This window comes from Enterococcus nangangensis (assembly GCF_005405245.1).
GTDB lineage: Bacteria > Bacillota > Bacilli > Lactobacillales > Enterococcaceae > Enterococcus_J > Enterococcus_J nangangensis.
In genome coordinates, this window is the sequence record NZ_BJDR01000002.1 from 1 (window position 1) to 57,671 (window position 57,671).

Here is a 57,671-nt window from a genome sequence, read left to right on the forward strand (position 1 = left end):
GGAAAATGAAAATCTCAATGATTTTTCAATTTCTGTGGATTTTATTTTGTTTTGGAGGCAGTTATGTCACAGCCTCTCTTTCATTTTTAGTCTTTTAATTGTTCCACTAGACTTTCTAGTTCGTTTAAGCGGGCTTCAAAGACTTTAAAAGCTTCCCGCAAGTAATCAGGTTTTGTCATATCGACGCCTGCTTTTTTCATGACTTCAATTGGGAAATCAGAATTACCGGCTTTCAAATAATTTAAGTAGTGGTCTAAAGCGCCCTCTTCTTGATTCCAAATTTTCTTCGATAAAGCAGCAGCAGCGGAAAAACCAGTTGAGTATTGATAAACGTAGTAATTGTAGTAAAAATGGGGAATCCGCGACCATTCTAAAGCAATTTCTGGATCCCGTACTAAGTCAGGACCGTAAAATTCTGCGTTTAAATCGCCGTAGAATTTACTTAAAACATCGCTAGTTAATGGCGTGCCTTTAGCGTCTTCCGTGTGCAAGAAGTGTTCGAATTCGGCAAATTGTGTTTGTCTGAAGACGGTCCCTTTAAAGCCATCTAAGTAGTGGTTCAAGATGAAGGCCCGCACTTTAGGATCTTTTTCCGTGGCTAATAAATATTCTGTTAAAATATTTTCGTTCGTCGTGGAAGCAATTTCTGCTAGGAAAATCGTGTAGTCGCCATAAACGTAAGGTTGATTGTGACGAGTGTAGTAGCTATGAATGCTGTGGCCCATTTCATGGACTAACGTATACAGTTGATCCAAGCTATCGTGCCAGTTCATTAAGATGTACGGATTCGTATCGTAGCAGCCAGAAGAGTACGCACCAGAGCGTTTGCCTTCATTTTCTACCACATCAATCCACCGGGAATTGAAAGCTTCTTTGACATGGGCAAGATAATCATCCCCCATCACTTGTAAAGCAGCCAATGCTTTTTCGCTAGCTTCTTCATAGCTAAATTTAATTGGCGCTTCCCCTAAAAGTGGCGTGTATAAATCATAGGTGTGTAGTTCGTCGACGCCTAATAATTTTTTCCGTAAGGCTACATAACGATGGAGCAATGGCAAATGTTGATGGACTTCTGCCACTAAAGTATCGTAAACACTTTCTGGAATATGATTGCTGTTTAAGGCCGCTTGCCGTGCAGAGTCAAAATGACGGATTTTGGCTTTGTAGTTATGCATCTTAGCATGACTTACTAAAGTTTGCGCTAACGTATTTTGGAATTGATCATAGACCGTGTAAAGTTCTTTAAAAGCGTCTTTACGCACTTTGCGATTTGTACTTTCTAACAATTGACCGTAAACGCCGTGGCTCAATTGTACTTTTTCGCCTTTTTCGTCTGCGACGACTGGGAATTTAAAGTCAGCATTGTTTAAAATGCTAAAAGTTTTGGCACTGGCATCAAAAATTTCTGAAGCGCCGGCTAGTAAAGCTTCTTGTTCGGCTGGTAAAGTGTGGGCTCGGTCAGCCGTCACGTTGTTGATGAAATGACGATACAAAGCTAATGCTGGGGTTTCGGCAAAATATTTTTCGATGGTTTCATCGCTTAAGGTTAAAATTTCTGGTTCTAACCACGCAGTCGCCGCACTCGTTTGGGATAATAAGTTCGTCGCTTTAGCGTTTAATCCTTGGTACTTAGTGTTTTTAGTATCTTGATCATTTTTTAAATGGGAATAGACATATAAAACTTCTAGCTGGCGATAGGCTGCTAAAATGGTTTCCACAGCGTTTAGTAAAGCAGTCCCCCCATTTTTTAAGGTTCCTTGTAATTTAGCCAATTCTGGAATTTTTGTTTGAAAAGCCGTAAAAGCCGCTTCAAAAGCCGCATCGTCTTTAAAGATTGGGGTTAAATCCCAGGTTACTTTAGGGTCTAACTCATCACGTTTTGGTAATTGTTTCGTTTCAGTCACATGAATCGCTCCTTTTTTCAATGTTGAGACTATCTTAACATATTTTATTGGTGAAACAACCTTTCCTGCTAAATTTTGCGATTTTTCTAAAAACTTTCCGCAAAATATTTCTCCACGTCTTACTAAATTTTTTTATCCGCTAGCTTCTCGCCAATAATTGATCAACAATTCACGACTGCTCGTGTAGGTTTCTTGCGGCAATAAAAATTATTTTCCGTAAAAATAGGCTTGTCAATTTCCTTTTCTAGGCATACAATGGATTTAAGTTAGGTTAACCTAAAATTATATGTGAAAAAAATATTTTTCTAAAGGAGGAGCAACATGCACTTGGCTGAATTAAAGGTTGGGGAAACCGGGATTATTGCCGCTTTGCATTTAGATGCAGAGATGACGCGCCGCTTGTGGGATCTCGGCTTTACTAAAGGAACGAAGGTGGAAGCTGTTCAAGCTAGCCCTAGTGGTGATCCGATGGCTTACCGCATTCGTGGGACCATTTTTGCGATTCGTAAAAAAGAAGCATTAGGTATTGAACTTCAGGAGGCGCATCATGGAACAAGTAATTGACGCTAGTAAGTTAGCTAGTCTAACAGTAGTGAAAAAAAATCCCGGCGACGTCGTAGTGGCCTTTGCCGGCAATCCTAACGTGGGGAAGAGCACGCTGTTTAATTCTTTAACAGGCTTGCGACAACATACTGGCAACTGGCCCGGTAAAACGGTAGGCATCGCTCAAGGGAATCGTGAGTTTCAAAATAAAAATTATGTCTTAGTAGATTTACCGGGAACCTATTCTTTAATGGCCCACTCAGCAGAAGAAGAAGTCGCGCGAGATTTTATTTTATCCCAGGATGCAGAAGGAGTCGTCGTGGTGTGTGATGCCACATCCTTAGAGCGCAATTTAAATCTTGTTTTACAAATTATGTTGTTAACGAAAAAAGTCGTGGTGTGTGTCAACTTATTAGATGAAGCAAAGCGCAAACAGATCACCATCGACTTAAAAAAATTAGCTTTTCTCTTAGGAGTACCCGTTGTCGGGACTTCAGCCACTTATGAAGAAGGCATTGATGAGCTGATGGCGGCCGTCAAAGGCATCACGGAAGGCACTTTAGCCACGAATCCCACCATGTTCCAACAATTAAAAGCAATGGTTCACGACAATGAAGAAGAAAAAGTTGCTGCTTTAATTGATCGTGCTGCGGTAATTGCCGCTGATGTCACCACTTATAGCAAAACAGAATACGATAAAACAGATCGCAAACTGGACAAACTTTTCACCAGCAAATTAACTGGGATTCCCATTATGATTTTAATGCTGCTATTAGTTTTCTGGTTCACCATTGAAGGGGCTAATGCTCCTTCTGACATGTTAGCGAATCTTTTATTTGGCTTTCAAGACAAGTTAATGGCTTGGACGACGGCCGGACATTGGCCGGCCTGGTTGCAAGGTTTGTTAATCGAAGGCGTCTATAAAGTTGTTGCTTGGGTAATCGCCGTTATGCTACCTCCGATGGCCATCTTTTTCCCCATCTTTACTTTATTGGAAGACTTCGGTTACTTGCCACGGGTGGCCTTTAATATGGACCACGCGTTTCAAAAAGCCGGTGCTTGTGGTAAGCAAGCCTTGAGTATGTGTATGGGCTTTGGCTGTAATGCTGCTGGCGTAACCGGCACGCGGATTATTGATTCGCCGCGGGAACGCTTGATTGCTATTATTACAAATAACTTTGTTCCTTGTAACGGACGCTTTCCGATTTTAATTACCGTGATTACCTTATTTTTTGTGGGGAGCGGCGTGGGCTTTGGCAATTCTATTTTCTCGGCCATCTTTTTAACGGCAGCAATTTTATTGGGCGTTTTCATGACGATGATCATTTCCCGCGTCCTTTCAAAAACTGTTTTATCCGGGATTCCCTCTTCCTTTACCTTGGAGTTACCTCCCTATCGTAAACCGCGCGTCGGACAAGTTTTAGTGCGTTCGATTTTAGATCGGACGATTTTCGTCTTAGGCCGCGCTATTACGGTTTCCGCACCAGTTGGGGTCGTGATTTGGCTTTTTGCCAACATTAATATTGGCGATGTCTCTTTACTCCACCACATCACTACTTTTTTAGACCCTTTTGCTCATTTAATGGGGCTAGATGGCGTGATTCTCATGGCCTTTATTCTCGGCTTTCCAGCTAATGAAATTGTAATTCCTTGTATGCTGATGGGCTATCTAGCCACCAATACCATTGTTGATTACGATTCTCTGGCCCAATTAAAAACGCTTTTGGTGGATAACGGTTGGACCTGGTTGACGGCACTGAATGTTATCTTGTTTACCCTCTTCCATTGGCCTTGTGGTACGACGATGCTCACCATCAAAAAAGAATCGGGGAGTGCCAAATGGACCTTCGCTTCTTTCATCATCCCAACGGCCATCGGAGTAGTCATGACCATGTGTACGACACTAATTGCTCACCTCTTTCATCTCGTTTAAAAATAAAAATGCGCCGGTCTTTGAGGGACTGGTGCATTTTTTAAATTTTAAAAAAGGTTATTGTCTCTTCGTCATACTGACAAAGTTTTAACTGTTTCAGCAGCGGTAAGGTGTGACGGCAATAACTTTGCCATAATGCTCCCGGAGTGATTAATGGCATGCCTTGGCACCATTGATTTTTAATAAAGTACGGCTGCCATAACTGAAAAAGTTTTTCCCAGGTGAACGTCTTTCCCCCGACTAATTGTAAAAGCTGCCAATGAAAAATAGTCCCGCTCCCCACTAAATAAGGCGGATTCACCACCGTTAAGTATTTTAAATGTTGAGGTAACGTTGCAAAACTTAAGCCTTGCGTGTAGAGCAGTCCTTGTTCTTGTAAGTAGCGTCGGTCTTTCAAAGCTAATCTTTGTTGACGGTAAAGCTCTTGTTGCTGTATTAAATTGGGGGAAATTTTCCGGAATGGGGATGGTGGCACTACCAACTTTTCTGGCGTAAAAAGCTGCAAAAAGGGACATGTCGGGGCAATTTTTTTTCGCTGATAGCGCAGTTTGCCCCGGACTTCGTGGATTTGATAATAAAGAAAAAGTTCTCCCCACACCCAGCGCAAGAGATAAAAGCCTAATTGTCTTTGATACTGTAAAAAAACGCGACTGTTTCCTAAGCGTTGACGCCTTAAGTAGCGCTGCCCTAAAATCCATTGGACCTGAATGTTATGCTGCTGATAACTAGCCATTCTTTGCTTTAACTCCCCTTGACTCATGGGGGAACATTGAATTTCCAATACTTTTTCTTCATGGGGCAAATAGAGATCCCCCCGCCGCGCATCGGCAGCTAAAGAAATTTCCGGTAAGACGGGAATTTCTTGTTGCTGGCCCCAGCCTAAGAAAAAATTTTTTCCCGCTTGATGTTCAGGAGTCTCCCCGTGGGCAAATTTTTGACTACGATGGGCGAAAAATTTTTTCCCAGTGGTGGACGTTTTTAATTGCACTGGGGCCCCACAGGTGACACAGAAAAATTTTTCATCGCCAGCTACTTGTTTTGGCCATTTCAAACTAAAGATTAATTCGCCCTTTTTCGTTTTTGCGTAATACATTTTCTTCACCTCAGAAAAAGATACGCAGAAAAATCATTTATCACCGACCATTGATGCGCAAAAAAGCTCACTCATTTTTTAATGAGTGAGCTTTTACTACTTACTCTCCTAGGGATAAAATTTCTCGGATATCCGCTTCTGTTAGCTTGCTAGCTTGTTGTTGATTACCCGCTAGCACTTCTTCAAAGAGAGCTTTCTTTTCATTTTGCAAAGCATCCATTTTTTCTTCCACGGTCCCTTTAGCAATCATCCGCCAAACTTCCACGACTTTTTTCTGACCAATGCGGTGGGCCCGTCCGGCTGCTTGCTCTTCGACTGCGGGATTCCACCATAAATCGTATAAGACCACCGTATCGGCACCCGTTAAATTCAAACCCGTCCCGCCGGCTTTTAAGGAAATCAAGAAGACATCCCCTTGGCCCTCGTTAAAGGCGTTCACCATGATAATCCGGTCTTTCGGCGGCGTTGACCCTCGCAAATAGAAGTTCGTTAGACCTAGACCCGTCAATTCTTCTTCAATCAAGGTTAACATTTTCGTGAATTGTGAAAAGACTAAAACGCGGCGCTTATTTTCTTTAGCGTTCACTAAAAATTCTTTCAGCTGCTCCAGTTTACCGGAGCCCCCTTGATAATCTTCCATAAACATTCGCGGATCACAGCAAATTTGCCGCAAGCGCGTTAACCCCGCTAAAATACTCAAGCGATTTTTGGCAAAGGCCGCTTGATCCATTTGCGAAACTTGATCTTGCATTTGCGATAAGTAAGCCAGATACAAGGTTTTTTGTTCTTCCAGCAAGGTACTGTAAAGATTGGTTTCGATTTTTTCTGGTAACTCTTTTAGGACTTCGCGTTTTTCTCGTCGTAAGACGAAGGGCTGAATCATTTTACTGATGGTGGCCACTTCCAATTGCTTGAAGTCTTGTTTTTTCGGGAAAAAGCCAGGCATAATAATGGCAAAAAGCGACCACAATTCATTTAAATTATTTTCAATCGGCGTCCCACTTAAAGCAAAGCGTTGGGGAATTTCTAGTTTTCGTAAAGCTTGGGCAGTTTTGGTAGCCGAATTTTTGACCATTTGCGCTTCGTCTAAGAAAAGACAACTGAATTTTTCTTGGTGGTAACTGACTTCATCTTGGCGCAAGCTAGCATAGGACGTAATTAAGACATCGTAATCACTAGCATGCAGCAAAACTTTATCCCGCTCTTCTTTAAAGCCCACCACCATACCAACTTTTAAGCTGGGGGCAAATTTTTGCAACTCGCTTTGCCAATTATAAGTTAACGAAGCTGGTGCCACGATTAAAGTTGGCGCGGTGAAGTGTCCTTCAGCAATTTCTGACAAGATGTAGGTGATGGCTTGAATTGTTTTCCCTAGCCCCATTTCATCGGCTAAAATCCCCGCCAGTTGATAATGCCCTAACATTTTCAACCACTGGAACCCTTTCAGCTGATAATCCCGTAAAGTTGCGTGTAATCCTTGTGGCAAAGTTACGGCAAACTCTTGCGGATGCGTTAAGTGCTGGACTAATTCTTGGAAATTTTCTTCTTGTTCAATGGGAGCTACGCCAGCTAAGTCGTTGGCTAATTTTAACCCTTGGTAGTTGGCAATTTTTAAAGCGCCGGACTTTTGCCATTTCCCTCGTAATTTTTGTAACGTCTTAGCGGTTTCCTGAAAAACTTCATCTTCCAAATCTAAGATGCGCCCATCTTGTGCCGCGTAGTAATTTTCATTTTTTAAAATGGCTTGAACAACTTGGGCAACTTCTCCTTGGGGAATCCCCGTAATATCAAAATGGACCGCTAGCCAAGAATCGGCTTCCCGCGTTACCGTCAATTGTGGCGCGCCTTGGTTGACAAATAAAGAGCGGAGCTGTGAGCCCATCAAAACTTTGCCAAATTTTTGCAAGCGGGGCAGTTCCTCTTTAAAGAAGCGGAACAAACCAGCCCCTTGCGGCAACGTTTTTTCATAGCCTTGAAGATTTTTCTTAAAGCCCAGTTGTTGGACTTGCCGCAAAACTTTTTCTTCTTGATTAATTTGGCGAATCACCGGTAAAGAACTGGCGACACTTTTTTTCGCGTCCGTCGAAAATATCACATCGCCATACTTAAAGTCGACCCGCAGTAAAATTTTTTCGTTACCCCGCCGAAAATGAAAGCGCGTCTGTAAAGGGGCAATTAACAGTTGATCTTTTAAACTAGCCGCAATCGTCACGGTACCAATTTGATTTAAGACAGGCAACACTTGCGCAAATAATTGGGAAGCTTCCCCTAAAGGATAAAAAATCTCCTCGTCGTCAAGGCGCTTCATCAGCTGTTGATACGTTAAGTACAGAGCTTCTTGCAGGTGGTTAGCTAGGTAAAACGTCCCGTCAGCAAAACCAAAATGGTAATAGGCAAAGTAACTGGTTAAAGGATCGGTTAAGCGTAAGGAAAAACCTTCTTCGGCTGGTTGAATTTGGCCACTTAAGGGTAGTCCTTCTTTAAAGGTAATCGCTTCAAAACGCCCATCTAAAAGCAATAAACCGTGCTTGCTTTGGAAAATTTCGCCTAACAAGTCTTGCACGCCGTGGTTAGGCAAGATTAAATATTTTTTATCCACTTTGCCTTTAGGGGCAAAACCTCCTTGAAAAAGCATTTGCTGGGATTCATCAATTTCTTTTAAGTGCTGCAATAACGCGTAGTCGGTGGCTAAAAAATTTTCCGGTGCTAAATAAAAAGTATACTGTTGATTCACCACATAATGGCTCCCTAATTCCACGTTGTGCAAGAACTCCCCGATATTTTTCACCACATAAAGCCTTTGGTCCGGATAACCTATCTTTAAACTTAAGCCGAGAAAGTCCCGTTCTGGATGATACGGATTGGTGGCAAGCTTTTCAATTTGAAATTGCAAAGTCAAAGGTTCTGGCGTCACTAAACCTTCTTTGGGCATGCTCTCCACTAAACCTTGCGTGAACAAGGTGCTAAAAGACGTCTTTTTTTGCGTAGGAATTTTATTTTGCACTTGTCCGTCCATAATCCGTTTCAAACCTAGTTGGCGCAAATAGAGTTCTACCGCCACCGTGTGCTTGCAATAGCCTTTTTCTTGCCAAAACAAACACTGACAGGTGTCGGCTTCTTTGGCGGTGCCATCTAAATCCACTAAGTAGAGCTCGTGGCCCATCACTTGCGCATGCCACAATTGGTGGTCATAGTCCGCCTCGACGGAAAGAACCCGCTCTTCAGCGACGTATTTGCGACCTTTATCAATAATTCTTTCAGGAATACTCCACTTCATGTTGGTACCCTCCTTGTTGAGCGTAGCGCAAGCGACTCTGGCCATTGCCGTTTTCAAGCACTTGTAGTTGCGCTGGAATATTTTCTTGTAACTCTTTAACGTGGGAAATAATCCCGATTAACCGGCCTTGGCCTTCAATAGTTTCTAAAGAAGTAATCGCCATCTGGAGGGCATCTTCGTCTAAAGAACCGAAGCCCTCATCAATTAAAAGGAGCTGAATCTGAATGCCCCCCGTTTGATTTTGAATCATTTCGCCTAAGCCTAAAGCCAAAGCTAAGGCACAAAGGAAGCTCTCACCGCCAGACAGGGTTTGCACGCGGCGGTTTGCTCCAATGTAATCGTCATAAATATCTAATTCTAAGCCAGAAGTTTTCTTATAACTCCCCTGCTCTTCCCGTAAAGATAACTGGTAACGCCCACCAGATAAAAATTGCAACCGCTGATTGGCTAAGGCTAACACTTGGATAAAGCTTTGCCGTAAAACGTAACGCTCTAGGCTGACCTTATACGGTCCATCGCCATTGGCTACTTCTACTAATTGCGCCAACTCTTTTAGCTGTGTCAATTGAGCTTCGTGGGTAGCGGCAAGTTGCGTTAGTTTTTTAGTCAGCTGTGTCACTTGATCTAAATCAGCCTTTTGGTGATAGTATTCTTCTTCGCATAGTTGAGCGTTTTGCGCAGCGTTTGCCACCTGTTCCTGAAGTCGCGGCACATCCAATACAGTGGTGGTAATTTGTTGAGCGAGTTTGGTACATTGACTCGTTAAATTTTGACGTTCCTGCTGATAATCAAAGACTTCTTTTTCTAAAATTGGCAGTTGCTGAAGGTCTTTTTGCCAATTTACAAAGTCCGTAGCGGTCAGTTCCTGTTGCGTTAATTGTGCTTGAAATTGTTGATGGGTGGCGGCCACTTTCGTTTGTTGTTGCGTGTAACTATTGGCTAAAGCTTGCCGTTGGCCGGTTAACGTTAAGCTTTGTGCTTGCAGTTGGACTTGTTGAGTTTGTAGTTTTTCAGCTTGGTTGGTTAAATCTTGCAATTTTGTTTGCTGCGTTGTTAAAACGGTGGCCAAGTCAGCTTCCCCTAAATAATCTGGCAGTAAGATTTTACTCAGTTGGTCGCATTTAGCAGCCAAGGCGACTTGACTTTGTTGTAACGCTTGGTATTCCAGCGTCAGTTGTTCTTTAGCGGCCACGGCCTGCGTTAACAACTGCTGTTGCTGGTTCATTTTTTGACGTAACTTTTCAGCAGTACTTTGGCTAGCAGCAAATTTTTCTTGGGCTTGTTTCAATTCAACTTGTGCATCAGCTAAGACTTGTGGCGTTGAAAAATCAGCGGCGGTTTGTGCCGTGACTAATTTTGCTTGCAGTTGTTCTTTTAAAGTCGCTTGTAAGTTTTGGTTAGCGATGATTTTTTCCTGCAAGGTTGCCTTATTTTCTTGCGCTTGTTGGGCGGAAGCTTCAGCCACTTCTTTGGCTGTTTGCGCCGCTTGGTAATCAGCTTCCACAACTTCATGAGGCTGAGGATGTTCTAAACTACCGCATAAGGGGCACGGTTGCCCCGGCGCTAAATAACTAGCCAAATGGGCGATTTCTTGTTGCAACCAACTTTGGGTAGTCGTCTCCACTTGAGCCTGTGCTTGGGCTAACCTGGATTCGGCTGCCGCTAACTGTTGGGTGAAGTCTTGCAGCGTTGTTGCCACTTCCGTCAGTTGTTCCTGCAACGCTTGGGCTTGACGGTAATTTTCTTGGCGAATTTGCAACGCTTGGCCTTTTTGGTGCAACAGTTCTTGCTCTTGTAAAAAGTATGCTTCTCCCTGTTGTTGACGGGCGAGCTCTTTTAGTTCAGTCGTCAATTGGTTAATCGTCGTAGCCTGCTGTTCCTGTTGCGTTGTTGACTTATTTATTGCTGTCTCACACTGTGTTAGCTGTTGTTGTAAATCTTGATATTCTTGGTAGTCTGGTAAAAATTGTTGTAAGTGTGCAACTTCTGTGCTTAATTTTTCTTTTAAGGGCGCTTGTTGAGCCAGTGTGGCACTTTTCTGTGCTAAGGCTGCTTGTTGCACGGTTAACTGCTCTTGTTCTTCAACTAATTCCTTTTGACGCTTGAGAATTGCCTCTTCATCAGCCAGTGCTTGCTGCCAAATTTCGTAGGCGGGTAACAATTGCTGAACTTTTTTTAGTTGACTTATTTGATTTTCTTTTGCCGCCATGACTGACGCTTTAGCTAATAAAGTTGCTTGTTGCTGTTTTAAGGCAGTGAATTCATCCCGTTTAGCTTGCTGGGCTTCAGCAGCAGCGAGAGCTTGCTGCGCTTGGGTTACTGTTTCTTTAGCCACTGTCCACTGGTCCTGAGCTAGCTTAACGTCTGCCGCCATCGTCGTTTTTTTTGCGGTTAAAACGGCGAGGTTTTCTTCTTCAGGTGTTAAAGGAAACGGAACTTGTTGCCATAAGACTTTTTCTTGTAACACCAAGTCCTGTTGTTTTTTATTGGCTTGTGCTAATTGTTCTTTTAAATTTTGGGCCAAATGCAAATAAAAATTCGTTTGGAATAAACTGCGTAAGACTTCTTCTTTTTCATTGCTATCTGCCAATAAAAAGCGGCGAAATTCCCCTTGGGGTAGTAAAACAATTTGCACAAATTGCGCCAGTGTTAAGCCTAGGAGCTCTTCAATTTTATTTTGCACCTCATTGACCTTCGTCCATTGTTGACAAGGTTTTGCTCCTTGAAAAGCTGTCAGACTGACTTTGCCCCCTACTGTCCGGAATCCTTCACCCCGTTTTTTAGGCAACATTTGTTCCGGCGTGCGGATAATTTCGTACCGTTGCTCCCCCAGTTCAAAAGAAAAGGTCACTTCGGTAATTTCCGCGGTGGCAAAAGTGGAGCGCATCTCTTTGCCTTTGCGCACATCACCACTGGTAAAGCCGTATAAAGCAAAGCACAAAGCATCAAAAAGTGTTGTTTTACCACTACCAGTCTTACCAGTAATTAAAAACAGTGGACTGTCTTCAAAATGGGTAAAGTCTAGGTGGGCCGTGGGGTACGGCCCAAAATTTTTAAGATGAAGTTGTAAAGGACGCATTTACTTTTCCTCCAACTGACTAGTGGCTTTTTGTAAAATCATTTCTTGCTGCGGGGTCATTTTTTCGGTGGTTACTTGTTGAAAATACTCTGCAAAAACTCCCAGGGGATTGCCTTGAATAAAATGCGTCTGGACTTGCGGCAAATGTTGTCCACTGGCCTGTCGGCGCTCAATTTTTAACAGCCGCGGATAAATTTTCCGCAATTCCGTCATGACATTAGGAATCACTTTCGTATCCGTTAAACAAATTCCCACAAAATCCTCTTGATGCTGCAAATATTCCTGATTAAAGCGTAAATCATCAAAGCTTGCCGTCAGCTCCACCACCGGATGCAAAGGTTCTATCGGCACAAATTCGCAAGTCACGCCGGCAGCTGTCACGTCCACAAGCACCACGCCTTTTTGCTGGTTTGTTTCGGATAAGGAAAAAGGCAACAATGAGCCACTGTAGCGAATGCGGGGGTGTTGTAACGCTTGAGGATTATGTAAATGACCCAGGGCCACGTAATCAAAAATTTCCAGCTGATCCACGGGAATAGCCTGTAAGCCTCCCACTTGGACTTTTGTTTCTGAATCGCTAGTACTAGCACCGGCGGCAAAAAAATGACTTACGAGGACATGTTTTTTTTGCGGATTAAAACTTGCTTGCATTTTTTCCGCAAGGAGGGCAAAAGCAGCTGCTAAATCAGGTAGCTTAGCTTCAGGAAAAAGCTGTTGCACTTGAAAAATTTCAAAATAGGGCAATAAATAAAACTGCACTTCTGGATATTCAAGAGGTGTTAGACTTTCAGCAATCGTCGTGGATAAGAAAAAGTTGTGGTTTTGATACCACGGAGCACCGCTACCTAAGCGGGCAGCCGAATCATGATTACCAGAAATCCCTAAGATAGGCAGTTCATCTGTTAAATTTAACATTTGCAACTGCTGGTTCAACATGACGACACTCTCACTAGCCGGCAAACTACGGTCGTATAAATCCCCAGCCAAGACTATTGCGTCGACTTTTTCAGCTTGAGCAATCGCCCGTAAAGAAGCAAAAGCCGCCGCTTGTTCTTCAGCTAAAGAAAAACCGTGCAGTCGTTTGCCAATATGCCAATCTGCTGTATGTAAAAAACGCATCGCCGCTACCTCCTTCGTATGACCTTCCCTCCATTATAACAAATTTTCAGGAAAAATGAGCAAACCTTTTCCCTCCGAAAAACAAAAAAATCCTTGAAACCAGCATGGATTTCAAGGAGTAACGCCAACTATTTTTCCTTTTTAGGCGTGGGAATATATTTGTAGTTAGGATTGGTTAAATAGTCCAATTGTTTAAAGGCCACATTCATCCGCTCTTCCACGACTTTAATCCCCTCTTTATCCAACTTTTTAATATCGCTGATATCAATGGGATCGCCGAAACGCACGGTTACCTTTTGCCGCTTAAATAAGTCCTTCAACGTGGTAGGTCCTTGATAAACAGCGGGTACAATCCGCACCTTAGCCATCTTAGCAATCACCGCCACCCCGCCTTTTAAATCTTCCGAGTGCCGCGTACCAGACGGGAACATGATTAAAGACATCTCAGTGGTTTTTAAATATTTCACCGGCGTTTTAATCGCGGAAGGTCCCGGATTATCCCGTTTAACAGGAAATGCATGAGCATGAACTAAAATAAAACGTAAAATTGGATTTTTAAACAATTCTTCTTTAGCCATAAAAGTAAATTCTTTCGGCCGAGCCCCAATCGCTAAGTGAATCGGATCCCAAAAAGTCCGATGGGGGGCAACTAAAATATAATTTTCAGCAGTAGGCAATTTGTCTTTATCTAAATATGTCGCCGGGCCATTAATGATGAATAAGACAATCCGCGCAACATAGCGAATAAAACGATAGAACATAACATTCTCCTTTCACTAGAAACGATACACTAGAAGTATTATAATACAGAAACAAGCGAAAAAATAGCAAAAGATTTCAGGAGGTTCCCCATGAATTTACGCGATGACGAACGTTTAGACGCTCTTTATGCCAATGATATTCAAATTATTCAAAGTCCCAGCGTCTTTTCCTTTTCCCTTGATGCTGTCCTTTTAGCCAACTTTCCCCGCATTCCTAAACGTGGCACCGTAGTCGACCTTTGTGCTGGTAACGGAGCGGTGGGCTTATTCATCGCAAAAAAAACAACGGCTAAGATTCACCAAATTGAAATTCAAGAACGCCTAGCCGATATGGGGCAACGCTCCATTACCTTAAATCAGTTAGCAGACCAAGTCACTATGCACCACTTAGACTTAAAAGAAACTTTTTCTCTTTTGCCTAAAGAAAGCTGCGATTTGGTTCTTTGTAATCCCCCTTATTTTAAAAGTGCCCCCCTTCATAAAACGAATCCCAATGAACACCTGGCATTAGCGCGCCATGAAATCACCACGAATTTACAAGAGGTCGTAACGTGTGCCAGTCAACTTTTAAAAATGAAAGGCCACTTCGCCCTCGTTCACCGGCCGGAACGCTTACTAGATATCTTAGCTGCGTTAAAAACCGCCCGACTCGCTCCCAAACGAATTCAATTTGTCTATCCTAAAGCGGAAAAAGACGCCAACATTTTACTAGTGGAAGCCATTAAAGACGGCAAAGAAGACGGCTTAAAAATTTTGCCCCCCCTCGTGGTTTATGATGAGCATGATCAGTATCAACCGGCGATTAAGGAGCTATTATATGGCCAGCCCTAAAGAATACTATTTTTACGTCTTGCGCTGTTGCGATGATACTCTTTATGGCGGTTTCACCACTGATTTAGCCAAACGCTTGGCCACCCATAATGCCGGTAAAGGTGCCAAGTACACCAAAATGCGCCGGCCCGTCACCATGATTCACGCCGAAAGCTTTCCCGATAAAAGTAGCGCCCTAAAAGCCGAGTACGCTTTTAAACACCAAACACGTGCTAAAAAAATTGCGTATTTAAAAAGCCATCAAAAAGAGAATTGCTGTCCATAATAAAAAACAGCCTCACCAACAAAGCAAAAACGTTGCTCTTGTTAGTGAGGCTGTTATTTTTATTTTTTTAATCGGCTTAATGAGTTGGTCGTGTCTTATTGTCCAAGTGGGTTTTCACAACTAAGACGTCTACCGTGGTGTGGCGAATGACATAAGCCGTAGTGGAGCCAACAAAAAGACGTGTTAAGGAGTTGGTTCCGCTAGCCCCCATAAAAATTGCGTCCACTTTTTCTTCTTTGACCTCTTCAATAATTGCGTTTTTAGGATTGCCAATCACGGAACGTGTCTTAAAGCGAATGTTATCTTTGCGGGCATCTTTGGCGTAATCCGCTAAGAATTGATCGGATTGTTCCACAAAGTTGTCGACGTCAGTTTGAAAGTCCACATCATGAAAAGAAAAACCCGTCGTATCCACCGCAGACAAAATAACTAGTTCCGCCCCATTTTCAATGGCGTAATTTTTGGCTTTTTGGTAAGCTAAATCCGCTAAAATGGAACCATCTACGGGCACTAAAATCTTTTGGTACTTATTGTCATACATCGTAACCCCTCCTCTTTCCCTTAACTTTACACCTAAATAATTTTCTTGAAAAGCAATTGCCGTTTGCCACTAAGAAAAATAACAATTTATGTCTGTTTAAAATAAGCGCTAATTTTCTCAGCTGCTTCTTCAGGCACTAAATTAATTTTTCTAAGCTCAGAAACCATTACCCATTGCGGCGTGTAGCGATTATTCGGCGACTGTTTTTCCTGTTCTTCACCATGAATGGTGGGGGTCACAGAACTTGTCACCTGTGCTAAAAAGTAATATTGCACTTCTTTTGCGTTCACTTTAAAAAGCAAGTGCAGTTGTTCTTCTTTCAAAGACAGCGCTAGCTCTTCCTCAATTTCTCGCACCGCGGTGGCTAAAGGTGTTTCCCCATTTTCAGCACCGCCACCTGGAACCACCCAATAATTTCGGTTCTCTTTTACGCGCTGGATAAGTAAAATTTTTTCTGTTGCTGCGTGATAAAGGACTGCTCTGCTGCGCATCATCTCGCCACCTTTTTTCTTTTTATGATACAACAACCCATACAAAAAAGCCGCCAATACCCCTTTAAAGAGTACTGGCGACTTTTTAACTTTAAGCTTTTTTCGGATCAAAAGCGTATTTAGCAAGAACTTCGGCTTTGTCTTTGGCGCGACCTTGCAACAAGTCCAAGTGTTTAGCAATGTGTAAGTGTAACAAGTGGTCATACAAATCTTGATTGGCATATAAAATGGCAAAGAATTTATCGCGGAAGACATATTGATAGTTTTCTTTGACATTTAAAATCGAACCAAACATGGTGTGTAAAATTTGCCGTGAGTCATCGGCTAACAATAAATCAAAGACGTCAGCTACGTTGACATCGGCTGGCTTAACCGCTGTTTCTTGGGTCGCTTTGAATTCGTAGAAGCTCTTAACGTCTGCGATATTTTCATAGCTGTAACGATAAATTTCCCACAATAATCCCGGATCTTTCACGGCGATTACTTTTAAGGCTTCTAACCAGTTGGTGCCCGCCGTTTTTACATGCCATCCGTGGGCCTTAGAAACTTCCCCAATCACGGGATAAACGGACAACTTATCACTACCAGAATGAATACTTAAGCGGTAGTTGAAATGTTCGGCAATCGCTTCATGGACAGCATATTCTTTTTCAAAGCGTGGCAACTCACCAATGTAGTCAATCGCTTTTTGGAACTCACCATAAAATTTCGGTGCTAACGTTTCTGGGGTAACACCTAAGCGGTGTAATTCGTTAGCGACAAAGTAATGGTTCGCAGGCGTTGTGGGTACAATCGTTTCATCCATGGAAAGTTCAAAGTCCAAGTTGTACGGCACGACAAATTCGTCGTAAATTTTCTTGGCAAATTGCACAGCATCAAAGAAGATTAAAACGGATTGTTGTAAATCCTTTTCGGTCACGCTGACACTCACCCCGTGACCTAAGTCAAAAGTTTGCCCCACATAGGTGTTGACGAAGTATTCTTTTAATTCAGGCGTTAATTGATTGAAACGCGCTGCTAGTTCTTCATCAGAAAGTTCCGCAATTTCATTGTGAATGACTTCTGAAGCATCTAACGTAATCATGGTGTATCCCGTTTGCACGGCGTAATCTACTTCATAAGGATGCTTCACGTGGTCGCCATCTGCGCCCCAGCCATCTTGATAGCCTTCTTCAAAGACAGACCAGCTAGCATCTAATAAGACTTCAGTAAAAGTACGCCCAGTTAAAGTTAATTCGCGAATCGATTGTTGCGCCAAAACCGGTAAAACACCGCGGCCTTTAAATAATTGCAAATGAGCGTTCCCGGCATTGCCTAAACGGTCACCTAAACCAAAGCTATATTTATAACCTTGACGACTAACGGGTAAGATCCAAGGGAAACGTGTAGCTAAAACTTTTTGATTGGCCGCGGAAAGTTTGGCCAAACCAAGCGCCTGATTGCCCTCCCCTAAGACTTCTTCCAATTGGAAGTCTTGAATTTTCAAACGATCTTCGTACACGACTAAAAATTTTTCAGCCGGTGTGCGGTATATAAAATAAACATTGTGACGCTCAACTTGAAGGGAAGGCAAATAAATCTCTTGCGGTAAGTTCGTCGGAGTCGTGGAACTTTCTAAAATCAAGTGAACAGCTGACAATAATTGGCTTAACATCATATTCGCTCCTTTAATTTGCGATAAATGTTCACGTGAACATTTTCTTGTAAAAAAAATAATTTCTCTTTCCTACACAATTAGTGTAACGCTTTCTTTATGGAAGTGCAAGAAAAAGAGTCCCACTTTTTTCGTGAGACTCATTACTTTTAGAATAAATCAACTAAGGTCGTAAAGATGAGCTGGATATTTAAAACTGTTAACGCAATGGTACATAGCCAACCTAAGGAAGATACCCACCAAGCATTTTTAAAACGTCCCATAATCTTTTTAGAACTAGTGAAGTAGACTAACGGAATCATGGAAATAGGTAGAGCCACACTTAAGAAAACTTGGGAATAAATCAACAAATTATCTAAGGCCGTTTCGTTGCCGCCAAAGTACAAGGTACACAAGAAAACAGGAATGACGGATAAAAGACGGGTAATCAAGCGCCGTGCCCAAGTAGGAATGCGCATGTGAATGAAGCCTTCCATTACCACTTGTCCGGTTAAGGTCCCGGTAATGGTGGAGTTTTGACCAGAAGCTAGTAAAGCAACCGCAAATAATGTACTTAAAATGGGACTAGCTACCGCACCAGCAATATTGGAATCTTGTAAAGCATCATAAAGAGAAGAAAATGTTCCAAGATCTTCAGGCCGCCCGAAGAACAAGGCACTTCCTAAAATCAGTAGCAAACAGTTAATCACAAAAGCAGCAGACAATTGAATATTGGAATCCCATTTGGCAAAGCGAACGGCTTTGGCCACTTCTACTTCATCACTACGATCAATTTTACGGCTTTGCGAAATTGAAGAATGTAAATATAAATTATGAGGCATTACGGTAGCTCCCACAATCCCTAAGGCCATCGTCAATTCACCGTGGTTCAAAATTTGTTTTTGTGGGATAAAGCCTTTAAACATTGCTGGTAAATTAGGTTGGGCAATCACCACTTCGTAAACAAACACCAGCATAATCACACAAATCAATGTCACAACAATCGCTTCAATTTTTCGAAAACCTAGACGCATCAAGAATAGCAGTAAGAACACATCTAAGATGGTTAAGCTCACACCAATCACCAGTGGAATGCCAAATAGCAGGTTCAAGGCAATGGCTCCCCCGATAACTTCGGCGATATCCGTAGCCATAATGGCTAATTCTGTAACTATCCACAAGACAAAGCCTAACCGTTTCCCGGTATATTTCCTAGTGGCTTGTGCCAAGTCTAAATGAGTGACGATACCCAATTTCGCCGACATATATTGCAACAACATGGCAATCAAGCTCGAAACGAAAATAACGGATAACAGTAAATAACCGTATTTGGCCCCCCCACTGATGGAAGTTACCCAGTTCCCTGGATCCATATAACCAACAGCCACTAACGCGCCCGGTCCGGAAAAAGCAATTAAATTTTTCCAAAAATTTTTATCTTTGGGTACGGTAATTGTGCCATTAATTTCTTCTAAACTCGTTCCGTGAACGGGTTGAATAAATCCTTTTTCTTTGACATTGGTTTCGTTCGTCATTTTTAAACCTCCGTTCGATTTTAGGTTACCCTAAATCCAAGAAAAGAATACACCTAAACTATTTCATCGTCAATGGTTAATACCTCATTTTCACAAAAAAAAATTCGGTTCCCCATAAAAAGCGCTATCATTTCACAACTTAGTGAAATAACCCTTGAATACAATAAAAGGTAGCGCCCAGCAACAGACACTACCTTCTTCATTTATTTTATTTTAGGATCACGATATTGCGTTAAATCTAACCCTTCTAAAGCTAACAGTTGGCGTTTCAAAGGAATCCCACCGCCAAAACCCGTGAGATTATGATTCACCCCTACTACGCGATGACAAGGGACAATAATCCCTAGTGGATTGCGACCAACTGCATTCCCTACAGCGCGACTAGACATCTTGGTGATTCCTTTTTCCACAGCCAAGCTGGCAGCAATCGTGCCATAAGTCGTCACCGTCCCATAAGGAATCTGCCGTAGTTTTTCCCATACAGCCAATTGAAAAGGCGTACCTTGAGGCTTCAAGGATAACTCCGACGCGTCAGGTTTTGCACCTGCAAAATAATGTTGAAGCCAAGAAATTGTCGCAGTAAAGACGGGTAAATCATCTTGGCGTTGATAATTCATAAAATTTTTTTCTTCTTCATTAGGAAATAAAAGCTGGGTTAAGGCGGTACCATCGCTGACTAAAGTTAAGGTCCCCACCGGAAAAGTTGCTTGTGTGTAATACAAAGAAACCACCTCCTGCGCATAAGTTACCTCATTATAACAAAAGTCTCCTTGTCCGAGTAGTTTCTTATTCCCCTCTTTTGCTAAAAAAAAACAAGTCCCTTTGCCTAAAGAGTACTCTTTAAGTAAAGGAACTTGTCTTTATTTTATTTTCGTAAAAATTCGCTGTAAGCGTAAACTAATGGTCCGATGCCTTTCGCGTCGTTATTGACCCGCGGCTCGGAAATGTAATAGGCAAAAGAGCCATCACGTTTTTCGTAGTTACCTTTACCACTGCCGCCGCCTAGACCGGCGACTAAACAAATATCTTTCAAAACAAACTCAGCGTCTTTCACTACTAATTTCTCTTTCATGACACCGCGCAAGACATCAGCACCCCGTTCAAAGTCGGCGCTAGGTAAAACGCCTAAACGGGCACCTTTCATTAAGGTGTATGCAATGGCGCAGCTCCCGCTTGTTTCTAAGTAATTGCCTTCTTGATTCCCGGCAACGGTTACTTGGTAGAACAATTTACTTTGTGGTTCTTGGAAATTTAAAACGTGAATCGTCAAGTCTTGCAACTGTTGAATTAACGGTTGAATTACTTTTGCATAATCTTTTTGTAACAGTTCAATCGTATCTACTAAAGCCATCATGTACCAGCCGATGGAGCGGGTCCAAAAATTCGGGCTTAAACCGGTCGCCGGGTCGGCCCAAAACATCGTCTTTGCTTCGTCGTAGCCGTGATACAATAAGCCTGTTTTTTCGTCTTTCATTAAAGCAGCTACATTAGCGAATTGCTGCAAAATATCTGGAATATTTTTGCCGTCATTAAAATGCAATTCATAAGCGGCGTAGAAAGGTTGAATCATGTAAAGACCATCCAACCACACTTGATGAGGATAAATCAATTTGTGCCAGAAATTGCCCGCTTTAATCCGTGGTTGTCCCAACAATTGGGAGTACAGTAATTCGATTGCTTTCCGATATTTTTCTTTTTTTGTTTGGGCATATAACGCAAATAACACTTTACCTTCGTTAATTGAGTCCGCGTTATAAGTTTCTTTTTCGTATCCGAGAATTGTTCCATCTTCGGCAATGTAGTAATCAATGAAATCATCTAGGAACTGGAAGTATTTATCTTCCTGTGTCACTTCGTACATATCCAAAGCAGCCATCGCCATGCAGCCGTCGATATAGGACCAGTGCGGAGGACGATTATCCAAAATGGCTTCTTGATTCCAAACAGGTCGTTCCGGGGTCGAGCGATGAATCAATTGATCAAAATACACTTTAATTTCTTCCATCTTGTCACTCCCTAAAATTAGAAAACGCCACGCCTGCCTGAACTGAATGCCCAAACAAGACACGGCGTTTCCCTAAGTCATAGTTATCCAGTCACCAGCTTCGTATGTGTTGCTTCTTCATGTCCACCTAGTTTACCAACGAATAAGGGCAGACAAATGAGGTAACAGCTAGCTAGCTTACACAAAATTTCTCTTTGGACTACCACGGCCACCGGTACATTCAAACGCTCTTTATCGGTGGAGACAATTTTTAGTGAAAAGAAGCCTTTGCCGATGGTTTGTCCGTTCATCATAAAAGGATATTGAACTGCTAAAGGTAAAAGAATCATCACTGTTAAGGCGACAATCCCTTGAACCACATTATTCGTAGTGATTTTAGCAATCAAGGGTAAGATAAACTGAAAGGTGACAAAAATACTCAAGAAACCTAGCAACAAATCAATCATTTGGGCAAAAATTCTTTTCATCATAAAAACCATGGTGTTTTCCTCTTTTCTGTTGTTACTCTTTACTACCGGTGTTGGCTACGCCGTCAACGAAGTAACGGGAGCCCATGAAGAATAAGGCAATCATTGGCAATAAGCCAAGACAAGATGCCGCAAAGACCCGACCGTAGTTAACCATCGCTTCACCATCTAGCTGTTGTTTTAAGATTAAGGAAAGGGTCGCTTTATCCGGTGAAGTCAAGTAAATTAATGGACCTTGGAAGTCATTCATCCCCCACATGAAGCAGAGTAAGCCCACGGTGATTAAAATTGGTTTAATGACGGGCACGATAATTTTAAATAAGATTTGGAAGTCGTTACAACCATCCATTACAGCGGCTTCATCTAATGTTTTCGGTACAGTCCGCATGAATTGGATAATCATGAAGATGAAAAATGAAGAAGAAGCGAAGATGTCTTGCACGTACAAACTGGCAAAACTATCTAGTAACCCCACTTCCCGATACAACAAGTAAAGGGGAATCCGGAATGCTAATTCCGGCATTAATAAGGTGACGATAATCGCTGTAAAGACGAATTTCTTTCCTTTGAAGGATTTACGTGCTACCACGTAAGCCGTTAAGGTACAAGAAATTACTGTAAAAGCCGTCTTTGGTACTAAGAATTTCAAAGTATTAGCAAAGTAAAACCAAATCGTATGGTTGGAGTTAATTTGCCAAGCAGAAGCAAAGTTGTCTGTTACGATGCGATCAGCCGGTGGGAAAATTGAAAGTCCTCCGAAGATGTCGCGGTTTTCTTTAAAGGCGGAACCAATCATCCAAAGAAGTGGGTAAATCAAAATAATCCCTACACCGATGAGGACCGCATAACGGATAATGGCGTTAATTCGACGCCCGTTTTTACTTAATTCCATTTTTTATTCTCCTCCTAATCGTTGTAGTATACCCATTTATTGGAAGACTTGAAGATAATTACCGTGAAGACCCCAATGATGGCTAATAAAATCCACGTTAAAGCACTGGCATAGCCGTAGTTCCCACGTTGGAAAGCTTGGTCGTAAATGTATAGATTTAAGAAATAGGTGGCGTTGTTCGGTCCACCTTTAGTAATCAGATACGCGGAGTTAAATTCTTGGAAGGCTTTAACTAACACGTTAATCATGTTAAACAAGATGACCGGCGTAATGATTGGCACGGTGATACTAATTAATTGGCGGAATTTAGAAGCGCCATCGATTTCCGCTGCTTCATACACTGAAGCTGATACCCCTTGTAAAGCGGATAAGAAAATCAACATCGTGGAACCAAATTGCCAGGTCTTTAAAATAATCAAGGTGATGACCGCAAAAGTCGGATCTTTCGCCCAGTTAATTGTCACTTCATTCCCAAAAGTGAAGATACTTAAAACCGTGTTTACCGGTCCATGGACATCAAACAACATTACCCAAAGGATAGAAACAGCGACATTTCCCCCTAAGATAGATGGAATGTAATAAGCTGTTCGGAAGAAGTTTACTCCTTTAAGTTTGAAGTTTAAAATTGCCGCTACGATAAAAGCTACGATAACAACAGATGGTGCACCGAATAATACATATTTCATAGTAGCTACAAAGGCGGCACGGAAAGTATCATCTTTGGTAAAGATCCGCACATAGTTATCCAAGCCTACAAAGGTTCGGGCACCTAAAATCGGATAGTTTTGTAAGCTGTAAATAAACGAAATAACAATTGGATAAACTTTAAAGATTAGAAAGCCGATAATCCACGGCAACAACATTAAAGCTACTACAATGTTCAGCTTTTTCTTTCCTTTTGCTTTATTTTTCATAGATTGCTTGTTCCCTCTTTCCCTTACGTAAAACAATCAGAGGCAGGGGTCTCCCCCTACTTCTCGGACGACTCCCCCTACCTCTGATTCAAACGCTAATTAGTCTCTGTAATATTGATCTAAGGCTTCTTGTTGTTTTTCTACGTATTGTTTAGCAGCTTCTTTAGCAGTTGCCGTACCAGAACGGAATGCTTCGATTGCTGTGTAGCGTTCGCCACGTACGTTTTCATCTTCGAAGTAAGGATCCATAACAGTTTGTTCATAACCGTCTAACAAGTCGTACCCTTCAGCAACTACACCAGATACGATGTCGTTTTTAACTTGTAAGTCATACGTTACTTTGTTACTAGAAATGCCTAAGCTGTCAGCTGCAGCCGCTACAGCTTCTTCGTCAGTCATGATGAAGTTAATGAAGTCAGCAGCAACTTCTGGATTCTTAGAGTTTTGAGAAATAGCATACCCAAAGTTAGGTTTTACATAAACAGATGGTTTTGTACTGTCATCTACTTGTAAGTAAGGTCCTACAGTTAAATCATCAGGATTAGCGCCACCTTTGTAAGATTCAGCCCATTGAGCTAAAGAGTTCGCCCATTCGTAAGTTCCACCAGCGTTACCTTCAACCCATTGTGGGTTTGCGTTGGTTTCAATTGCGCTATCTTGAGCAAATGTTGGCATTGCACCAGCATCTTCTAAAGCTTTAAATTGTTCTAAAACTTTTTCTACATCTTCAACGCTGTAGTTTACTTTACCGTCTGTTTGCATTACTTTACCGGTGTTATCGTAAAGCATTTGCGCGATAAACAAGTCTTTAGAAACTTTACCGTTATTGACCATTGCATATTGGTTAGCTTCACCAGTTGCAGTGTTGTCTTTAGCAATCACTTTACCAGCTGCTAATAAATCATCATATGTTTGTGGTAATTCTAAACCTTTTTCTTTATATAAGGCTTCATTCATTAACATTACCCGGGCTGTCATTCCGTAAGGTACTGCGGATTGAGCGCCTTGAACTTGCATCGCTTCTAAGTATCCTTCATCCCAGTTTTCCAAGTGAATGTAGTCTTTGACTTTGTTCATGTCATAGAAAACATTTTGGCCTTGACCAAAGGAGAATAACCAGTTGTAGTTAACTTGCATGACGTCGGCTTCTGTTTTACCAGAAAGCTGTGTTAAGACTTTAGCTTGCCAACCATCCCAAGCACCATATTCTACTTCAACTGTTACATTTGGGTTAGCTTTTTCGTAAAGGTCTACTACTTTTTGCATGGCTTCGTGACGGTTATCGGCACCCCACCAAGAAAATTTAATGGTTACGTCGTCTTTAGTGATGCCTGCATCGCCAGAACTTGCTGTACCGCTTTTATCCGTGCTGTCCTTGGAATCGTTATTATTGGATCCGCAACCTGCTAAAAAGGCTGTCAATAATAAACCGCTTACCATTAAACGTCGTAAAGATTTCTTTTTCATTCTTGTTCCCTCCGTTGTTATAAATAGTTTAAACGATTGCGTCTGTATACGCTTACCATTAATATACAACACTACAAAACTTTAGCAAGTACTTCTCAAGACCTTCACAAATAAGTCAACTTTTTTTGTATTTTTCGCACTATTTTAACTTACTTTTTGGAAGTTAAACGTTCGTCTTCTTTACAAAAACGCTGGTAATTAAACAATTAAAATCTTCAGACAACTTAGTTCCTCTATTTTCTACTGAAAAAAGAACAAGTTTTCCTTCTTACTTGCTCAATTATTATCAAGCTTCAAATAGTTATCTTTTCTTTTAACCGCAAAAAAAGTCTCCGTTATCTTAACGGAGACTTTTTTAAAAGTTATTTTTCTCCCGCAAGCTCTTCTTATAGGCAATTTGTTTCTTGCGGTATTGCAAAGGAGATGTTTCAATGTATTTTTTAAAGACGCGATTGAAATACGTGACACTCTCATAGCCCACTTGAAAGGCAATATCGGCGATGGAATCTTCCGTATCTTCTAGTAATTTTTGTGAGCGTCGAATTTTTTGAATGTTGGTAAACTCGGTAATGGTATAGCCGGTTTTTTGTTTAAACAAACGACTGAGATAAAATTTATTCAGATAAAAATGATCGGCAATTTCTTCAAGTGAACCCACCGTCTCACAATTGTCGCGAATGTAACGTTTCACTTCGTCCACCAAGTTAGCGTCACTACTTTGGGCCGGATTATTTTCTTTGCGGGTACCATTTGCTTTTAAGCGTAAGACATAAATCAGCAGTTCGGCTAAACGTAAGGCTACAAAACTCTGATAGTCTAAATCTTTTTGCTGCACTTCTTTACCGATATCTTGCAGTAATTTTTGTACGTAATCCCAATCTGCCGGGGGTACCTGTATCACCCCTTGATACTTGGCAAAAAAAGCAGCCAAATCAATATTTAACGCCGCCATGGGTTCTTTAAACCGCTCGCCTTCAAAGAGCAACAAAACGCGATCATGAAAAATTAAATTATTGGAATACGTATTATGAATTTTGCCAGAGTCCACTAAAACTAAACTCCCGGCTTTTACTACGTAATGCTGATCTTCAATAAAAAAATGGCGCTTACCATCACAATAAAACTGGATTTCATACTCTGGATGCCAATGCTTCACCATATTGTAGGAATTGTCGCGGGTGGAACGATCAATGTTTAACCCTTCCATCATCCCTTGATATAAGACTTGCTTCAAGCTCCCCATCTCCTCTTCCATGCATCTTTTTTCTATAGTATACCAATTTTCAAGAAACCGCCATCACCTTTTGTCATTTTTTCTAAAAAACATTGAAATTTCAGCCGAAATAATCTCAAAGTACGATAATCTTTAAGGCAAGACCATTAGGATCGGTAATCACAACTTGTGTTTCTGTCACTTCTTGATAGGTCACACCTAATTGTTGCCAATGTTGACAAAGTTCGTGGAGATCGACTAATTGCGGCAGCTGCAGGGTAAAAGAAATTAAACCTAAATCCGTTGCGTGCTGCTGTGGTAAATTATCTCCTTGCCAAGTGTTGGCTCCTAGATGATGATGGTAAGAACCGGCCGCAAAAAATTTAGCACGTTGACCGTAATTACTTTTTAGGCTTAAGCCTAAGACGCCCACATAAAAATCTTCAGTGGCAGCTAAATTCTGAACACGCAAATGCAGATGACCAATTTTTGTATGCGTTGGTAGCCCTGACCATGCCGGCATAGTTGGGAATTTTTCTAGGAGCGCTCCTTCATTTAACGGTAAAGTAACTCCGACAATTTCACCATCCCCACGGATATCCCATTTTTCCACCGGCTGATCCCAATAAATTTCAAGACCATTGCCTTCAGGATCTTGTAGGTACAATGCTTCGCTGTAACCATGATTACTACTGCCTTGATAAAAAATGTCAAAGGAACGATAGTGAGCTAAAGCTGCTGCTAAATCTTCTTCCCGAGGCACTAAGAAAGCCAAATGAAATAATCCTGCTTTTGTGGGCTGGGCAAGAGGGGCATTAATTTTTAATAGCTGTAAAAGTGGCGTCTCTTGGGTGCCGAGGGTCACGGCTGTTGGCGTTTGTTGTAAGATTTTTAAGCCGATTACTTTTTGATAAAAGTCAGCGACAATATCTAACTGCGCAACATTTAAGGTTACTAGCCCTAAACTCAGGTGGGGCGAGATTTGAAATTCTGGCATCTTTGTCGTCATGGTATTTCCTCCTTAAGCTTCTCATTACTTCCAGTCTAACACGACCTAGTAAGAAGAGGCTTAGGAAAACATCGGCATGCTAAAAGCAGAAAAGTTTACGCTCTAGCTGTTGCCTTCTATAATGAAAGTAAGGAGATGATAATGATGAAAGTTACCATGACGACTAGCGCGGCACAAGTGCTCCGCGATAAACTGCCCCACCAAAAAGTATTTTTACTAACCACTAACGATGGTGCCAATGAATTTTCTTCGGCTGGTGGTGCGTGCATGATTGGCGATCGTTTTCAATTAGTCCCTGTGGAACAAGCTGTTGAACCTTTCACGGAACGCGTGCAAACGGACCCGTACGAAATTTATATTTCCAACTATGAGAAAATGTTTTTAGGGGACGCCCCCCGCGTGACTTTTAATGAGCATTTGCATCTATTGCAGCTCACCAATGAAACAGGCATCCTAGATGCCAATTTACATTTAGCAGAACCCGTAGCCAGCTATAGCGGTGCGGCGCACGATTGCTAAGCTAGAAGATTGTGTCAGTAGTTATTGCTGGCGCAATCTTTTTTTGTAGTGAAGATAATTTTTTACAGACTTCCCAATTTTCCTTTACGGAAGTTGGGCTTTTGGTGTTGAAAAAATTTTTTTTACGTACTCAATAAAAAATAGTTGACAATTTGTTAGGTACCGAACTATATAAATTTAAAACGAAGTGAGGACGAAAATAATGAGTCAACTAACCGATGAATTAATGAAACAACTGTGGATAATCAACGAAGCAAGTAACAGTTTTATGCGCCAACGTAAACAACGTCTTTCTGGTCAAGAACGCGTCTTAGCCATGTTAGCGGTGGAAGATGGTGTCGTCCAAAGTTATTTGGTAGAAATTTTAGATTTGCGCCCCAGCTCTTTAGCGGAGTTATTGAAAAAATTAGAACTTAGCGGTGATATCACCCGCCAAGAAGATGCTAACGACAAACGCGTAAAACACATTTATTTAACAGAACAAGGGCGACAACGAGCGACTGTTTTGCAACAAAAGCAAGCTTCCAATGCTTCAGATGCTTTCTTTGCTGGTTTATCCACAGCAGAGCAAGCTGATTTCAGTGCCAGTCTCGCTAAAATCGCCAACGGTTGGTCACCAGAAATTAAAAAGCAAGCCCAACGTTTTGTTGATCCTTTTGACCGCCTAGCTGCGATGCAACAATTGCGTAATCAATTCATGGCTGACTTTGATGGCGATTGGGAAAACTTATCAACTGAAGAGAAGCGGGAATTACAGAAAAAAATGCGCAATGCCATGAAAGACGCACAACGTCAGGCTGCTGCTGATCCTGAAAAATTTGGATTCTTTGACCCTCGTAGTTTTGGTTTTGGTGGTCAACGAGGCAAACAGCCCCGCAATCCTTGGAGCATGCACCCAGGTCATGGCGGTCCTCGTCCACCGTTTCCCCCACACTTTGGGGCTGACTTTTCAACAGACGAGACCGACCGCCACGACTTTTTCCGTGATCAGCCTTTTACTCCTCATCCCACTCATGAAGACGATGAGCGTGATACCAAGGACACAGACGATTGGACAGACTTTTAGAAAAGTTGTTAGTACAGACTAACAAAGAGGTAGCAAGATGGAACGAGATATTAGAATAGTAGACCGACCAAAAAGCGACGGGACGTTTACTTTTAAAAAATTTATGAGCTTAATCAATAGCGTTAGCCCCAAGAAAGCTTTATTTATCTGTGGTATTTTTCTCAGTTTAATTACCAGTGGTGCATCCCTGATCGTCCCGCAGTTAACGAAGGGCTTGGTGGATACTAGCGGCTTAGCTCATATCGATAGTCGCATGGTTATTATTTTAATTTTGGCCTTTGGAGCGCAGTTAGCCTTTGGCACAATCGGCGGTTATCTCCTCCGCTTCGTGGGGGAAGACGCCGTCAAAACGTTACGGGAGCGCTTATGGGGGCATCTCCTCCATTTGCCGGTAAGTTACTTTGATGAACATAAAGCCGGCGAAAGCACTTCCCGCCTAGTGAATGACACCACGGTAGTAAAAGATTTAGTAACCAAGCAATTCCCCAGTTTTATTACCGGTGGCATTCAGTTGGTGGGCTCCATGGTTATTCTTTTTGTGATGGATTGGAAGATGGCCGCCATGATGTTTGGCGCAGTACCCGTCATTGCCTTAATTATGGTACCGATTGGTAAAGTGATGAGTAAATTAGGGCGGCAGTTGCAAGGAGCAATGGCAGAATTTAACGGTGAGGTCAATGAAAAGCTAGCGGAAGTCCGTTTAATTAAAGCCAGTAACGGCGAAGCCTATGAAAAAAACAACGGTGGGCAAGCCATTCACAAAATTTTTTCTTTAGGGATTAAAGATGCTAAAATTGAAGCCTTTTTACAACCGATTATGATGACGGCGATGCTAGGACTTTTTGTCGGTATCTTAGGCTACGGTGCCGTACGGATTCAACAAGGTACCATGACGAGTGGTTCCCTAGTGGCTTTTCTCCTTTATCTTTTTAATATCCTTTCTCCTGTCATGAGCTTTGCCACTTTCTTTTCTCAATTGCAAAAAGCGATGGGGGCTACGGAACGGATTCAAGAAATCCTCGCTACGCCTTTAGAAGTTGCAACAGCAGGAACGACTTTAGACGTCACTGGTGAAACTTTACGTGCTGAGCACTTAAGTTTTGGCTATACAAAAGAGCAAAGTATCTTACACGATATTTCTTTTGTCGCAAAACCTAATACGGTGATTGCTTTTGCTGGGCCTAGTGGCGGTGGCAAGTCGACAATTTTTTCCTTATTGGAACGGTTTTACGTGGCAGATGGTGGACAAGTCTTGATTGTGGACACCGATATTCAAACTTTAGATTTAGCAAGTTGGCGAAGTCAAATCGGCTATGTCTCACAAGACAGCGCCGTCTTTGCCGGAAGCATTCGCGACAACTTACAATACGGCTTAGAGCGACACTTAAGCGACGAAGAACTCTGGCAAGGGTTACGGTTAGCGTATGCTGACCAGTTCGTCAAAGATTTCCCCCAACAATTAGCTACTGAAATCGGCGAACGGGGCGTCAAATTATCCGGCGGGCAAAAACAACGTATCGCCATCGCCCGAGCCTTCTTACGGGATCCTAAAATTTTAATGTTGGATGAAGCTACGGCTAGTCTAGATTCCCAATCGGAAGAAAAAGTCCAGCGCGCCCTCGAACATTTGATGGAAGGCCGGACGACTTTAGTCATCGCCCACCGTCTTTCCACCATTGTAGAAGCAGATCAAATCTACTTCATTGAAAAAGGGCAAATTACGGGACATGGTACGCATCAAGAACTAATGGCCACGCATGAATTGTACAGCCAATATGTTGCCGAACAAGTGGTTAACTAGAAAAATTGCTGCTAAATAAAAAGCATTAAAGATCAACTTGACAAACCTTTCGCCAAAGTTTAAGAATCACTTTGCGCAAAGCATTGAAGGAGAGCTTTAGTGCTTTTTTTAATTTTTCCTGTTTGCCATGTTAGAACATATAAACGTTCCACTACAAAAAGCGCGCAGCTTACATAAAATGTTTTATGCGCTTAACGATTCCAAGGTAGCGTGTCGCCTTTTTCAGGATCATCTACGCCGTCAGCGTAGGCGGTGGTGGCTACTGAAGCCCCGATAATTAAGAAAGCTAGTGCTGCTAAGCTTACTTTTAAAAATTTTTTCATTCTCTTTCCTCCTAAAAAGTAGTATAATCACCAATGCACACGGCTTTTGGTGCAACTTATTATGTACCTTTCCGTAAAAGATAGCAATATATTTTGATAACAAAAGGAGAATACTTATGCTTTTAGGTAAGGTGATTGCCGAGCGGCGCAAAAGTCTTGGCTTGTCCCAAAGTGATTTAGCAACAGATATTTGTACGCAAGCGACGATTTCTAAAATTGAAGCGAAAAATATCGAGCCCATGTTGAATATCCTCGTTAAAATTTGTTTGAAACTTAATTTAACTTTGAATGAAGTTTTTTCGGAGTTTAGCGACTTAACAGAACAAACCCTCAATGAGGTGGATCGCCTCGTAGATATTTATAAATTAGCCGAGGCGCAACATGAGCTAGACAAGTTACAAGCTGATGCAGTTCCCGCCGAGCTTAAAAATCGTTACTTTTTCACGAAAGGAAATTTAGCGTTAATCTATCAAGGTGATTATGAGAATGCTTTATTTTATCTGAACGTCGTCTTGCAGGCTACGGAATTAACTCCTGCCACCCGCACTTTAGCTTTTAATGGCTTAGGGATTATTTATTTTGAGAAAAAAGAAGATGACAAAGCGCGCTATTATTTTGAACAAGCCCTTGCCACCGTTTGGCAAGTGGAAACCGACAATATCAGCGGAACGCGGGCGATTTTAAAAGTCTTGAATAACGTTAGCAAGTTTTATTCTAAAATTGGCGAGTATCAAAAAAGTAACGAGATTACCCAAAAAGCTATTCACTTTTATGGTCAAAGCACGAATCTCGCCAGTATCGAGCAATTTTATTTTCGGATTGCGGCTAACCTCTTAGCTTCCCTGCAGCCCTACCATAAAAAAGCGCCAGAAGCGTTAGCAGCGCGAGACTATTTACGTAAAGCGCAATTTTTAGCTCAGTTGACGGATAATCAAGTCGTCTTACAACACATTGACGAGTTGGCTGCTAAGTATGGTTTAAAACTAGAATGTTAAAAAAATGCCCTGCTCCTATTTTTGGTGGTAGGACATTTTTTTCTTAAGCAAATAAAGTTTTCGCTTGTTGGGCAGCTAACTGTTCTGTATAATAGGCCGCTTGGGCATTGAAAAGTTCTGCGTACAAGCCATTTTGCGCTAAAAGACTCGCGTGATTGCCGCTTTCTTTAATCTCACCATCTGCTAAGACGATAATCTTATCGGCAAAACGGGTGGAGCTCATGCGGTGGGAAATATAAATCGAAGTTTTGTCTTGCACCAACTCGTCAAAGCGACGATAGACTTCAAACTCAGAAAAAGGATCCAATGCACTAGTCGGTTCATCCAACACGACAAAAGGTGCATCTCGGTACCACGCTCTGGCAATGGCAATTTTCTGCGCTTCACCACCGGATATTTCGACACCGGTTGGTTCTAAATCTTTGTATAAGGTGGTGGCACTGCCTTGAGGCATTTGCGCGACCCGCTGATCCACCCCGGCAATATAAAGGGCTTCTGCCACGCGTTTTTTATCTGGTTGGTGACTAGCCGCAACATTTTCTGCCACACTAAAGGAAAATAATTTAAAATCTTGGAAAACGACGGCTAAAATGCTTTGATATTCATTGAGGTCATACTTATTAATATCAATGCCGTTTAACGTAATCACCCCACTCGTGGCTGGATAAAGGCGCGTCAACAATTTCACAATAGTACTCTTGCCGGAACCATTGCGCCCGACTAAAGCTAATTTTTCTCCGATGGTTAATTTCAAATTTAAATGGCGTAAAATCCATTCTTCGCTTCCCGGATATTGAAAGGAAACGTCGTGAAATTCAATTTCGTACTCATTATCATTGCGTTTTTCTACGGGTAGCGTCCCCGTAGTTGTCGCTTTTTTATACATAAAATCATAATAGAAACTCAAAATCGGCACATAGGTATTCGCGCGACCAAAGCTAGCAAACATTTCGCTTAGGGCACTAGTCATTTGAATAAAGTAACCGGCGTAAAGGATGACGGAACCCACGGCTAAAGCCCCAAAGTAAGCTTTTAAGACCACCAGTAGATAAACAGCAACGTTTAAAATACTCGTCAAGAGATTGGCGCTCCCTTCCACCTGCAATTGACGATTAATCATCTTTTGACCATTTTTTTGAATCACCTTTTGCCACTTTTGATACTGTTCCCCCAATAATTTTCCAGCTTGATATAAACGCATTACTGGACCATTTTCATAATCGGCCAAGGTATTGATTAGGTAACCTGCTTGATTATTCGTTTTGACATTGTCTTCAAAATTTTCTTTTTCAAAACGCGCTTTTTTAATCGCCGCCAAAAAGTTAATCCCCATAGGTAATAAAATCACCAAAACTAAGAGGAGTAGATAACTCCACGAGTTGGTCCAGCTACCTAAAGAACTAGTTACGGTGGCTGTCATTTGCCCCAGCTTCACTAAAAAAATTAGCCCTAAGACTAAAGCCACTAAGCCATTTAAAATACTCGCAAATTGCGTATTCACTAGTTGATACATCCCGCCATTGTATTGGCTGGCATCAGTTGCTCGCTGGTACTCCTCCCGAAATTCAGGGTCTTGCAATTGAAAATACGAAATCTCTAACAATTTTAAATTACTAATTTCATCAATTTGATACCCTAAAGCGGAAGCTGCGTCGTCTCTTTTTTTATCTAGCCAAGCGTTTAAAGCCCCGATTGCGAAAATGATTAGCAAAAAGAAGAACACTTGACTACTTAAAGTCTGAAAGCTGGCTTTAGCTACTAAGCCATTAATCACTAGCGCACTTAGCCACAAGCCACTAAAAGACCACACCACCGAAGTAATCGCAAAGGCTACCGTATAAAAGAGGACTGATTTTTGACAGAGCCAAATGAGCCGGATAATTTTTTGATAGTCACCAATTATTTTTTTCATCCTTGAGCCACTTCCTTTTGATAATAATAACTTTGCACGTGATACATCTCTGCGTATTTGCCTTTTTGCTTTAAAAGTTCCTCATGGGTGCCGACTTCCAACAGTTGCCCTTGATCCATAAAGAAAATCCGATCACAAAAGCGGGTGGAAGCCAAGCGGTGGGAAATAAAAAGCGACGTCTTCCCTTGCACCAGCCCACTATAGCCTTCATACATTTCTCTTTCGGCTAAAGCGTCTAAAGCGGCGGTGGGTTCATCTAAAATTAAAACGGGGGCATCTTTATAAAGGGCGCGGGCTAACATTAACTTCTGCTCTTCCCCGCCAGATAATTCCACGCCGTCCATTGCTAAATAATGGGTGAGAGGAGTCTCCACTCCTTTGGCTAAACTGGCCACCTTTGCGCCTAAGTAACTTTGTTTTAAGGCGATGGCTAAGCGCTCTCCTTCATACGTTGGAGCTAAGGAAACATTTTGCCCTAAGGATAAGGCGAAGACTAAAGAATCTTGAAAAACGGGGGCAATCAACTGTTGGTAAAAAGTACGGTCTAGCGTTGTAACATCCACGCCGTTTAATAAAATTTTACCGCTGGTGGGTTCCAATAAACCGTTAATTAGTTTTACAATCGTCGTTTTTCCCGCACCATTGGCCCCCACCAAGGCAATCTTTTCTCCTGGTGTAATGGTAAAACTGACATTGTCTACTGACTTAGTCGTAGCATGGGGATATTGGTAGCTGACATTTTGAAAAACCAGCTGTATTTTTTCCGTTTCGGCAAAAGTGGCCTTGCGCTCATTAAAATTCACAACGCTTTCCTGCACTTCATCTTCCCAATTACGGTAGTCACTGTTGTCGTTATCGGCTCTTTTAATTTTAGTTAACGCATCCACCATGGTAAAAGTTAAGGTACTAAATTGGTTAACAAAACCGAAATACAAAGTAAACTGTCCTAAGGTTAACCGACCGGCAGTAGCTCCCAGTAATAAAAACAAATAGCTGCCTAAGTTTTGCGCAAAGTTAACCCCATGCGTCAAGAGATCGGCTAAAAAAGTAGCCAAGCTATTGCGCTTATCCAAATGCAACAAATCGTGATGATTGTCTTCAATTAATTTTTTGTACCAGCCCCACATATGATAAAGCCGCAAATCTTTACCACTTTCAATTTGATAGGCATTGCGTCTCAAATAATCTTTTTTCGTGTAAGGATGCATATACTGCTCTTTAATCTTAGCGTAAAAGCGGTTATAAGCACTTTTCCCGATAAAGCTAAGGATGCTCCCTGCCACAATCAACAGCATAATCCAAGGATTAAACACTGCTAACGTCCCTAAAAAGAAGAGCAAGCTCATAATATTTTGTAAGAAGCGATACCAATACTCCAAGTAGGCTTCCATACTGGAACTATTCCCCATGTAAAAAGCATTTTGAAAGGAGCGTTGATACCGTTCCCGCACCTTGGGATCTTCTAATTTCTCATAAGAAATTTGAGTCAGACCTAGAGCGGCTTTGCCCATTTCGGTGACGCGAATAGTCATCTTTTTCATAGAGGCCCACTTCCATATTAAGCTAGCCCCTTGTTGACAAAGATTTAAGGCGAGTCCGACGGCAAAAATCTGCCATAAAGTCGTTTTTAAATCGCGACCTTCCGTTAAGGCCGTAACGATAACGCTAGGCAATAAGGCGGTTAAAAACATTTGCCCCGTAGTAAACGCTACACCTAAAAACATCCACAAAAACAGTGTGGGTTCATGACGGGCGACGATTTTAAAATACCAAATAAAATTGTGCCAAAACTTATATTGTTTCATTTTCTTCACCTCGTCTTTTACTCTAACAGAAAAATAAAATTTTGGTGGTTTTCAGCGCGAACGGTTGTTTTTTTAGCGTGAACGGTAAAAATAAAAAAAGGTAACGGAAGAATTTGAATTTTTACTGGGACATAAAAATTCAAATTAAAACGCTACCTTTTTAAACCTAGCTAAATAATTCTTCTGTCTGTTGTCCACACCGTGCTAGTTCTCCTAAGACACGTTTTCGGCCATCGGAAGTTTGCCACCAGGTAGCTTGCGTCACACCATAAACATCCACTGGGCAAACCAAAAATTCCACCTCAGGAAAAGCGATGCTGTATAACATTAAACAGCGTCTAGCGTGGAAGGACTTGCAACAAATGATTGCTCTTTTTACAACAATACCTTGTGCGGCTAAAACCTTGCAGGAGAAAAGGGCATTTTCTTTCGTATAACGCGACTGATCTTCCTTCAAAATTGCCGCTTGGGGTACGCCATTTTTTAGGAGTACATCCTGATAAAATCCCCACTCGCTAGCATACTTTTCCTGATAAGTTCCCGGATTTTCCTTCACCCCCGGGAAAAAACCTGTTTTAATACTCACTCCACCAGCGGGTAATAATATCGGCGCCAAGCCTTGTTGGTATAAACGGGCTGCATATTCTGGTAACGCCGGGTGGCTCCCCCCAGGAATAAAAATGACATCCACCGGTTGTGGTGCGTCGGCGACAAAAATAAAATCACCAACCTCCTTAATGATGCGCTCTTTCATGAGCTACCTCCTTATGATTGAACATTTCTTTTATTTTACCGGAAAAACTCCCCCGCTGCTCTTTAATTTTTACTTAAAAAAATTTTTCTAAAACCTCCTCCTCATCTTTTACCGCCGTTGCATTTTTGTTATACTAGCTTGCAGATATTGCTTTACATAGGAGGAGAAATGAAAAAATTTATTGGGGACAAAGCTTTTTATCGCACCGTCTTTTTAATTGCGGTGCCGGTAATGATTCAAAATGCCATTACAAACTTCGTCGGTTTATTAGACAATTTAATGGTGGGCCAAATTGGCACGGCACAAATGTCTGGGGTGGCCATCATCAATCAGCTGATTTTTGTTTTTAACTTAAGTATTTTTGGGATGGTCTCGGCGGGAAGCATCTTTGGTACGCAGTTTTATGGCAAAAAGGACTTTCGCGGGATGCGGGACGCTTTTCGTTTTAAATTAGTGGGGAACTTAATCATCTGTTTTTTAGCGATGGGCTTACTTTTTTTCGGGCAAGATTTTTTTATCTCTCTTTATCTGCATGGTGATGCCACTTCAGCAGAACTGAGCTTGGCCTTGCAATCGGCGAAAAGTTTTTTGACTTACTTATTGTTTAGCCTACCCTTTTTTGCTATCTCGCAAGCTTACGCCAGTTCTTTGCGGGAAATGGGTAAAACGGTGGTGCCGATGTTTGCCAGTAGTATCGCGGTGGTTACCAACACTTCCTTGAACTTTCTTTTAATCTTTGGTCTGTTGGGCTTCCCTAAATTTGGTGTCGTGGGGGCGGGAATCTCCACTTTAGTCGCGCGGATTGTCGAGTGTCTAATTACCGTCTACTGGGTGCATCGCCATCAAGCCGATAATCCTTTCATCGTCAAAGCTTACCGTCATTTCCAAGTACCTGTAACTTTAATCAAACAAATTTTACAAAAAGGTTCCCCTTTAATGGCTAACGAAATTTTATGGGCCATTGGGCAAACCATGATCGTTCAAGCTTATTCTGTGCGGGGACTTTCCGTCATTGCTTCCTTAAATATTTCTTCCACCGTTTCCAATCTTTTCAATATTGTCTATATGGCGTTAGGTGGCGCGGTAGCCGTGATGGTGGGCCAACTGCTAGGAGCCAATGAATTTAAAAAAGCGCGGGACACAGCGACGAAATTGCTATTCTTTTCCGTCGTCAGTTGTCTGGTGATTGGTCTACTGATGACCTTAGTTGCCCCTTACTTCCCAGAAATTTATCAAACAGACAGTAGTGTGAAAGCCCTCGCTAGCCAATTTATTCGCGTCGCCGCCCTTTGTATGCCCATGTATGCCTTTAATCATGCCAGCTACTTTATTCTCCGCTCTGGTGGCCAAACGTTTATTACCTTTCTTTTTGACAGCGTCTTTACGTGGGTGGTGGTGCTGCCATTAGCTTACCTCCTCAGTACCCACACTGCCCTAACCATCGTCTTTGTCTACCTCATTTGTCAACTAGTGGAACTGTTAAAAAGCATCATTGGTTATCGCCTTATTAAATCTGATTTATGGATTAAAAATATCGTTCCTGAATAAGCAACAGGCTGAACTTCTTACGAGGTTCGGCTTGTTTTTTTTACACAAAAAAGGACGACTCGTGGGAGTCGTCCTAAAAATATCTTTAATTTTTAAGGTTGTTTACCAATGTAAGCTAAGATCCCACCATCAACGTAAAGGATATGTCCATTCACGAAGTTAGAAGCATCAGAAGCTAAGAACACTGCAGGTCCTTGTAAATCTTCTGTTTCCCCCCAACGAGCTGCTGGTGTTTTAGAAACGATGAATTGGTCAAATGGATGACGAGAACCATCGGCTTGTTTTTCACGTAAAGGTGCAGTTTGTGGCGTAGCGATGTAACCAGGTCCAATGCCGTTACATTGGATATTAGCTTCACCAAATTCAGAACAGATATTTTTCGTTAACATTTTAAGTCCGCCTTTAGCTGCAGCATAACCAGCAACTGTTTCGCGACCTAATTCACTCATCATGGAGCAAATGTTAATGATTTTACCATGACCTTTTTTAATCATGCTTGGTAAAACAGCTTTAGACACGATGAAAGGTCCGTTTAAGTCGATGTCGATAACTTGACGGAAGTCTTTAGCGGACATTTCTAACATTGGAATACGTTTGATAATCCCAGCATTATTGACTAAGATATCAATCACGCCAACTTCTTCTTCCACTTGTTTCACTAACGCTTCAACTTGTTCTTCGTTAGTTACGTCAGCGATATAGCCGTGAGCGTCAATACCTGCTTCTTTATAAGCGGCAATCCCTTTGTCAACTAATTCTTGTTTAATATCGTTAAAAACGATGGTAGCGCCTGCTTTAGCATAAGCTTCAGCAATTGCAAAACCGATGCCGTAAGATGCACCAGTGATTAAGGCTACTTTGCCTTCAAGGCTAAAATTTTTCATTTCAAATGCCATGGTGTAATTCCTTCTTTCTTTTTTTATTGTTTAAGGAAAGCTGCCAGCCAGTCACCTGACTGGTTGCTTTTCATTGTTGCTAATTATTTTAAGTCGTCCATTTCCACAAAGTCCATGTCATCGTAAGTAATGTTTTCGCCGCACATTGCCCAAATGAAGGAGTAGTTGCTAGTAGCAACCCCAGTATGAATAGACCAGCTTGGAGAAATGATTGCTTGATCTTCGCCGACAACTAAGTGTTTCGTTTCGTCTGGTTTACCCATCATGTGGAAGACTTTCGCATCTTCAGCACCAAAGTCAAAGTAAACATAAGCTTCCATCCGACGTTCGTGGGTATGACAAGGCATGGTGTTCCAAGAGCTACCTTCGTTTAAGATAGTGTAACCCATTTGTAATTGGCAGCTTTCGCAAATATTTGGATGGATGTATTGATAAATCTTCCGTTCGTTCATTGCTGATTTTTCACCAGTTTCACGCGGTTTGATTTGGTCAATTGAGATTTTAACGTTGGGATACACGTGGTGCGCAGGAACAGAAGAAATGTAGAATTTAGCAGGATGAGCAGGATCTTCAGAAGTGAAGACCACGTGTTTCGTGCCTTTACCAATGTAGTAGCCATCTTGTTTTTTCATTTCATCTTTTTTACCGTCAATTTCAATGGCACCAGGTCCACCAATATTGATAACCCCTAATTCACGACGTTCCAAGAAGTAATCCACACCTAGTTCTTTGCTAAGTTTGATTTCTAATGGTTCAGTAGTTGGTGTTACCCCACCAAAGATCATCCGGTCATTGTGGGTGTAAGTTAAGCTGATTTCACCAGGCACAAAGATTTTTTCAACTAAGAATTCTTTTCTTAATTGTTCTGTTGAGTAATGACGAATGTCTTCTGGGCTATGAGTGTAACGTGTTTCCATGTTTTGCATGTTTTCCTGATCTCCTTTTAACGAATTATTTTGCCAGAGCCGGCGCTGATAAAGCGTTCGACCTCGGTTGCACTAAATTGATTACAGTCACCATGGACTGTGTGTTTTAAAGCAGACGCCGCGGTTGCAAAGTCAATCAGCTCTTGAGGCGCTTTTTGACTGAGTAAACCGTGCAGGACACCGCCGGAAAAAGCATCCCCACCACCAACCCGATCCACGATGGGATTGATATGGTGGCTTGGCGATTCATAGTACTCACCGTCCACATAAAGGGTACCGGTTAGAATGTTATCGCTAGCGGATTTCACTTGGCGTTTCGTAGAATAAAACAATTGAATATTCGGGAAAAGTTCTTGCATTTGTTGATAGTAATAAATCAACTCATCTTGCGGTGTGCCTTGACCTTCATAGGCGGGTACTTTTAACAAGTACAAAGCATCCATATTACCAGCAGAACAATAATCCACATAAGGTAGGGCTTTTTTCAAAAAGGCGCCCGCTTCAGCTTGTGTCCATAAAAGGCCACGATAATTTACATCGAAGCTGACTTTAACCTCTGCTTCTTTTGCGGCTTTCATTAAGTCTAGCAAGAGACGTTGCCATTCTTTGGAAAGCGCTGCGGTAATACCAGATAAGTGTAAAATATCAACACCGGCAAATAAACTTGGTAAATCCCACTCTAAGTCTGTCATGGTAGCAAAGCTTGAACCAGCGCGGTCATAAATGACACTTGCGGCCCGTTCACCAACGCCTGCTTCCATATAATACGTGCCTAGACGTGGTCCACCCACTAAAAGTTGACGCGTATCCACACCAAAACGTCCTAAATGACGTTTGACTGCTTCGCCTAAACCATTTGCTGGCACTTTACTAGCGAAGGCGACTTCATGACCATAATTAGCCAAAGAAATTGCCACGTTTGCTTCGCCGCCACCATAATGGGCGTTAAGATTTTCCGCTAAAGAAATCCGCGTTCCTTCATGAGTCGAAAGTCGCAGCATAATTTCTCCTAGTGTTACGACTTTACCCATTTATTTTGCCCCTTTAATTTCGTTAAACTTCGCCACGTATTCTTTGGCTACTTCAGTAATTTTCGCAAAATCGCCAGTGGCTAAAGGAGCTAATAAGTTACCCCCAACACCAACGGTAATGACGCCGGCTTTGAACCATTCGTCCATGTTGTCTAAACTTACGCCACCTGTGGGCATAATATTTAAGAATGGTAATGGTGCTTTGAAAGCTTTAATGATGCTTGGACCGTAAGCAGAACCTGGGAATAATTTGATGATATCCACGCCAGCTTTTAAAGCGGTCTTCATTTCCGTAATTGTCATGCAACCTGGTAAGTAAGGGATTTGGTAAAGATTACACATTTCAGCGGTTTCTTGATCAAAAGTTGGGCTGACGATGAATTTAGCCCCGGCCATAATGGCTAAACGAGCGGTAACTGCATCTAAGACAGTCCCGGCACCGACGACAACTTCTGGACGGTCGGCGTATTTGTCAGCTAACTCTTTAATGGCTACATCTGCTTGGGGTACAGTGAAAGTTAATTCGATGCCGTACATCCCACCAGCCACAATGGCGTCAACTGCTTTGACTGCTTCTTCTTTGTCTTTACCACGAACAACGGCAATGACGCCGGCCGCTTCAATCGCTTGTAATAATTCTACGCGTTTCATAAAGCTCTCCTTTTCTTATATGGAAATTTATTTTTCTATTAAGAAACTTACACTTTTATTATACAAACCCTGTCAAATTAAGCAAGCGTTTTGCGAGAATTTTTTTGCCCTTTATTTTTTATTTTGGGCAAATCAATTAAAAAAACTAGGAAGCACACGACTTCCTAGCTGTTGTAGACGGCAATTACTTTTTAACTTTTGCCACTGAGTTTTTGTTCAATTTGTCCTTTGGTGGTTAAGACGGCTTGCACCATTTTATTTTTCAATTCGCTGGTTAAGCGGTACTTAGGAATGCTGATGCTAAAAGCGCCGCGAATTTCTCCATTAGCAACAATTGCCGCTCCGACACAGAAAATATCTTTTTCCATCTCTTCATCGTCAAAAGCGACGAGATTTTTACGGGACAAAGCCAATTCTTTTTCTAAACGAATGGGATTGGTAATGGTGTTTTCCGTGTAGGCTTTTAACGGCGCAACTTCAGCTAAATAACTTTCCACCGCACTAGGTGGGAACTGCGCTAACACGGCTTTACCCATTGCCGAACTGTACAAGGGACGGGTAATCCCAATCTTTGAGGACATGGTGATACTTTGGTGCAAAGGCTCTAACTTATCCACGTACAAAATCGCGTGATTTTCTAAAATTCCTAAATGAATCGTCTCATCCACTGCGGCTTGCAATTGTTGTAAAAAAGGCAAAGCAATTTTCGTTAAGTCGATTTGTGAAAGACTTTCATTGGCATAATGAATAAATTTTGTCCCTAGGGAAAATTCCTTTTGGCTATTTTTTTCCACGTAGCCTACTAATAACAGCGTATCTAAAATTTTTAACGCGGTGGGTGCGGTCATGGTGGTCCCTTTTGCAATCATCTGTAATTTAGCATTGGGCTGTTCAGCTAAAAAATCTAAAATCTTCGCCGCTTTCAGTAAAACAGTACCATAGGGTTTGGTTTCCATGCTTCCACCTCCTTCAATAAATAATTTCCTTATAAGAAAATTTTATTCTATTTAGGAAATTTGTCAAGTCTTCTCTAAGGAAAATACGCAACAAATTTTTAAATTGTGCTACAATGAAAGCAAGTTTTACAAATACATTTCCTAGAAAGAATGGTGTTTTCCGTGCAACGCTATGAAGCGCAACCAACGAGCCTTTTACACACCACCGGCTTTGACAAAGTTTACCCTTCTGTATTGGGTGTCCTTCGCTTTACCCAACCGCTGGATATTCCCCGTTTAAAAACGGCCTTAAATCGTCTCAGTCAAACTGTCCCGCAAATTTTTTGCCGCTATGAAGTTGACGACAATTATTTTTATCCTGTCGTTACCGACAGTGCCGAAATTTTTCGTGAGCTGACACGTGATGAGAGCCCCTATAACTTTCCATTAGATTATCAAACGGGACCACAATTACAAGTTTTTTACCAACCAATAGACACTGGCTACCAGCTCACTTTTATTGAAAGTCATATTTTTGCGGATGGTGCTGGTTTAAAACAAGTGATGGCCTACTTGGTGAGCTTATACAACGATCCTGCTTTAGCTCCGAAAAAAAATCATCAGGACTTACAAGCGGTTTTGAAAAATTTACCACCAACTTTACCACAAGCTGCCCAACGTTCCGATACTTCAGGCATCGTCTTGAACTTGCCTTTCCCCAAGGCTACGGGTGCTAGTTATAAAGACGCACAACAGCTGATTTATCCGCAAGAAAAATTTGCCGCCCTCCACGCCAAAGCCAAGGAAGCCGGTTTCACCATTAACGATTGCTTGTTGACTGCTTATATGCGAATGCTCGCCACCTACAATCCGGAAGCTGATCGCTTACCTTTAGCTTGTCCTACTGATACGCGCCAATTCTTAAGCCCCGAAGCAAAAGAAGAATTGCACATTGGCAATTTCACAGCGCGTTATAATCCACAACCAGCCATTGACGTTAAGGAAAGCTTCACTGCTTCCATGCAAAAAGTCCATGATGAAATGAAGTTATTGAAGGAAGAATACCAATTTTTACAATCGACACTAACCTTGATTAAAAATTACGAGACGCAAACTTTAGCTGAGTTACGGGCCAACGCTAAGAAAAATTACCACGTCCGCAGCATCTCTTATACCAATATGTCGGCACTTCATGCGGCCACCTACACCTTTGCCGGCAACACTTTAACCGACTGCTTCACCGCGGGCGCCTTCCGCCAAGTACCCATGTATCAAATTTGTTTTTCCACATTTGACGGCCGGTTGAATCTCGTAGCTAACGTCATTGGCGACAAGCAACAACACGCTTTTGCCGCCCAACTACTGCAAGAAACAGTCGATCAATTGGAACAATTTTTAGCTGAATAACAAATAACAGCCCTTCAGCTAGTACGTGCCCCTTAGGTAGTGCCGTACTAGTTGAAGAGCTGTTTTATTTTTATATTAATTTCTTCGTAGCCGACTTGTACAACGTCCAAGCCGTACCTAACCCAATCACCACAATTAGCCAAGTCAAGGCATCTAAAGATAGACTACGGACAAAAATTGCCGCTACTAAAACACCAACAATGCCGCCGATAATCATGGACCACATCCCGGTCTTTTGGAACAGTCCCTTGCGAATAAACGTCAAAGAGCTGGTGGGCATTAACGCCGCACAAGAAACCATCATAATGGGAAACGCCGCTAAAGGGTTGAGCCCTAATAAGTAGACCATCACCATACAAGGAGCGTAAAGACCAATCCCAGCAGCCATCAGCACGCCTAGGATAAAATTACTGGTGATTCCTATCAGTAGCGCTCCGCCATGCAGGCCCATCGCCGTATTACTAGCACCTAATAAATCAATCCAACCGAGTTTTTTAGCCGCCATTAGTAAACTAGTCAACAACATGGCAAAAGCTGCGATACGTTGGATTTTTTGTTTGTCTAATTTTACTGTCAGGCGACTGCCTAAAAGCGACCCGATTACGGCAGCTACGACAAGCGTAATTAGCGTCAAACTTTCGACTTGTACCACCGTAATGAAAAAAGCAGCTTCCACTAGTGTGGGTAATGCGTGCATCATTAAAAGCGTACCTGGCAAATGCCGTTCATCTTTTAAATATTTGGTAGCTTTAAAACTGGCCGTCGTCACCATAAAACTCCCGATGCCTAATGTATCACAAAAATCAGCTAAAAAGCCGATGGAAAACCCAAGTAATTCGGTACTCCAGCCAGCAAAGTGCCAGCCAATTTTTCGAAAAAGGACAACAGTGAAGTAACAACACATCACCGTTAAAATTCCTAAAATTATTGTCGCCATGCTTTACTTCCCTTCTAAACACTCTGCCCTTTATCTTAGAGAGTCCCGCAAAAAATGTAAAGAAAGAAATTTTCTTTTTTTATTTTCAGATGAACAGGCCTCTAGCTACAAGCAAAAAAACAACCTTTGCCGGAAAGCAGAGGTTGTTTTTTTCGTTTCTTAGTTTAAATGGCTTAAGATATAATCTACTGCGCCACCAACAGTTTCAATTTGTTCTGCGTCTTCATCGGAAATCTCCGTGCCGAACTCATCTTCTAGATCTAAAACAAACTCCATCACGCTGATGGAATCCGCGTTTAAATCGTCTTTAATATTTAAAGAATCACTAATTTTATCTTTGGCTAAGTCAAAGTGCTTTTCCACGATGTTGGCAACTTTATCAAAAATTTCTTGGCGAGTCAAAGAGTTTCACCTCCATCCAGTTGCTGCACTTGATCTACGTCAGTGCATAGCTTATTCTACTGATTTATTGTCCGTTTGTCTAGTCCTTTTTTCAAGCCTTATGCTTCCGGACTTTTCACTACTGCTTGCGCCTCATAAAAAGCCACCAACTCTTCAATCAAATGAGCGTTAAGCATCTCTTTAATTTGGAAAATAGTTTGCGCCACCGCCTCAGGGCCAGTGGAGCCATGGGTTTTAATGACGGGAGCCTTCAGGCCAAAGAGGACCGCGCCGCCATGACTAGAATAGTCTAAGGAATGCTTCACATTGCGCAAAGCCGGTTTCAGTAACAAAGCACCGACTTTTCCTTTAACGCCAGCTTCCATAATAGAGCCTTTAATCAGATCCATCATGGCTAACGCCGTTCCTTCCACCGCTTTTAATACCGCATTACCAGTAAAGCCATCCGTCACCACGACGTCAGCAGCCCCAGTTAAAAGTTCACGGGCTTCAATGTTGCCGATAAAATGAATGCTAGGTTCAGCTTGTAACAATTTGAAGGCGGCTTTCGTTAATTCATTGCCTTTCGTTTCTTCCGTACCGTTATTCAATAGCGCCACCCGTGGTTTTTCAATCTTGCGAATTTTTTGGGCGTAGTAACTGCCTAAAACAGCGTAGTTGACTAAGTGTTCGGGACGATTGTCGGCATTGGCTCCAAGGTCTAACATATCAAAGCCACGATCTGTTCCTACTACCGGTAACGTCGACATTAAGCCAGGGCGTTCAATATTTTTGATGCGCCCCACAATAAATAAACCACAAGCCAGTAAAGCACCAGTGTTCCCGGCTGAAAAAATAGCATCGGCTTCACCGTTTTTCACGGCTTGAGCGGCTAACACCATGGAAGCTTGTTTCTTTTGGCGAATCGCTTTAACCGGCTCGTCATCCCCAAAGATTTTTTCAGTTGTATGGACGATGCGAATATTTTTTTCAGTCGTTAAGAAAGGTTTGATTTTCGTTTCATCCCCGTAAAGAATAAATTCAATTTCTGGGGCTTGTTCTTGGGCTAATAAGACACCTTTCACGATGGCTTCTGGCGCGTTGTCGCCCCCCATAGCGTCCACTGCAATTCTCATTTTTTGTTCTCCTTTATTAGGCATTTGCTAATAAGTATAGCACATTTCTTAGTCAAAATAACTGGTGAAAACTTGTTGGGCTAAGCGTTCTTTTAAGGGGGATGTTGTCAGTAACTCGCCGTGGCGTTGCAACAACTCTTTAGCTGCGTGTTGAGCGAGGTCTAAGAGCTCTTCATCCCGCGCTAAATCGGCCAAATGAAATTGCGGCAAACCTGATTGTCGACTCCCGAAAAATTCTCCCGGACCCCGCATTTCTAAATCTTTTTGGCTTAAAACAAAACCATCGTTGGTTTGCGTCATAATTTTCATGCGCTCTTTGCCGTTTTCCCCTTTAGGTTCCGCCACTAAGACACAAAGAGACGCTTTGCTCCCTCGACCCACGCGCCCTCGCAACTGATGGAGCTGGGCTAAACCAAAACGATCCGCATCCATAATCACCATTAAAGTGGCGTTAGGCACGTCCACTCCGACTTCAATCACCGTAGTAGAAACCAGCACATCTAACTCATGGGCTTTAAACGCCGCCATAATTGCTTCTTTTTCGTCATTTTTCATTTTACCGTGCAAAAGCCCGACGCGATAATTTTTAAAGTAACTGGAAAGTTCGGCGAAAAGTTCCTCGGCATTTTTTAAATCTAAGGTTTCCGATTCCGCAATTAAAGGGGAAATAAAATACGCTTGGTCCCCTTGTGCTAACTTTTCGCCGACATATTGCAAGACTTGGCTCATTTGTCCGGGGCGCACCCATTTGGTTAAGATAGGTTTGCGCCCTTTAGGCAACTCGTTAATAATCGAGACATCCATCTCGCCGTATGCCGTAATCGCTAAAGTCCGGGGAATCGGTGTTGCCGTCATAAAGAGCACTTCCGGAAACGTTCCTTTCTCCCGCAAAATTTTCCGCTGATTCACGCCAAAGCGGTGCTGTTCATCGGTAATCACTAGTCCTAAATCGGCAAAGTTCACGTCTGGTTGTAGTAGCGCGTGGGTTCCCACCACTAAATTCACTTGGCCGTTAGCAAGATTCGTTAAGAGTTCTCGTCGCGCCTTCGTTTTGGTGCTAGCGGTCAACAGTTCCACGTGAACTTCCGGTACCGCCGCAAAAAATTGACTTAACGTCACAAAATGTTGCTGGGCTAAAATTTCGGTAGGAGCCATTAAGACGCCTTGTTTGCCGGCGGTAATGACCGCATACAAAGCTAGTGCAGCCACCACTGTTTTCCCGCTCCCTACGTCCCCTTGTAAAAGGCGCTGCATATGGTAAGGGGCCAATAAGTCGCGGCAAATTTCATTGGTTACTCGTTTTTGAGCTGCTGTTAATTCAAAGGGTAAACTTTGAATGAGTTGTTTCAATTTTTGATTGTCATAGGTAATCCGTTGGCCAGCTTTTTTCTGTTGTTCTTTTTCCTTTAAACTCAACATCTTTAATTGGAAATAAAAAAACTCTTCAAAAATAATCCGGCGCCGCGCTTTTTGGCTAACTTCCTCATCTTTAGGAAAATGCATCGCATAAAGCGCCGTCTCGCGGTTTAACAGCTCGTACTGCTGTATAATTTGCGCCGGCAAACTTTCGGTAATCACTGCGCTGTATTGTTCAAAGGCTTCTTTGATTAACTTCACCAGACGTGCTTGGGAAAGATTTTTCACCACGTGGTATACCGGCTGATAGTCCTCTTTACTTTGGCTGCCGATAATTTTAATACCCGTCAAGGCGCGCCTTTTAGCATCCCATTTCCCAAAGACCGCAATCTCATCCCCTAAGATGACTTTACTGGCTAAGTACGCTTGGTTGAAAAAGGTCACGTTAATCACCACACCGTCTTGTTGTAAACGAAATAAGAGACGATTTTTTTTGTAGCCAAAATGATTGACGATGCCTTCTGAAACAGCAATCCCCTTCAGCACTACTTTTTCGCCATCGGCAATTTCCGTCAGCTCCCGCTCTTTAATATCTTCAAAGCGAAAAGGAAAGTGCAACAGCAAATCTTCCACCGTCAAAATATCCATACTAGCTAAGTCTTGCGCCATCTTCGGCCCAACACCTTTTAACAGTCCCACACTATCCGTCAGACTTAACATTGCGGTCACCTCCTTAAGTAAGAAAAGTAATAAAAAAAGAGCTGGAGTTTTATCAACTCCAACTCCCTTGTCATTGTGTTATTCAGCAGAGAACAAGTAAGGATAGACAGGTTGGTCACCTTGGTGAATTTCCACTTCTAAATCCTCGTGTTCAGCTTGTAAGCTAGCGGCTAACTCTGCTGCTAGTTCTTGCGTGCCGTCAACTCCCACTAAAATCGTCACAATTTCAGTGTCTTCATTTACCATTTTATGCAAAGTATCTAAGGAAGCTGCTTTTAAATCGGGTTCACTAATCACAATTTTACCGTCAACCATGCCTAGGTAGTCATCTTTTTTAATGGCTACGTGGTCAATGGACGTGTCCCGTACTGCCGTTGTAATTTGCCCGGAAACAACTTCTTGACTCATTTGCGTCATAGCTTCTTGGTTTTCACCTAAAGAACCGTCAGGATTGTAACCTAGCATGGCTGTTAAGCCTTGCGAGATGGTCCGTGTTGGGACTACCGCCACGGGAATGGTGGCTACTTCAGCCGCTTGGTTGGCGGCCATAAAGATATTTTTATTATTTGGTAAAACGATAACTGCTTTTGCGTTAACTTCTTCAATCGCTTTTAAGATGTCTTCGGTACTAGGGTTCATGGTTTGCCCGCCGGAAATGACGTGCGCCACACCGAGACTAGTGAAGAGTTCTTTAACCCCATCGCCAGCAGAAATAGTAATGACTGCTAACTCTTTAGCCGGCGCTTTAGGTGCCACGTTGCCTTCTTCTTTGTCGTGCTCTAAGATGGCTTCGTGTTGACCCCGCATGTTGTCGACTTTAATTTTCACTAAAGAGCCAAAGCGTTGACCATAATTTAAAACTTCGCCAGGATGTTCCGTGTGGACGTGCACTTTCACGACTTCATCATCGTTTACTACTAAAAGAGAATCCCCTAATTCATTTAAATAATTGCGAAATTCTTCGTAATCAAACTCAGCTTCTACGGTTGGGCCATCGCCTAACGCGACCATAATTTCTGTACAGTAACCAAATTTGATGTCTTCTGTCGCTAATTGCCCTTGCACAGAGCGATGATGTTCAGCATTGACCATTTCATCCATTTCCGCAGGTGTTGGTTCGTAGACTTGATCAGGGGAAACTTTGCCAGAAAGACTCTCGTAAAAACCTTCATAAACAAAGACTAATCCTTGACCCCCACTATCCACTACACCGACTTCCTTTAAGACTGGTAATAAATCTGGTGTTTTAGCTAAAGCTTTTTTACTCGTATTTAAAACAGCTTCCATTACTTCCACCACGTCATCGGTCTTTTGCGCAGCACGTTCGCCAGCTTTAGCAGCTTCACGAGCAACGGTTAAAATCGTTCCTTCAACGGGTTTCATCACAGCTTTATAAGCTGTTTCTACGCCGTGGGTAAAAGCGTGGGCTAATTCGTTAGCGTCCAGTTCCACCACATCAGGAATCCGCTTGGCAAAGCCGCGGAAAAGTTGTGACAAGATGACGCCGGAGTTCCCCCGCGCCCCCATCAATAGACCTTTAGATAAAGCTTGCGCTAAAGTACCCACAGCAGTTGCTTTAGAATCAGCGACTGCTTTAGCTCCACTTGTCATGGATAAGTTCATATTCGTTCCAGTATCACCGTCGGGTACGGGAAAGACATTTAAAGAATTGACATATTCCGCATTGGCGTTCAAGCGATTAGCACCTTGTTGCACCATTTGTTGGAATTGACTGGCATTAATTTTTACTACACTCACTAAAAAAATCCTCCTTAAACGCGCACCCTAGTCAGGTAAAACGCGCACTCCTTGAACATAAACATTCACTGAATTCGCTGTAATCCCTAGCATAGTTTCTAAATTGTATTTCACTTTTTCTTGGACATTTTTAGAAACTTCAGAGATTTTAGTACCATAACTTACGATGGTATACACGTCTACCGCTACGCCATTTTCCTCTTGCCGCACGACAACGCCTTTTGAATAATTTTCTTTACGTAAAATTTCATTTAAGTTATCACGAATTTGGTTTTTGCTAGCCATGCCGACGATTCCGTAAATATCTGTAGCCGCACCGCCAACAACAGTAGCAATGACTTCATTCGCAATTTCAATAGTCCCCGCTTGGGTTTTAATTTTCACAGCCATGTATGTGCCTCCTTTTAATCAAAGGGTCAAAAGCACCCATTTTCTCAGATAATTCTATCATAGACCCGCTAGAAAAGAAAGATAACTTCTTTTGTTTCTAGATTTTCTTCTATCTATATTGAGGAATTTTGTCGTTTTTTCCAAAAAAAGAAAGGAAAGCAACTTGCAAAACCCTTGGAACTATGGTAGATTATTCTAGTATGAGCTGAAACTTTACGCTCCAAGATCAAGGCAAAGGAGGAACAAAAAATGGCAAAAGTATGTTATTTTACCGGTCGTAAAACAAGTAGTGCAAACAACCGCTCCCACGCGATGAACTCTACAAAACGTACCGTTAAACCAAACTTACAAAAAGTTCGCGTATTAATTGACGGTAAACCTAAAAAAGTTTGGGTGTCTGCTCGTGCTTTGAAATCAGGTAAAGTAGAACGCGTTTAATTCACACTACAAGCTAAAGCGTTAGGTCTGAGACCTAGCGCTTTTTTTGCGTTTTAAAATCTTTCTCCTCATTCGAAATTTTAAAAAGCTCCCGCCAAAAGTTGGCAAGAGCTTTTTTATATTCAGCGTGTTTGATCTTTACTTTGAATCACCGCAACTAAACCACTAGCAAAAGAAAAATTAGCGGTGGACCCAATGAATTCGTTACTGGCATAGGCGTAAGGAATGGGTAGGTCCGTGGCGGGTAAAGCGTATTTGCTGTTCCAAATTTTCAATTGTTGCACCGGCGTTAGTGGCACATAGGCTAGATAAAAGTACGCCGGATTTTTAGTCACGGTATAACTCCCGGGTAAATAAAAATCAATCTGATTTTGTTGATCCAGTAAATGAATTTGCCGCGTAAAAGGAGCAAAGCGCGCTTCAAAAGGTAAAAATAAATTGGCCAAAAAGTGATCCACCCGTCCCCCGGTTGCGCCTAACAAATAAAAGTCCGCCGTCGGATAATTTTCCACCGCAATTTTCAGGGCAATTTGGGTGTCGGTATCATCTTTTTCCGGCACTAATTGGTGCACTTGGGCTACTTTGGCTTTCACGCTAGCTAATTCTTCGGCACTTAAGGAATCAAAATCTCCCACCGCAATATCAGGCAGGTGCCCGGCTTGTAGCAAATACCAAGTCCCCCGGTCAATGCCGATTAAAACATCGGCTTGCTGCACTAAATCAGCGGGCCAAGCTTTGGGGTGTGCGCCGGCTACCAGTACTACTTTCATCCTTGTAAAACTTCTTTTAATTGTTGAAGTTTACTTTGGGGATCTTTAGCACTATAAATATAAGAACCCGCGACAAAAACTTCGGCCCCAGCTTTTTGACATAACGGCGCTGTTTCATGGGTGATGCCACCATCGACTTCGATGTCAAAAGTTAAATTGCGCGCCTTTTTCAAATCCGTCAAAGCTTGAATCTTAGCTACCGTTTCTGGTAAAAAGGCTTGACCACCAAAACCGGGATTGACGGTCATCACCAGTACTTGATCTACTAGATGTAAAACTGGTTCAATGGCACTGACTGGTGTCCCTGGATTAATCACGACGCCAGGTTTCACCCCTAATTGTTTAATTTGTTGTAAAACACCGTGAATATGGTGGGTAGCTTCCACGTGAACCATGATAATATCGGCGCCAGCTTTAGCAAAATCCGCTAGATATTTTTCTGGGCTTTCAATCATTAAGTGCACATCTAGCACGAGTTTGGTGTGGGGGCGCAAAGCCGCCACCACATTGGGACCAAAAGTGATGTTGGGAACAAAGTGACCATCCATCACGTCAATATGCACATACTCAGCACCAGCTGCTTCTACTAGCGCTACCGCGGCGGCTAAATTAGCAAAATCCGCGCTTAAAATTGAAGGGGCAATTTTCATTCGTCAGACTCCTATTCGTTTACTTTTTTATTTGCCGTAAACCGGCTTACGATTTTTAATTTCCGTGACAAATTGCAAATAATTATCATAGCGACTCGTCATAATCTCGCCAGTGGCTACCAGTTCTTTGACGTGACAACCAGGTTCATTTAAATGTTGGCACTCGCGAAACTTACAATGTTGGCTGGCTTTTAAAAACTCCGGAAAAAGTTTAGGCAAGGTCGTCAGCTCCATCAAAGGAAATTCTAAGGAACTAAAACCGGGAGTATCGGCGATTAACCCGCCAAAAAGCGGATGCAATTCAACGTGGCGCGTGGTGTGCCGACCGCGACCTAAGTATTCGGAAATTTCCCCCGTTGCTAAATCAAGACGATCATCAAACTGATTCACCAACGTCGACTTGCCCGCACCGGATTGGCCCATCAAGACCACCAACTGTTGGGGAAAATATTTTTGTAAAGTCCTTAAAACCTCATCATCGGTGGAAAACAAAACCGGATAACCAATTTTTTCATAGCCGGAACGAATAGCCGTGAAATCCTCAGCGCGGGCTAAATCCATCTTACTGAGATAAATTACCCCACGAATGCCAAAGTATTCCAATTGCGTTAAGAAGCGATCCAACAAGTTGCTGGAAAAATTAGGCTCCACCACACTCATCACCACCAAGGCTAAATCAATATTGGCGACTTGCGGTCGAATTAATTGGTTTTTCCGTGGATGTAGTTCTAAGAGATAACCATCCGTAACATTTTCACTTTCAAAGGTGACGTAATCCCCCACTAAAGGCGTCAGCTTGCGTTTGCGAAAATTTCCCCGACCGCGGGTTTGATACACGGTGCCCTCTTTTGTTTGTACATAATAAAAACCACTTAAGGCTTTAATGATTTGTCCTTCCAAGCACGCACCTCCTCAACATTTATTTTTATTCTACCATACTTTATCCCCTTACTTCGTATCCGATAAAAAAATCGCCGCCAACAGTTCAAGTTGACGGCGCTAATTTTTTACTTATGGATTTGTTTCTTTAGTGGAACTGGTAGTGGTAGAAGTTGTCGGAACTTCAGAAGAACTAGAGCTTGGTGTCGTTGGCTCTGGTCCTTTAGAGATGACCACGTTAATGGTATCGCCGGCTTTTAAGACGGAACCAGCGGCAGGATTAGAAGAAACCACTTCACCGGCAGTGCGCGTCGCATCATAACTTTCTGTGAAGTTCACGTACAAACCATTTTGATTCACAAAATTTTGTACGTCGGCCTTACTATACCCCACTAAGTTAGGTAAGTTAACGCTCTTCACTTCCACCGCTTTAGCAACAACCAGACTGACGTTATCACTTTTCGGATTTACTTCTTCGCCGGCATCAGGTGATTGATTAATTACTTTGCCGGCGGTTTCACTGGATTCCTCTTCCGTAATACTGATTTGATCTTCGCTAAAGCCCAATGCTTTTAAGGCAGCAATAGCACTAGCTTGCGTCATGCCTGTATAACTATCTAACGTTTTTAAATCAGGTCCCGTAGAAACCGTCAAGGTAATCTCTTCATCCGGATTGGCTTTTTGGCCAGCTTTTGGCGTTTGCTTCACGACGTTGCCTTTTGCGACATCATCAGAAGCAGCTTCCACTTTTTTAATTTTATCTTTGGTGAAACCTTGCGCTACTAACTCATCCACAGCATCCTCATAAGACTGATCCGTAACATCTGGTACGTCAAGTTCACCTGGTCCGGAACTAACGTAAAGCGTAATTTCGCGATTTTCTTTGACGACGGAACTCTTCTCTGGATCTGTTTTAACGACGGCATCTTTTTCAATTTTATCATCGGCAATTTCTTTAGTTTCACTAGCCACAGTCAGCTTAGCCTCTTCCAACTTAGTCGTAGCTTCCGCCACACTTAAACCGCTAACGTCGGGAACTTTCACATCCGCCGGCGCCGAAAGAGCTAAGGCAATCACTACGCCAATCGCCACGGCAAAGACAGCCAAAATGCCGATAATCCACCACTTCTTCTTGCTTTTCTTTTTCTTCGGTGGAGTTGGAGCAAGAGGAGCAACCTCTTCTGGTTCTTCGGCCACGGGTGTTTCCATCTTTTGGAAGCTTGAGGGCATTGGCGTATCTTTTAAAATTGGCCCCATAATTACGGTATCGCCGTTTAAGCCTTTCGGTTGGAAAGGTGCTTCGTTTAAACGGCTGCCATCTAAAGCCGTTTTTAGATCCGCCGCCATATCATCTACTGTTCGATAACGATCCACCGGTTCTTTGGCTGTGGCGTGGAGCACAACATTTTCCAACGCTTGCGGAATCCCCGGATCAATATCTTTTAAGGAAGGCAAATCATTTTGGAAATGTTTTAAAGCAATGGACACTGCCGATTCGCCATCAAAAGGTACGTGCCCACTGAGCATTTCATACAAGATAATCCCTAAAGCGTAAATATCCGATTGGCGGGTCGCCATGCCCCCTCGCGCTTGCTCTGGTGACAAATAATGCACTGAGCCTAACATGGAGTTAGTTTGCGTGATGGAGGTTTCCGATAACGCAATGGCAATCCCGAAGTCAGTAATTTTTACGACGCCATTTTCATCAATTAAAATATTTTGTGGTTTTAAGTCGCGGTGAATGATGCGGTGTTGGTGTGCTAAAGAAATAGCATCCAAGATTTGCTCCATAATATCCACCACGGTGAAATACGGCATGGGATAATGCTCTTTAATGTAACGCTTCAAGTCCATCCCCTTCACGTATTCCATCACCAAGTATTGCATCCCATCTTCTTCCCCGACATCATAAACGGAGACAATGTTGGGATGGACGAGTTCCGTTGCCGCTAGTGCTTCCCGCTGAAAGCGCCGAATCGCCGCTTGATCATTTTGGAAGTCAAAGCGCAGGACTTTGACGGCTACTTGTCGTTTTAAAATTAAATCTTGGGCTAAAAAGACATTGGCCATGCCACCAGAACCGATGTTGCCGATAATTTTATAGCGGCCGTTGAGTTTTTTACCTATTTCAATCATTGCGCTCCTCCTTCCTGAAAATCAATTAATAGTACGGTGATATTATCTAAACCGCCGTTGTCGTTGGCGGCCGCAACGAGGGCTGTTACTTTTTCAGTGGTAGTCTGGTCACTAGTCAATACTTGTTCAATATCTTCATCGTTCACCATATTAGTCAAGCCATCGGAACATAGGAGTAATTTTTCGGTTCCCGTTACTTTCAAAGACGAGACGTCGACTTCCAAGGTACCTGGCATCCCCACCGAACGGGTCACTACATTTTTTTGTGGATGGACTTTAGCCTGTGCCGGCGTAATTTCCCCTTCATTCACTAATTCTTGTACTAAGGAGTGGTCCACCGTGATTTGTCGCAGGTGTCCGTCTTTCACTAAGTAAGCGCGAGAATCTCCTACGTGGGCTAAGACAAATTCTTCAGGAAAAATAATCGCTGCCACCACCGTCGTTCCCATGCCGTAATAAGCAGGATCTTCTTGGCCCTTGGCGTAAATGCGTTGATTTTCCGTTTGTAAGTTTTGGATAAACCATTTGCTAGCTTCTTCCACTTGTTGAAGCGAACTTTGGCTAAAACGTTGGCCTAATTCTTCCACCGCCATTTTGCTAGCCACATCTCCTGCTAAGTGTCCCCCCATACCATCAGCGATAATCGCTAAGGTGTACCCTAACTGGTTGGTATAAGTCGCCGCAAAGTCTTGGTTATTCCGCCGTTTTAATCCTTGGTCTACCAAATATTGGATTTCCATTCGTTTCACCTCTTTATGAATTGCTGGTTGGGGCGATTTTTTGTAAACGACTAATGAAAAAGCCATCTGTTTGAAAATCTTGCGGCAGCAAAGTTAACGTTTGATCGACTACTTTGCTCTGCGCCCCTTGTACCTGAACTTCTGTCAACACAAACTCAGGATGTGCCTGTAAAAATTGTGTTAGCACACCACGGTTTTCTTCTTGTGTGATGGTACAAGTACTGTACACCATTATACCCCACTGCTTCAACGTTGGGGCACAACTGTTTAAAATTTCCAATTGAATTTCTGGTAATTTAAGAAATTCTTGGGGATTTTTTTGATATTTAATATCCGGCTTACGGCGCATTAGGCCTAAACCTGAACACGGCGCATCCACTAAAATAGCGTCAAAGGATTCTTTAGGAAAAGTAGTGGCGACTTTTCGAGCATCCATTACTTTGGAACTAACGCGGTCTGCTACCCCAAGGCGTTTTGCATTGTCCATAATAAGTTTTACTTTATGTTCATGTAAATCTAAAGCGGTAACGTGCCCCGTAGTTAAGAGGCTCGCCATGTGGGTGGTTTTCCCCCCAGGCGCTGCACAAGCATCTAAGACCTGAGCATCTGGTGCTAAAGTCATGGCAGGAGCTACTAGCATGGAGCTTTCATCTTGAATCGTCAACCACCCTTTTTTAAAAAGTTCGCTGGTGGCTAAGGCTCCTTTTTCTCCGATGATTCCCGCCAGTGCAATAGGACTTTCTTTGACCGTTAACCCTTCTGTGGCTAAAAAGGCAATAGCTTCCGCGCGAGAAATTTTTTGCAAATCCACGCGGGCGCTAACATGACTCGGGGTTAATAAACTCTCCGCGAGAGCCGCCGTTTTTTCCAAACCTAATTGGGGCACTAAATAATCTAATAAGACGCGAGGAAAACTGGTGGCAATAGATAAACGTTCCAGGGGATCTTTAAGCTCGCTGTAGTCACTAAAGCCTTGACGTTGCACGTTGCGTAAAACACCGTTCACCAGTTTACCAATGCCGGCATGTCCTAAAGTTTTGGCAATCTCGACACTTTCATTTAAGACGGCGTGATCCGGCACTTTAGCCAAAAAGTGTAATTGATACAATCCCGTCAAAAGCAACCACTTCACCCACTCTTCTAAAGCTTGTGGTTTTTTCACGAAGCGGGCTAATTGGTACTCTAAGCTTAAACGATGATTCAACACCCCATAGACAATTTCCGTAAATAATTTGCCGTCAGGAATACTCATTTGTTTTTCGTCCAAAATTCGGCTGACTAGAATATTGGAATAGCTACCGCTAGCAATGCGGGTTAAAGCGTAGACTGCTTGGTAGCGCGGATTATGGGCGTACTTGGCAGGAATCTTTTTCATTGTAAACTCGTCCCCACTGTTAACTCTTGACCGCTACCATTTAAGTAATCACTAACGGACATCGCTTTTTTGCCAGCTGGTTGCACAACTTTTAAAGCTAAGACCGACTGCTCACCGCAAGCAACTTTTAATTCTGGGTGTAAAGCAATGATCGTGCCAGGAGTAGCGTCGGTGGTTTCGTCTAAGACCATGCTGTTCCAAATTTTAAAACGCGTGCCATTAAGGAGGCCGTAAGCCCCCGGAAACGGTCGTAAGCCGCGAATTTTATTAAAGACCGCGGTGGCGGATAAAGTAAAATCTAGTTGTTCTTGCTCTTTAGTAATATTGGGCGAAAAAGTAACTGCACTTTCCTCTTGGGGAACAGGCGCTAAACCGCCTAAAATTTTTGGCAAGGTCTCTAACAATAAATCTCGTCCGACAATGGAAAGTTTTTCGAATAATAAACCAGTATCGTCCGTTGGTAA

General features: G+C 42.4%; 51 protein-coding genes (1 of these 51 running past the window's edge). 11 read left to right on the plus strand and 40 right to left on the minus strand.

Annotated features, from left to right (window positions below; genetic code table 11):
* Positions 1-86 precede the first annotated feature (86 nt).
* Positions 87-1,904, minus strand: a complete 1,818-nt coding sequence (pepF, locus tag FFM57_RS01140; protein WP_137598689.1) for an oligoendopeptidase F — start codon at positions 1,902-1,904, stop codon at positions 87-89.
* A 321-nt stretch (positions 1,905-2,225) separates the two neighbouring features.
* Here pepF and FFM57_RS01145 point away from each other — a divergent pair, with 321 nt between their 5' ends.
* On the plus strand, positions 2,226-2,468 hold the full coding sequence (locus FFM57_RS01145) for a FeoA family protein (protein ID WP_137598690.1): 243 nt from the start codon (positions 2,226-2,228) through the stop codon (positions 2,466-2,468).
* Complete coding sequence (gene feoB / locus FFM57_RS01150) at positions 2,452-4,380, plus strand: ferrous iron transport protein B (RefSeq protein ID WP_137598691.1); 1,929 nt, start codon at positions 2,452-2,454, stop codon at positions 4,378-4,380. Before FFM57_RS01145 ends, feoB begins: the two co-directional genes overlap by 17 nt.
* A gap of 40 nt (positions 4,381-4,420) precedes the next feature.
* Here feoB and FFM57_RS01155 read toward each other — a convergent pair whose 3' ends face one another.
* The 5 genes from FFM57_RS01155 to FFM57_RS01175 all read right to left on the minus strand — a co-directional run bounded on the left by FFM57_RS01155 (position 4,421) and on the right by FFM57_RS01175 (position 13,709).
* A complete protein-coding gene (locus tag FFM57_RS01155) occupies positions 4,421-5,473 on the minus strand; it encodes a competence protein CoiA (RefSeq protein WP_137598692.1) in 1,053 nt (350 codons plus the stop codon).
* 100 nt (positions 5,474-5,573) lie between these two features.
* Positions 5,574-8,750 carry a DEAD/DEAH box helicase gene (locus FFM57_RS01160; RefSeq protein WP_137598693.1) on the minus strand — a complete coding sequence of 1,059 codons (3,177 nt, stop codon included), beginning with the start codon at positions 8,748-8,750 and terminating at the stop codon, positions 5,574-5,576.
* On the minus strand, positions 8,731-11,829 hold the full coding sequence (locus FFM57_RS01165) for an AAA family ATPase (protein ID WP_137598694.1): 3,099 nt from the start codon (positions 11,827-11,829) through the stop codon (positions 8,731-8,733). Before FFM57_RS01165 ends, FFM57_RS01160 begins: the two co-directional genes overlap by 20 nt.
* Positions 11,830-12,948: an exonuclease SbcCD subunit D gene (locus FFM57_RS01170; protein WP_137598695.1), complete on the minus strand. Its 1,119-nt coding sequence runs from the start codon at positions 12,946-12,948 to the stop codon at positions 11,830-11,832.
* Positions 12,949-13,076: 128 nt separating this feature from the next.
* Entirely contained in the window at positions 13,077-13,709 is a 633-nt protein-coding gene (locus tag FFM57_RS01175; protein ID WP_137598696.1) for a lysophospholipid acyltransferase family protein, read from the minus strand.
* A 90-nt stretch (positions 13,710-13,799) separates the two neighbouring features.
* On the opposite strand from FFM57_RS01175, the gene FFM57_RS01180 reads away from it, so the two are divergent.
* Positions 13,800-14,540, plus strand: a complete 741-nt coding sequence (locus FFM57_RS01180) for a tRNA1(Val) (adenine(37)-N6)-methyltransferase (RefSeq protein WP_137598697.1) — start codon at positions 13,800-13,802, stop codon at positions 14,538-14,540.
* Positions 14,527-14,805: a GIY-YIG nuclease family protein gene (locus FFM57_RS01185; RefSeq protein WP_137598698.1), complete on the plus strand. Its 279-nt coding sequence runs from the start codon at positions 14,527-14,529 to the stop codon at positions 14,803-14,805. The genes FFM57_RS01180 and FFM57_RS01185 overlap by 14 nt, the downstream gene beginning before the upstream one ends.
* Before the next feature lie 76 nt (positions 14,806-14,881).
* Here the strand turns inward: FFM57_RS01185 and FFM57_RS01190 are convergent, their stop codons facing one another.
* The 12 genes from FFM57_RS01190 to FFM57_RS01245 all read right to left on the minus strand — a co-directional run bounded on the left by FFM57_RS01190 (position 14,882) and on the right by FFM57_RS01245 (position 26,972).
* On the minus strand, positions 14,882-15,346 hold the full coding sequence (locus tag FFM57_RS01190; protein WP_137598699.1) for a universal stress protein: 465 nt from the start codon (positions 15,344-15,346) through the stop codon (positions 14,882-14,884).
* Between the two features lie 86 nt (positions 15,347-15,432).
* A complete protein-coding gene (locus FFM57_RS01195; RefSeq protein ID WP_170999837.1) occupies positions 15,433-15,837 on the minus strand; it encodes an NUDIX hydrolase in 405 nt (134 codons plus the stop codon).
* A gap of 91 nt (positions 15,838-15,928) precedes the next feature.
* The gene (locus FFM57_RS01200; protein ID WP_137598701.1) at positions 15,929-17,494 is read right to left on the minus strand and encodes a tagaturonate epimerase family protein; all 1,566 of its coding nucleotides are present in this window, start codon (positions 17,492-17,494) and stop codon (positions 15,929-15,931) included.
* 146 nt (positions 17,495-17,640) lie between these two features.
* On the minus strand, positions 17,641-19,005 hold the full coding sequence (locus FFM57_RS01205; RefSeq protein WP_137598702.1) for an Nramp family divalent metal transporter: 1,365 nt from the start codon (positions 19,003-19,005) through the stop codon (positions 17,641-17,643).
* 203 nt (positions 19,006-19,208) lie between these two features.
* On the minus strand, positions 19,209-19,727 hold the full coding sequence (locus tag FFM57_RS01210) for a methylated-DNA--[protein]-cysteine S-methyltransferase (RefSeq protein ID WP_137598703.1): 519 nt from the start codon (positions 19,725-19,727) through the stop codon (positions 19,209-19,211).
* 143 nt (positions 19,728-19,870) lie between these two features.
* A complete protein-coding gene (locus FFM57_RS01215) occupies positions 19,871-21,010 on the minus strand; it encodes a glycoside hydrolase family 88/105 protein (RefSeq protein WP_137598704.1) in 1,140 nt (379 codons plus the stop codon).
* 83 nt (positions 21,011-21,093) lie between these two features.
* Positions 21,094-21,489: an RDD family protein gene (locus tag FFM57_RS01220; RefSeq protein ID WP_170999838.1), complete on the minus strand. Its 396-nt coding sequence runs from the start codon at positions 21,487-21,489 to the stop codon at positions 21,094-21,096.
* A 22-nt stretch (positions 21,490-21,511) separates the two neighbouring features.
* Positions 21,512-22,369, minus strand: coding sequence for a carbohydrate ABC transporter permease (locus tag FFM57_RS01225; protein ID WP_137598705.1), 858 nt, complete (start codon positions 22,367-22,369; stop codon positions 21,512-21,514).
* Positions 22,370-22,383: 14 nt separating this feature from the next.
* The gene (locus tag FFM57_RS01230; protein WP_137598706.1) at positions 22,384-23,283 is read right to left on the minus strand and encodes a carbohydrate ABC transporter permease; all 900 of its coding nucleotides are present in this window, start codon (positions 23,281-23,283) and stop codon (positions 22,384-22,386) included.
* A 99-nt stretch (positions 23,284-23,382) separates the two neighbouring features.
* Positions 23,383-24,750, minus strand: a complete 1,368-nt coding sequence (locus FFM57_RS01235; protein WP_137598707.1) for an ABC transporter substrate-binding protein — start codon at positions 24,748-24,750, stop codon at positions 23,383-23,385.
* Between the two features lie 355 nt (positions 24,751-25,105).
* Entirely contained in the window at positions 25,106-25,993 is an 888-nt protein-coding gene (locus FFM57_RS01240) for an AraC family transcriptional regulator (protein WP_246023341.1), read from the minus strand.
* A 106-nt stretch (positions 25,994-26,099) separates the two neighbouring features.
* Entirely contained in the window at positions 26,100-26,972 is an 873-nt protein-coding gene (locus tag FFM57_RS01245; RefSeq protein ID WP_137598709.1) for a VOC family protein, read from the minus strand.
* Positions 26,973-27,113: 141 nt separating this feature from the next.
* On the opposite strand from FFM57_RS01245, the gene FFM57_RS01250 reads away from it, so the two are divergent.
* The 3 genes from FFM57_RS01250 (at position 27,114) to FFM57_RS01260 (ending at position 30,358) form a co-directional block, all read left to right on the plus strand.
* Complete coding sequence (locus tag FFM57_RS01250; protein WP_170999840.1) at positions 27,114-27,491, plus strand: iron-sulfur cluster biosynthesis family protein; 378 nt, start codon at positions 27,114-27,116, stop codon at positions 27,489-27,491.
* A 202-nt stretch (positions 27,492-27,693) separates the two neighbouring features.
* A complete protein-coding gene (locus tag FFM57_RS01255) occupies positions 27,694-28,557 on the plus strand; it encodes a MarR family winged helix-turn-helix transcriptional regulator (protein ID WP_137598711.1) in 864 nt (287 codons plus the stop codon).
* A gap of 37 nt (positions 28,558-28,594) precedes the next feature.
* Positions 28,595-30,358: an ABC transporter ATP-binding protein gene (locus FFM57_RS01260; protein WP_137598712.1), complete on the plus strand. Its 1,764-nt coding sequence runs from the start codon at positions 28,595-28,597 to the stop codon at positions 30,356-30,358.
* Between the two features lie 191 nt (positions 30,359-30,549).
* Here the strand turns inward: FFM57_RS01260 and FFM57_RS09990 are convergent, their stop codons facing one another.
* Positions 30,550-30,681, minus strand: coding sequence for a hypothetical protein (locus tag FFM57_RS09990; RefSeq protein WP_281275721.1), 132 nt, complete (start codon positions 30,679-30,681; stop codon positions 30,550-30,552).
* A 116-nt stretch (positions 30,682-30,797) separates the two neighbouring features.
* Between FFM57_RS09990 and FFM57_RS01265 the strand changes: the two genes are divergently transcribed.
* Complete coding sequence (locus FFM57_RS01265; RefSeq protein WP_137598713.1) at positions 30,798-31,676, plus strand: helix-turn-helix transcriptional regulator; 879 nt, start codon at positions 30,798-30,800, stop codon at positions 31,674-31,676.
* Between the two features lie 43 nt (positions 31,677-31,719).
* On the opposite strand, the gene FFM57_RS01270 is transcribed toward FFM57_RS01265, so the two are convergent.
* The 3 genes from FFM57_RS01270 to FFM57_RS01280 all read right to left on the minus strand — a co-directional run bounded on the left by FFM57_RS01270 (position 31,720) and on the right by FFM57_RS01280 (position 36,147).
* Positions 31,720-33,588: an ABC transporter ATP-binding protein gene (locus FFM57_RS01270; protein ID WP_137598714.1), complete on the minus strand. Its 1,869-nt coding sequence runs from the start codon at positions 33,586-33,588 to the stop codon at positions 31,720-31,722.
* Positions 33,585-35,393: an ABC transporter ATP-binding protein gene (locus FFM57_RS01275; protein WP_137598715.1), complete on the minus strand. Its 1,809-nt coding sequence runs from the start codon at positions 35,391-35,393 to the stop codon at positions 33,585-33,587. Before FFM57_RS01275 ends, FFM57_RS01270 begins: the two co-directional genes overlap by 4 nt.
* Before the next feature lie 166 nt (positions 35,394-35,559).
* Positions 35,560-36,147 carry a YdcF family protein gene (locus FFM57_RS01280; RefSeq protein ID WP_137598716.1) on the minus strand — a complete coding sequence of 196 codons (588 nt, stop codon included), beginning with the start codon at positions 36,145-36,147 and terminating at the stop codon, positions 35,560-35,562.
* Positions 36,148-36,315: 168 nt separating this feature from the next.
* Here FFM57_RS01280 and FFM57_RS01285 point away from each other — a divergent pair, with 168 nt between their 5' ends.
* The gene (locus FFM57_RS01285; RefSeq protein WP_137598717.1) at positions 36,316-37,695 is read left to right on the plus strand and encodes an MATE family efflux transporter; all 1,380 of its coding nucleotides are present in this window, start codon (positions 36,316-36,318) and stop codon (positions 37,693-37,695) included.
* A gap of 92 nt (positions 37,696-37,787) precedes the next feature.
* Here the strand turns inward: FFM57_RS01285 and FFM57_RS01290 are convergent, their stop codons facing one another.
* From FFM57_RS01290 to FFM57_RS01310, 5 genes are all read right to left on the minus strand, one after another.
* Positions 37,788-38,579: a gluconate 5-dehydrogenase gene (locus FFM57_RS01290; RefSeq protein WP_137598823.1), complete on the minus strand. Its 792-nt coding sequence runs from the start codon at positions 38,577-38,579 to the stop codon at positions 37,788-37,790.
* A gap of 95 nt (positions 38,580-38,674) precedes the next feature.
* Complete coding sequence (kduI, locus tag FFM57_RS01295; protein WP_137598718.1) at positions 38,675-39,517, minus strand: 5-dehydro-4-deoxy-D-glucuronate isomerase; 843 nt, start codon at positions 39,515-39,517, stop codon at positions 38,675-38,677.
* Positions 39,518-39,534: 17 nt separating this feature from the next.
* The gene (locus tag FFM57_RS09885) at positions 39,535-40,548 is read right to left on the minus strand and encodes a sugar kinase (protein ID WP_137598719.1); all 1,014 of its coding nucleotides are present in this window, start codon (positions 40,546-40,548) and stop codon (positions 39,535-39,537) included.
* Entirely contained in the window at positions 40,549-41,199 is a 651-nt protein-coding gene (locus tag FFM57_RS09890) for a bifunctional 4-hydroxy-2-oxoglutarate aldolase/2-dehydro-3-deoxy-phosphogluconate aldolase (RefSeq protein WP_137598720.1), read from the minus strand.
* Positions 41,200-41,390: 191 nt separating this feature from the next.
* Complete coding sequence (locus FFM57_RS01310; protein WP_137598721.1) at positions 41,391-42,155, minus strand: IclR family transcriptional regulator; 765 nt, start codon at positions 42,153-42,155, stop codon at positions 41,391-41,393.
* A gap of 162 nt (positions 42,156-42,317) precedes the next feature.
* Between FFM57_RS01310 and FFM57_RS01315 the strand changes: the two genes are divergently transcribed.
* Complete coding sequence (locus FFM57_RS01315) at positions 42,318-43,541, plus strand: hypothetical protein (RefSeq protein WP_137598722.1); 1,224 nt, start codon at positions 42,318-42,320, stop codon at positions 43,539-43,541.
* A gap of 70 nt (positions 43,542-43,611) precedes the next feature.
* Here FFM57_RS01315 and FFM57_RS01320 read toward each other — a convergent pair whose 3' ends face one another.
* From FFM57_RS01320 to FFM57_RS01345, 6 genes are all read right to left on the minus strand, one after another.
* A complete protein-coding gene (locus tag FFM57_RS01320; protein ID WP_137598723.1) occupies positions 43,612-44,478 on the minus strand; it encodes a sulfite exporter TauE/SafE family protein in 867 nt (288 codons plus the stop codon).
* Between the two features lie 159 nt (positions 44,479-44,637).
* A complete protein-coding gene (acpP, locus tag FFM57_RS01325; RefSeq protein WP_137598724.1) occupies positions 44,638-44,880 on the minus strand; it encodes an acyl carrier protein in 243 nt (80 codons plus the stop codon).
* 98 nt (positions 44,881-44,978) lie between these two features.
* A complete protein-coding gene (plsX, locus tag FFM57_RS01330; protein ID WP_137598725.1) occupies positions 44,979-45,995 on the minus strand; it encodes a phosphate acyltransferase PlsX in 1,017 nt (338 codons plus the stop codon).
* Between the two features lie 48 nt (positions 45,996-46,043).
* Positions 46,044-48,071 carry an ATP-dependent DNA helicase RecG gene (recG, locus tag FFM57_RS01335; protein ID WP_137598726.1) on the minus strand — a complete coding sequence of 676 codons (2,028 nt, stop codon included), beginning with the start codon at positions 48,069-48,071 and terminating at the stop codon, positions 46,044-46,046.
* 78 nt (positions 48,072-48,149) lie between these two features.
* Entirely contained in the window at positions 48,150-49,829 is a 1,680-nt protein-coding gene (locus tag FFM57_RS01340; protein WP_137598727.1) for a DAK2 domain-containing protein, read from the minus strand.
* Positions 49,830-49,856: 27 nt separating this feature from the next.
* Positions 49,857-50,219 carry an Asp23/Gls24 family envelope stress response protein gene (locus FFM57_RS01345; protein ID WP_137598728.1) on the minus strand — a complete coding sequence of 121 codons (363 nt, stop codon included), beginning with the start codon at positions 50,217-50,219 and terminating at the stop codon, positions 49,857-49,859.
* A gap of 249 nt (positions 50,220-50,468) precedes the next feature.
* Here FFM57_RS01345 and rpmB point away from each other — a divergent pair, with 249 nt between their 5' ends.
* Positions 50,469-50,657 (plus strand): 50S ribosomal protein L28, encoded by a 189-nt coding sequence (gene rpmB / locus FFM57_RS01350; protein WP_137598729.1) that lies wholly within the window; start codon positions 50,469-50,471, stop codon positions 50,655-50,657.
* Between the two features lie 122 nt (positions 50,658-50,779).
* On the opposite strand, the gene FFM57_RS01355 is transcribed toward rpmB, so the two are convergent.
* The 7 genes from FFM57_RS01355 to fmt form a co-directional block, all read right to left on the minus strand.
* Entirely contained in the window at positions 50,780-51,427 is a 648-nt protein-coding gene (locus tag FFM57_RS01355; protein WP_137598730.1) for a thiamine diphosphokinase, read from the minus strand.
* The gene (gene rpe, locus FFM57_RS01360; protein ID WP_137598731.1) at positions 51,424-52,077 is read right to left on the minus strand and encodes a ribulose-phosphate 3-epimerase; all 654 of its coding nucleotides are present in this window, start codon (positions 52,075-52,077) and stop codon (positions 51,424-51,426) included. Before rpe ends, FFM57_RS01355 begins: the two co-directional genes overlap by 4 nt.
* 27 nt (positions 52,078-52,104) lie before the next feature.
* Positions 52,105-52,977 (minus strand): ribosome small subunit-dependent GTPase A, encoded by an 873-nt coding sequence (gene rsgA / locus FFM57_RS01365; protein WP_137598732.1) that lies wholly within the window; start codon positions 52,975-52,977, stop codon positions 52,105-52,107.
* Positions 52,978-53,088: 111 nt separating this feature from the next.
* Entirely contained in the window at positions 53,089-55,092 is a 2,004-nt protein-coding gene (gene pknB, locus FFM57_RS01370) for a Stk1 family PASTA domain-containing Ser/Thr kinase (RefSeq protein WP_137598733.1), read from the minus strand.
* Positions 55,089-55,832 carry a Stp1/IreP family PP2C-type Ser/Thr phosphatase gene (locus tag FFM57_RS01375; RefSeq protein ID WP_137598734.1) on the minus strand — a complete coding sequence of 248 codons (744 nt, stop codon included), beginning with the start codon at positions 55,830-55,832 and terminating at the stop codon, positions 55,089-55,091. The genes pknB and FFM57_RS01375 overlap by 4 nt, the downstream gene beginning before the upstream one ends.
* A 13-nt stretch (positions 55,833-55,845) precedes the next feature.
* Entirely contained in the window at positions 55,846-57,207 is a 1,362-nt protein-coding gene (gene rsmB, locus FFM57_RS01380) for a 16S rRNA (cytosine(967)-C(5))-methyltransferase RsmB (protein ID WP_137598735.1), read from the minus strand.
* A protein-coding gene (gene fmt / locus FFM57_RS01385; protein WP_137598736.1) for a methionyl-tRNA formyltransferase crosses the window boundary here: on the minus strand, positions 57,204-57,671 show its final stretch. 471 nt of this gene lie beyond the right edge of the window; the window shows 468 of its 939 coding nt (coding positions 472-939); the start codon falls outside the window, past its right edge — the gene reads right to left on this strand; it ends in the stop codon at positions 57,204-57,206. The genes rsmB and fmt overlap by 4 nt, the downstream gene beginning before the upstream one ends.

Bases quoted from the DNA above. Each gene is read 5' to 3' on its own strand.
- FFM57_RS01290 (WP_137598823.1), bottom strand. From the start codon at position 38,579: ATGAAAAATTTTAGCCTTGAAGGCAAAGTAGCCTTAATCACTGGTGCA.
- FFM57_RS01215 (WP_137598704.1), bottom strand. From the start codon at position 21,010: ATGGAAGAAATTAAAGTGTATTTTGATCAATTGATTCATCGCTCGACC.
- FFM57_RS01165 (WP_137598694.1), bottom strand. From the start codon at position 11,829: ATGCGTCCTTTACAACTTCATCTTAAAAATTTTGGGCCGTACCCCACG.
- rpmB (WP_137598729.1), top strand. From the start codon at position 50,469: ATGGCAAAAGTATGTTATTTTACCGGTCGTAAAACAAGTAGTGCAAAC.
- plsX (WP_137598725.1), bottom strand. From the start codon at position 45,995: ATGAGAATTGCAGTGGACGCTATGGGGGGCGACAACGCGCCAGAAGCC.
- FFM57_RS01240 (WP_246023341.1), bottom strand. From the start codon at position 25,993: ATGGGGAGCTTGAAGCAAGTCTTATATCAAGGGATGATGGAAGGGTTA.
- feoB (WP_137598691.1), top strand. From the start codon at position 2,452: ATGGAACAAGTAATTGACGCTAGTAAGTTAGCTAGTCTAACAGTAGTG.
- FFM57_RS01265 (WP_137598713.1), top strand. From the start codon at position 30,798: ATGCTTTTAGGTAAGGTGATTGCCGAGCGGCGCAAAAGTCTTGGCTTG.
- FFM57_RS01225 (WP_137598705.1), bottom strand. From the start codon at position 22,369: ATGGAATTAAGTAAAAACGGGCGTCGAATTAACGCCATTATCCGTTAT.
- FFM57_RS01260 (WP_137598712.1), top strand. From the start codon at position 28,595: ATGGAACGAGATATTAGAATAGTAGACCGACCAAAAAGCGACGGGACG.
- FFM57_RS01310 (WP_137598721.1), bottom strand. From the start codon at position 42,155: ATGGAAACCAAACCCTATGGTACTGTTTTACTGAAAGCGGCGAAGATT.
- FFM57_RS01170 (WP_137598695.1), bottom strand. From the start codon at position 12,948: ATGCGTTTTTTACATACAGCAGATTGGCATATTGGCAAACGACTGCAC.
- FFM57_RS01250 (WP_170999840.1), top strand. From the start codon at position 27,114: ATGATGAAAGTTACCATGACGACTAGCGCGGCACAAGTGCTCCGCGAT.
- FFM57_RS09885 (WP_137598719.1), bottom strand. From the start codon at position 40,548: ATGGGTAAAGTCGTAACACTAGGAGAAATTATGCTGCGACTTTCGACT.
- rsmB (WP_137598735.1), bottom strand. From the start codon at position 57,207: ATGAAAAAGATTCCTGCCAAGTACGCCCATAATCCGCGCTACCAAGCA.
- FFM57_RS01190 (WP_137598699.1), bottom strand. From the start codon at position 15,346: ATGTATGACAATAAGTACCAAAAGATTTTAGTGCCCGTAGATGGTTCC.
- FFM57_RS01235 (WP_137598707.1), bottom strand. From the start codon at position 24,750: ATGAAAAAGAAATCTTTACGACGTTTAATGGTAAGCGGTTTATTATTG.
- FFM57_RS01180 (WP_137598697.1), top strand. From the start codon at position 13,800: ATGAATTTACGCGATGACGAACGTTTAGACGCTCTTTATGCCAATGAT.
- FFM57_RS01160 (WP_137598693.1), bottom strand. From the start codon at position 8,750: ATGAAGTGGAGTATTCCTGAAAGAATTATTGATAAAGGTCGCAAATAC.
- FFM57_RS01230 (WP_137598706.1), bottom strand. From the start codon at position 23,283: ATGAAAAATAAAGCAAAAGGAAAGAAAAAGCTGAACATTGTAGTAGCT.
- FFM57_RS01155 (WP_137598692.1), bottom strand. From the start codon at position 5,473: ATGTATTACGCAAAAACGAAAAAGGGCGAATTAATCTTTAGTTTGAAA.
- FFM57_RS01245 (WP_137598709.1), bottom strand. From the start codon at position 26,972: ATGACGACAAAGATGCCAGAATTTCAAATCTCGCCCCACCTGAGTTTA.
- FFM57_RS01200 (WP_137598701.1), bottom strand. From the start codon at position 17,494: ATGATGTTAAGCCAATTATTGTCAGCTGTTCACTTGATTTTAGAAAGT.
- FFM57_RS09890 (WP_137598720.1), bottom strand. From the start codon at position 41,199: ATGAAACGCGTAGAATTATTACAAGCGATTGAAGCGGCCGGCGTCATT.
- FFM57_RS01275 (WP_137598715.1), bottom strand. From the start codon at position 35,393: ATGAAACAATATAAGTTTTGGCACAATTTTATTTGGTATTTTAAAATC.
- kduI (WP_137598718.1), bottom strand. From the start codon at position 39,517: ATGCAAAACATGGAAACACGTTACACTCATAGCCCAGAAGACATTCGT.
- FFM57_RS01205 (WP_137598702.1), bottom strand. From the start codon at position 19,005: ATGACGAACGAAACCAATGTCAAAGAAAAAGGATTTATTCAACCCGTT.
- recG (WP_137598726.1), bottom strand. From the start codon at position 48,071: ATGTTAAGTCTGACGGATAGTGTGGGACTGTTAAAAGGTGTTGGGCCG.
- FFM57_RS01280 (WP_137598716.1), bottom strand. From the start codon at position 36,147: ATGAAAGAGCGCATCATTAAGGAGGTTGGTGATTTTATTTTTGTCGCC.
- FFM57_RS01355 (WP_137598730.1), bottom strand. From the start codon at position 51,427: ATGAAAGTAGTACTGGTAGCCGGCGCACACCCCAAAGCTTGGCCCGCT.
- FFM57_RS01195 (WP_170999837.1), bottom strand. From the start codon at position 15,837: ATGCGCAGCAGAGCAGTCCTTTATCACGCAGCAACAGAAAAAATTTTA.
- FFM57_RS01345 (WP_137598728.1), bottom strand. From the start codon at position 50,219: ATGGCTGTGAAAATTAAAACCCAAGCGGGGACTATTGAAATTGCGAAT.
- pknB (WP_137598733.1), bottom strand. From the start codon at position 55,092: ATGATTGAAATAGGTAAAAAACTCAACGGCCGCTATAAAATTATCGGC.
- FFM57_RS01185 (WP_137598698.1), top strand. From the start codon at position 14,527: ATGGCCAGCCCTAAAGAATACTATTTTTACGTCTTGCGCTGTTGCGAT.
- FFM57_RS01145 (WP_137598690.1), top strand. From the start codon at position 2,226: ATGCACTTGGCTGAATTAAAGGTTGGGGAAACCGGGATTATTGCCGCT.
- FFM57_RS01220 (WP_170999838.1), bottom strand. From the start codon at position 21,489: ATGGTTTTTATGATGAAAAGAATTTTTGCCCAAATGATTGATTTGTTG.
- FFM57_RS01285 (WP_137598717.1), top strand. From the start codon at position 36,316: ATGAAAAAATTTATTGGGGACAAAGCTTTTTATCGCACCGTCTTTTTA.
- FFM57_RS09990 (WP_281275721.1), bottom strand. From the start codon at position 30,681: ATGAAAAAATTTTTAAAAGTAAGCTTAGCAGCACTAGCTTTCTTAATT.
- rpe (WP_137598731.1), bottom strand. From the start codon at position 52,077: ATGAAAATTGCCCCTTCAATTTTAAGCGCGGATTTTGCTAATTTAGCC.
- FFM57_RS01320 (WP_137598723.1), bottom strand. From the start codon at position 44,478: ATGGCGACAATAATTTTAGGAATTTTAACGGTGATGTGTTGTTACTTC.
- FFM57_RS01270 (WP_137598714.1), bottom strand. From the start codon at position 33,588: ATGAAAAAAATAATTGGTGACTATCAAAAAATTATCCGGCTCATTTGG.
- FFM57_RS01255 (WP_137598711.1), top strand. From the start codon at position 27,694: ATGAGTCAACTAACCGATGAATTAATGAAACAACTGTGGATAATCAAC.
- FFM57_RS01375 (WP_137598734.1), bottom strand. From the start codon at position 55,832: ATGGAAATCCAATATTTGGTAGACCAAGGATTAAAACGGCGGAATAAC.
- FFM57_RS01175 (WP_137598696.1), bottom strand. From the start codon at position 13,709: ATGTTCTATCGTTTTATTCGCTATGTTGCGCGGATTGTCTTATTCATC.